The organism is Pseudorhodoplanes sp. (genome assembly GCF_050250235.1).
Classification (GTDB): Bacteria; Pseudomonadota; Alphaproteobacteria; order Rhizobiales; family Xanthobacteraceae; genus Pseudorhodoplanes.
Genome location: NZ_JBFWPA010000025.1, coordinates 1 through 57,671, shown reverse-complemented (window position 1 = coordinate 57,671; position 57,671 = coordinate 1). Strand labels below are relative to the sequence as shown.

The following is a 57,671-nucleotide window of genomic DNA, read 5'->3' as shown; positions in this document are numbered from 1 at the left end:
CGGAGATGCTGCCGTTACCCGCCGAAGCCTGGAAGTCCGTCTCGATGCCGACCACCCAGGGCCCGTTCTGCCAATTATAGCCGGCCTGCACGCCGCCGAAGAAACCGTCGCCGCTACCGGAAAAGGTTCCGGCGGCCCCGTTGATGATGATGTCGCCGTCGCCGCTCGACCAGCCCCAGCCGATGTTTCCGCCGGCATAGAAACCGGTCCAGTTATACATCGCGACCACCGGTGGCGGCGCCTTGTAGACCGGCCGCGCAATGTCGGCGGCGGAGGCCGGCTGCGCGCTGATTCCGAACAGGGCGGTCGTGGACAGCAAAGCGATTGCGATCTTGCGCATGAAACGTCCCCCACTTCGCGGCGCGGCGGAACGATTGTCCCGTCGCTGACTGACGACCCGATGGTGGCGGGGAACGCGCAAGTCCACGGGTCCGTGGAACCGGCGTCAAGCGCTGAAGTCGGAACTCCCCCTGGCCAGCAATCGGCCTTCTGACAGCGCAACCGGGAGAGCTCGAGCTTCGTTCCTGAGGAACTCAAAAAAAATCGCGCTGGCGACTCTCAGTCTTCGAAGTCGTCTTCCAGCGGGGCCGGATGCCAGAGCGGGCCCTTTGCCAGCGATATCTTGCGCCGGCCATTCTCATGATGCGTTGCGGCCGGAGCCTCGGGCTGGCGCGACAATTCATACAGCGCCGCACCGGGGCGCCCGCCAGCCTCGATCAGATCCAGCTCGCTGCAGGTCGATGCGATAGCGAGGCTGAGCGGATGCAGATGCGCGCGCCGGTAGCAGAACAGAGCGAGCATCGCGCGCGTCTGCGCCGGTATGGTCTCGACCAGTTCGGCCAGCCCCTGCGGGTGCGATCGGAACAATTGCCCGAACAGACTTTCCGGTATCGGGCATATGTCGTCTGAAGAATTCAGGCTGTAGGACGCCATCGTCATCCCCCCGCAAAATGTCTGATTCGGAAATTGCGGCTTAAATTCTTAAAGCCCGGTTAACCCGGACCTCGATGCAAACCATGGAAAATTGAGTTAGCGCAAAGCGCCCCGGCCGCCGTGCGGACATCCTTCTTCCACCGCAAGGAAGGGAGACCCACGATGCCACTTGCAAGCCTGCTGGTCGTCAGCCTGATCGTTCTGGCCTTTGTGATCTTCGCGGCGACCCTGTTCTATGGCGAGCGCATGTCACGCAACGTGCGGCCCTGACTCAACCCGCTCATAACGCGTGGCGCGCCAGGCCCTTGCCGACTCATTCCTTGGCACGCTTAGCCAGTGGCAGGCTCAGCCCTTGGCACGTCCCGCGGAGAGCGGCAGCCTGGCGATCTCGCGGATGGCGTCGTGGTTCGGCTCGAAGCCAAGGCCGGGCCGGTCCGGCAGGGTGAGGAAGCCGTCGGCCGGCATGACGAGACCGGTATAGAGCTGCTTGTAGAGTTCGACCGCCAGATAATGGTGTTCGACCAGCGAGCCGTTGGCGACGCCGGCCTGCAAATGCATGTTGTGGTAGGACCACGCGCCGCCATTGGCGACCGAGACATTGTAGGCGGCGGCCAGTCCCGCAATCCTTACGCACTGGGTGAACCCGCCGGTGATGCAGACATTGGGCTGCGCGTAGTCGATCGCCTGCGCCGCGAGAAGATCGCGGAAGCGGTATAGCAGACCCTCGTTCTGCCCGCAGGCCAGCGCGACGCTCGCGTTGCGGCGGAGCTGCGCCATGCCGTTGACATCGTTCTGGGTCAGCGGCTCCTCGAAAAAAGAGATGTTCAATGGCCGGATCATCTCCACAAGCCTGGTCGCGTGGTAGAGATCAAGATTGCAGTTGGCGTCGATGAAAATCTCGATGTCGGGGCCGACGGCTTCGCGCACCGCCCGCACGCGTTTCGCGTCCTCGCGGATCGCGTCCATGATCGGCCGCTCGTCCTTGTGCTTCAGCGCCTCGCTCGCCACCGTCATCTTGAGCCTGCGGAAGCCGTCGGCGACCCATTGTTTCGCCGCCGCGGCCAGTTGCTCGCGGTCGAAAAAGCCGAAGCCGAACGTGGCATAGACCGGCACCCGCTGCCGCGCCCCGCCAAGAAGCTTCCACACCGGAAGGTTCAGGGCCTTGCCCTTGATGTCCCAGAGCGCGAGATCGACTGCCGCAAGCGCATGCGCGGCATAGCCCGTCTGGCCCCGCGGCATCGTGGTCCAGTACATTTTCTCCCAGATGCGCTCGGTCAGAAGCGGGTCGTCCCCGATCAGGTTCGGCGCCATCACGCCATTGACCACCTGCGCGACGACATCTTCCTCGGTGATGGAGGTGAGACCGTGCCCGACAATGCCGCTGTCGGTTTCGACCTCGACAAAACAGGCGGCAAGCGAGGTCTTGCGGTCGAGCCCCAGCACCGTGATGCGGAGCGGCACATTGAGCGGCGTTGCGGTGACGCGTACGATTTTCATCAAGGCCTGCCCAGTGGCTGCGAACCGATTTCGTCCCACTCCCGCGAAGTGGGCAGCGCGACACGTGATTTCGCCTTGCCTATAGGCGATCCGTCCGCTGCCCGCAATTTGCCGTGGCTCCGGTTGTGTGCGATTGCACGCCCTTCCGCTGACCGGTCAGACACGACATGATCGCGGCACGCTCAGGGAGGACCGATTTTCAGATGGCCAAGTCGAAAAAGAACAAGGGAAAAAACAAGGCATCGGCAAAGTTGCCGGCCGGCAAAAAGACCCGGACCAGGAAGGAATCCGCGCATCCGGACTTCGCGCGCGGCATGGAGGTGCGGCGCGCGATGTGGGGCGCCGACGGTGCGGACAAGCAGATCGACGCCGCCGGAGATTTCATCTGGCCGCTGCAGGAGGTCGTGACAAAATACTGCTTCGGCCAGACCTGGACCCGGCCAAAGCTGTCGCGGAAGATCCGCTCGATGATCACTTTGGCGATGCTGGTCGCGATGGCACGCCCGAACGAGTTGAAGGTGCATGTCCAGGGCGCGATCGCCAACGGCGTCACCAAGGACGAAATCCAGGAAATCCTGCTGCATGCCATGGTCTATGCCGGCGTGCCGCGCGGGGTCGAAGGCTTCCGGGCCACGGAAGAGAAACTGAAAGAATTGGGTCTCGAGTAACCGGTGTGACAATGACGAGCATCAAGACAGTCGGATTCATCGGCATCGGCAACATGGGCGAGCCGATGGCGGCAAACATCAAGCGCGGTGGCTTCGAAGTGATCGCGTTCGATCTCGACCCGGTGCGCGCGAAAGCCTTCGCGGAGGCACACGGCGCGCGGGCGATCACCGAACTCGCAGAACTCGGCAAGGCATGCGACGCCATCGTCACCATGCTGCCGACCGGCAAGGAGGTGCGCGAAGCGCTGTTCACCATGCAGGGCGGCGCGCTCGCGGCAAACATGAAACCGGGCGCGATCGTCATCGACATGAGTTCGGCCGACCCGGTCGGTACCCGCACGCTCGGCAAGGATCTCGCTGCGCGCAATCTCAAGCTGGTGGATGCACCGGTCTCCGGGGGCGTGACGCGCGCCAGGGACGGCTCGCTCGCGATCATGATCGGCGGCGATGCTGCCTCGGTCGCCGCCGTCCGGCCGGTGCTCGCCTGCATGGGCGGCAAGCTGTTCGAGGTGGGCACGCTCGGCTGCGGGCACGCGATGAAGTGCCTGAACAATTTCCTGGCCGCGACCAGTTTTGCAGCGGCCGCCGAGGCGGTCACGGTCGGCCGCAAGTTCGGGCTCGACCCAGAGGTCATTGCCGATGTGGTCAATGTCTCGACCGGGCGCAGTTTCGCATCGGAGATGCTGATCAAGCAGCATCTGCTGAGCGGAACTTTCGGAACCGGCTTCGCGCTTGGACTGCTGGCCAAGGATGTAAAGATCGCCGCCGACCTCGCCGAACAGATCGGCATCGATGCGCCGGTCGGACGGCTCACCCGCGATCTGTGGGCGGACGCCCGCGACGCGCTGGGCGGCGACCAGGACCATACCCGTGCGGCTTTACACTGGGAAAAGCGGGCCCTGCCCTCCGCCGCCGAGTAGAACGGCCGGCTTAATTGGTAGGCAGAACGCGGCAACGACGGCGCTGGCGCAAGAGCCGCGCCATCGGTAGTTTGTGGCCTTCGGATCGCCGCCAACAGGCGACTTTGGGAGGACCATCGATGAGACATATCGCCATTCCCGTGGCAGCGGGTCTGCTTGCTGCCGCTCTTGCCGGGCCGGCACTCGCGCAGGACAAACCGGTCGAACTGCGCTTCAGCCACTGGGTGCCCCCGGGGCATCCCATGCATCCGGCCGTCGAGGCATGGGCGGAGTCGATCAAGAAGGCGTCGAACGGCACCATCACCATCAAGATTTTTCCCGCGCAGCAACTCGGCAAGGCTTTCGATCACTACAACATGGCGCGCGACGGCATTGCGGACTTCGCGCATGTGAACCCGGGTTACGAACCGGGCCGCTTCCCGATCATGGGCCTGTCGGAAATCCCCTTCATTTTCGCAAATTCAAAGGAAGGCTCGGCCGCGCTCGACGCCTGGTATCGCAAATACGCCGACAAGGAGATGAAGGACGTCAAGTACTGCATGACGTTCGCGCATGATCCCGCGACCTTTCACACCACCAACAAGAAGATTGTCGTGCCAGGCGATGTGAAGGGCATGAAAATCCGCCCCGCCAATGCCACGATCAGCCGCTTCATCTCTCTGCTCGGCGGCACCAATGTCCCGGCCTCCGCCCCGGAGGCGCGTGACGTTCTGGAAAAGGGCGTGGCCGAAGGCATCACATTCCCGTGGGGCTCGATCGTGCTGTTCGGCATCGACAAGGTGACGAAGCATCACCTCGACGCGCAGCTCTACGTCACCGAGCAGACCTTCGTGATGAACAAGGACAAGTACAATTCCCTGTCGCCGGCGCAGCGCAAGGTGATCGACGATCACTGCACGCCGGAATGGTCCGAGAAGATCGCCACGCCCTGGGCGACGATGGAATCCAGCGGCCGCGACAAGATCAAGGCGCAACCCGGACAGGACGTCTATCCGATCACGCCGGCGCAGCTCGCCGAATGGCGCAAAGCCGCCGAGCCGCTGATGAAGGAATGGGAATCGCAGGTCAAGAAGGCCGGCGGCGATCCGGCGGCCATCTACAAGGACCTGCAGGACGAACTGAAGAAGCGCAATTCGCTCTACTGAATGGCGGGCGGGCGGGGACACGACCCCCGCCCGCTCTCCTTCCTTGAGGCTGCGGAGATTGAACCGCCTGCACGCGGCACGCGACATACGGCTGGCATACTTGGCTGTATTGCTGACGAATGCGGAGAAACCCGATGAAGCGCAGGTGGCTCAGCCGGCTCGCGGCACTGATTGCGGGGGCGCTTTGCTGCTCCGTCCTTCCGGCCATGGCCGAAAAGCGTGTTGCACTGATCATCGGCAATTCGAGCTATCAGAACATCGGCCGCCTGGCCAATCCGGCAAATGACGCCCGGTTGATCGCAGGCACCCTGCGCTCACTCGGCTTTGCGCTTGTCGGCGACGGACCGCTGCTCGACCTCGACCGCACCGCAATGGAGCGCGCGGTCCGCAATTTCGGTCAGCAGCTGCGCGGCGCCGATGTCGGTCTTTTCTACTATGCCGGTCATGCCCTCGAAGTGCGCAAGTCCAACTATCTCGTGCCGGTCAGCGCCAACCCGAGCAGCGAGGCCGATGTCGATTTCGAAATGCTGGATATGAGCCTCGTGCTCCTGCAGATGGAGAGCGCCGGAACGAAGCTGAACCTCGTCATGCTCGACGCCTGTCGCAACAACCCGTTCGCCGGCAGAGGCTTGCGCTCATCGTCCAGCGGGCTTGCGCAGATGCAGGCGCCGCAGGGCACCATGATTTCCTTCGCCACCCAGCCAGGCAACGTCGCGCAGGACGGCAACGACGGCAACAGCCCTTACACGAAGGCGCTGGCGGAAGCGATCCGCAAGCCGGGACTGGATATCTTTCGGACCTTCAACCAGGTAGGGCTCGCCGTCTCGAACGCGACCGGCGGTGCCCAGCAGCCATGGCTCGCGTCGTCACCGATCAAGGGCGACTTCTATTTCGCGGGCCCCGTCCCGGCACCTGCGGGTCAGATCGCCGCGGTCACCCCTCCCTCGGCGCCGGCTCTGCCGCCGCAATCGCTGCCCAGGCCCGCGGCCGGCGTCTTTCCGCCCGCCGAGCGAAATGTCGAACTGAAGTTTTCCCACTGGGTTCCGACTGCGCATCCGCTGCATGGCACGATCCAATCGTGGGCGGATTCGATCAAGCGCGCGTCAAACGGCACCATCGATGTCAAGGTTTTCCCCGCGCAGCAGCTCGGCAAGGCGCTCGACCACTACAACATGGCGCGCGACGGAATCGCCGACATCACGTTTGTCAATCCGGCCTACGAGCCGACGCGGTTTCCGATCGTGAGCCGGTTGGAATTGCCTTTCACCGCTACGAATGCGACCGCGGGCAGCGTCGCGCTCGACGCCTGGTATCGCAAATATGCGGGCCGCGAAATGCGAGACGTCAAGTACTGTCTCTCCTTCGCACATGACCCCGGAACGCTCCATACCACGAAAAAGAAAGTCGTTTTGCCGAGCGATGTGCGCGGCATGAAGATCAGGCCGTCGAATGCCGTTCTGGCACGGCTTGTAACCATGCTTGGCGGCACCAACGTGCAGGCTTCCGCTCCGGAAATTCGCGGGTCGCTTGAGAAGGGCGCGTCTGAGGGAGTCACTTCGCCCTGGGGATCGGTGACATTGTTCGGCATCGACCGGGTGACCCGATTCCACCTTGACGCTCCGCTTTACGTTTCGGTGTTCAACTGGGTGATCCATCCCGCCACATACAACGCCTTGTCTCCGGCCCAACGCGCAGTGCTCGACAATCACTGCACGTCGGAATGGGCGGAGCGGGTCGCCAGGCCCTGGTCGGACTACGAATCCAGCGGCCGCAGCAAAGTCAGGGCGCAACCGGGACACGATATTTACACCCTGTCTCCCGCGCAGATCGCGGAATGGCGCCGCGCTCTCCTTCCGCTGAAGGCGGAATGGGAGGCTACGGTGAGGCGCGCCGGGCACGATCCGGTTGCCATCGCAAGCGACCTTGAAGGCGAATTAAGGAAGCGCAATTCGCTCTATTGAGCCGGCAGCCGGGCATTCGCTTGACCCGGGCATGAGCAAGGGATCCGAAGTCCATCGCTGAAAAACCGAAGCCCGGGCAAGATCACCCGCGCTTTCCGGTCGGTAGCCCGCAACTCTGAAAGCGGTGGCCTCGCCCGCGCTGATCCGTTACCGTGTGAGCCGTGAAGCATACCCACGGCTCGCAAAGCGGGCCGTGCCGGGTTTGATTTCACCCATAATCAATGAACAGGTCGGCCCGGCGCGAAACCGGCCGACAGGGGAGGACAGCAACCATGTCGTTCGGTAATATTATTATGCCGTTCAACTCTGCCGCACTTCTTGCGGCAGCGCTTGGACTGGCCTTGCTGCAACCAGCGCAGGCGCAGCCGCAAAAAGTAGACGTCGACCTCGAGCACGCTGCGGTCACCTGGACGGTGTCGCATGGCGGGTTCACGTCGGTGATGGGTCAGTTCCGCCAGATCAACAAGGCGGAGATGATGTTCGACCGCAAGGACCCCACCAACAGCAAGGTCAGCGTCGAAATCGAGGCGGCGAGCATCGATACCAACCATGCCTATCGCGACAACTGGATACGATCCGAAGCCGAGCTGAATGTCTGGAAACACCGGACCATCACCTTCGAAAGCACCAAGATCGAGAAAACCGGCGAGAATACCGGCAAGATGACCGGCAACCTGACCATGCATGGGGTCACTCATCCGGTCACGATGGACGTGACCTACAACAAGAGCGGTCTGCACCTCTCCAAGAAATACACGATCGACGGCTTCACCGCGAAGGGCAAGCTGAAGCGGACCGATTTCGGCATGAAGGCATTCATTCCCTGGATCGGTGAAGAGGTCGAGTTCGTCATCCAGTTCGAGACCAAGCGCCCGAACGATCCGACCTGATCACGGCGCGAGGGCGCATCGTCGGGCACACTCGCTCAGATCATGCTGATCCGGAATACGGCCGAGCGGTTCGGTCTTGTGAGCAAGACGCTGCACTGGCTGACGCTGGTGCTGCTGGTCGGCGCGTTCTCACTCGCGATCAGCATGGTCAACATGCCCTTCAGTCCGCGCAAGCTCGAATTCTATTCGTGGCACAAATGGGTTGGCGTGACGATTTTCCTGGTGGTCCTGTTGCGGCTGGCCTGGCGTCTGGTCAACCCGGTGCCGGCCCAGCCCGGCAGCGTCCCGCAATGGCAGAGACGCCTCGCCGGGCTGTCGCATGCCACGCTCTATATGATCCTGATCGTCATGCCGATAACCGGATGGATCATGAGTTCGGCGCTCAACCTGCCGGTGGTCTATCTCGGCCTGGTCCATATCCCGAGCCCGTTCGGGGTGGACCGCACCCTTGGCGAGACGATGAAGATCGTGCATCTGTCCCTGGCGATCGCGCTGCTGGTGCTGGTGTCTATCCATGCGCTCGCCGCGCTCTATCATCACCTCGTTCTGCGTGACGATGTGTTGCGGCGCATGTTGCCATGGCCCGCGCCGCTGCGGACACCGGCTCCGAAACCGTGAGGTGGCAATGATGGAAGCGACGAGGCGATTCATCCTGTGCGCGGCAGCGCTCCTCGGCGCGGCCGTCATGGCGTTCACGGAGCCTGCCGCAGCGGAGGCGCCGGAATGGGCGGTCGACTTCGCCAAGAGCAGCATCGGCTTCACCGGCCGCCAGATGGGCGTTCCAAGCAAGGGGCGCTTCAAGAGCTTTACCGCAACGATCAAATTCGATCCCGGAAATCTGGCGGTCAGTTCCGTGGAGGTGATCGTCGATGCCGCAAGCGCGGATGCCGGCAATCCCGACATCGACAAGGAGCTCAAACAGCCGAAATGGTTCGATGTCGCGCGCTTCCCGACAGTGCGTTTTGTGACGACGGCATTTCGCGCCAAGAACGCAGAGAAAGGCGACTACGAGGCGGCGGCCCGTCTGACCATCCGCGATGTCACCGAAGAGGTCGTGCTGCCGTTCAAGCTCGCCATCACGCCCGACCCCGCCGATCCCGGCCAGCTCGTGGCGCGGGTCACGGGGGAGCTGACCATCAGCCGCACCAAATTCGGCGTCGGTCGCGATGAGTGGCGCGACACCAAGATCGTCGGCGACGAGGTCGGCCTGACGATCGACGTGCTGGCACGGCGAAAGAAATAGCAGCCGAAACGGCCATAGCCGAAAAGGGCTTACGTTGCAGGTGCCGGCGGCGGCAACGCCTCCTTCCGGCGCGTCACCGCGACCGTCATCTCGCCGACCTTCTCGATCTTTGCGTGCATCACGTCGCCGGCCTGCACCGGGCCTACGCCTTCCGGCGTTCCGGTCATGATGATGTCGCCGGGATACAGCGTGTAGAAATTCGAGCAATAGGAAATCAGCTTCGCCACACCGAAGATCAGCCGCGAGGTATTCGATTTCTGCCGCACCTGGCCGTTCACGAGAATCTCGAGGTCGAGATTTTCCGGATTCGGAATCTCGTCCGCCGTCACGAAATAGGGTCCGACCACCGAGAAGCGGTCGAGCGACTTGCGGAGCGAACGCTCCTCCGGTCCGCGGATGGTCATGTCGAGCCCGATCGAATAGCCCGCGATGTATTTCAGCGCACCCTCCTCGGGTACGTCGAAGCAGGTCTCGCCAATGATGGCGGCAAGCTCGACCTCGTGATCGGTGCGTCGGCCGGTCTCGACCACGGGCACCGGCTCGGACGGACCCGACAGCGAGGAATTCGATTTCAGGAACACGCCGTAATGGTCGATGGTCTTGATGGTCTTGCCGAAGCTGATCTGCTGGTCGCGGTTGGCCTCGTCGATATGCGCGTGATAATTCACCGGCGCGCCGATGACCTTCGAGGGGTTCGGCACAGGGTTCAGCAGCTTCACCGACGCAAGCGGAACCCCGGGGGCGCGATCGGCGGCAGCTTCCATCTCGCCGCGAAGCTTCGGCAGCGCCGCGACCAGCGGGTCATGCGCGGGCAGCGGCCAGCGGACCGCCGGAAGCCTTTCGAGAACGGCGGTGACATCGTGGACCCTGTCGTCCCGAACGACGCCGAGACGATCATTGTCGAACCTGCAATAGCGCATCCCTGCTCTCCGCGAAAACGTGGCGGCAGAGCTAGTGCATTCCCGTCACCGGATCAAATTCAATCCGGTGATCGGACCGTTCGGAAAGTCACTTCGCCTTGGCGCCGGTCTTCTTGACCACATCGGCCCACTTGTCGATGTCCTTGCGCAGATAGGCGTCAAATTCCTTCACCGACATGGTCATCGGCACCGCGCCCTGCTTGGCCCAGATCGCCCGCACATCCGGCCGGTTCACCACCTTGGTGATCTCGGCATTCAGCTTCTCGATGATGGCCGGCGGGGTCTTGGCCGGCGCGACGATGCCGAGCCAGATGGTGGTCTCATAGCCGGGCACGCCGGCTTCCGAGACGGTCGGAACGTCCGGAGACAGATCGTTGCGCTTGGCGCCCGAGGTGCCGAGCGGCTTGACCTTGCCCTCCTTCGCAGTCGCGCTCATGGTGGTCACGGCATCGAACATCATCTGGACGTGGCCGCCGATCACGCTGTTGCGCATCTCGCCGGACGCCTTGTGCGGCACATGCACGATATCGGTTCCGGTCATCGCTTTGAACAATTCGCCGGCCATGTGATAGGGCGTGCCAGGGCCGGACGACGCATAATTGAGCTGGCCCGGCTTCGACTTCGCAAGTGCGATGAATTCCTTGAGGTCCTTCGCCGGCACCGACGGATGGATCACCATCAGCAAGTCGGAGTAATTGATCGGTGCGACCGCAGTGAAGTCCGTCATCAGCTTGAACGGCTTGTCTGGCCGCAGCGTCTCGTTGACGGTATGGGTGTTGGACATCACCAGCAGCGTGTAGCCGTCCGGATCGGACTTTGCGACCGCATCGCTGCCGATGATCGAGCCCGCACCGGGGCGGTTCTCGACCACGAATGGCTGCTTCAGCGCTTCGCCGAGATGCTGCGCGAGCACGCGCGCATAGACGTCGGCCGGTCCGCCGGCGCCGAACGGGACAACGAACTTCACCGATCGCGTCGGATAATCCTGTGCCTGCGCGGAAATTGGTGCGGCAGCCACGAACAATGCAGCCGCTATTGCGAACCTGCGCCGGTGCGACATCGTCAGCCTCCCTGTTTTCGTTGGCCAATTGATAGAACACCGGGCGTATGGCTGCAATTCAAACAGACACGATGGGACAGCTGAAACGGAACTGTCTGGTCCGTACCGTCACGTCGCCGTTTTCACAGGATCGAAAATTGGTGACACCCTTCCGCGTCCCGCACGAAGAAAGGTCAGGCAAACGGCGTACTGACCTGATCGGCCGTCAATGCAGCGGAAGCCGCTCTGAGCTTCCTGGACGGCGCCTTGCATGCGCGCACAGAAATTATGTGGCCCGTGAAATACCCGGCGATCGCGCTCGCACAGAAATTACCCGATCACGACAACGTCTGGATGCGGATTGCTGTCGAACAGCCTCTCGCCTTCGGTCCTGCGGCATTCGAGAGCGACGCGCTGATTGATATAGCCCTTGTCGGTGATCTCGTTGCGATCGATCGAGGGCATATCGGGCAACAGAAGGACGCGTGCGACGCGCATCGTGGCGCCGGTATGGACCTTGTTCCATTGCGCGAAGGCTCCGCGCAGATGGATATGGACTTTCGGGTGCGTCGCATAGAATGCAAGATGGCCGTCCTCGCCGGTCACCTGCCTGCAGCCGGCCGCATTGAGCCAGGCCACCAGTCCCACCTGGTCGCGTCCCTCCCCGCATACGATGGCATCCTGCAGGACCGGCGTAGCCGCGGCGATGGCGCCGACGCGCAACGCGCCGACCGCGACCCACGTCCCGTTGGTCAGCTTGAAATCTTCGGCGGTGCGGCCGTCGAAAATCAGCCCCTGGTCAGGATCGTTGGGGTCGGCGAAACGCACCGCGTCGCCCGGCAGGTAATAACCCTCCTCGTCGAACATCGCTTCGGTGAGGTCGGGCCTGCGCCAATAGCCCGGCGTGATATTCGGTCCGCGCACCCGGATTTCGAGCTTGCCGCCGCTCGGCACGAGCTTGACGTCGCAGCCCGGCACCGGCACGCCGACATTGCCGGCCCTCTCCAGGAAGGTGTGCGCCGAGGTCGCGAGCGGCGATGTCTCGGTCGTGCCCCAGGCCGAGGTCATCGGCACGCGCTGTCCGGTGATGCGAATCGCGAGCGCTTCGAGCCGGTCCCACATGTCCTGCGGCAGCGACGCGCCGGCGTAGAACAACAGCCGCACGCGCGAGAAGAAGTGCCGCGCCAGCGCGTCATCCTTTTCGAGGAACGGCAGCAATGCACCATAGCCCGCCGGCACATTGAAATAGACGCTGGGCGCGATCTCGCGCAGATTCTGCACGGTCTGGCCCACCAGTGCCGGCACCGGCTTGCCGGCGTCGATATAGAGTGTGCCGGCCTGCTGCAGGATCAGATTGAAATTGTAGTTGCTGCCGAAGGTGTGGTTCCAGGGCAGCCAGTCGATCAGCACCATCGGCTCGTCTTCGATGAATGGCCAGCATTGCACCGATTGCTGCTGGTTTGCAGTGAGCATGCGATGTGTGTTGATCACCCCTTTGGGCAGGCTGGTCGATCCCGACGTGAACAGGAATTTCGCGATGGTGTCCGGCGCAATGGAGCCGACCGACTGATCCACCGCAGGGCCCGGCCGGGTCTTCTCCAGATCGGAGAACAGCGTGACATTCGCAAGACCGGCGCCGTTGTTGCCTGCGACGATCGGCGCGGTGACATGCGCGAGCGCCCTGGCGAAAGGCGCGGTATCGGAAACATAGACCAGACCCGGCGTGAGCAGCTCGTTGATATATTTGAGCTTGGCGTGGTCCTGGCTCTGCAGCGAATAGGCGACCGAGATCGGCGCGACGGGAATGCCGGCAGTGTAGCAGGCGAGCGTCAGGATACCGTGCTCCACCGCATTGCCGGACAGCACCATGACCGGACGCTCGGCCGAAAGGCCGCGATCCATCAGCGCCTGCGCGACCGCATCCGCCTTTTTCCGAGCCTGTGCGTAGGTCACGCCGGCCCACGCGCCGGAGGCGTCACGTTCGGCCATCAACAGCCGGTCCGGCTGCCTTTCGACGGCCCCGCGGAACAGGCGAGCGAGATTGGGCTCGTAGGTGCCGAGCGGATGCGCGCATCGGAGCACGATCGCCCCGTCGGAGCGGTCTTCCCGCACGACCCTGGGCTCGGCGTAGCGGAGGGGACGGAAAGGCGGTTTGTCCGACGTCCCGGCCGGCTTTGACATCGTCGAATTCACGGCGTCCTCCCAGACGACATGCACTATAATGCATGTCGTCTGTCGATCCTGTCAACGCGAGCGGGGCTAGGCTGATACCGGCTGCCGCCGCAGGCTCCGGCTGCGTACATAGTTCAGGCTGAGCACGGTGACGGACGCCCCGAGGCCGATCCAGTCCAGATATTCCGCGCCGGGGAACGCGTTGGGCGGCATCAGGATCGCAAGCGCCGCCGCGCCGAACCCGATGCGCATCGCCAGCGAGAGCGGAATGAAGCCATATCCGACGATCGCGGCCGTTCCCATGAAGATGCCGAGCAGATTGCGGGCGAGATGCCAGACGATCTGGTGCCACGGCGCATTCATCAGCAGCGCCGGCTCGAGCACGAACAGGAATGGAATAAAGAACGTGCTCCAGCCGACCATCACCGAGACCCAGCCGGTGGTCCATCCCGATACCCGCGCGATATTTGCCGCTGCATAGGCGGCGATCGCCACCGGTGGAGTGATCATCGACAACATGCCGAAATACATCACGTACATGTGCGCGGCCATGGGCGCTACACCGAGCTTGATCAGCGACGGCGCCAGCAGCGTTGCCGTCAATACATAGACGCTGACGGTCGGCATGCCCATGCCGAGCACGAAGCTGACAAGCGCGGTAAGCAGCAAAAGGATGAAGAGATTCTCGCCACTGATGGCGATCAGTTGCAGCGTCAATCCGAAGGCGATGCCGGATACGTTCAGCGCGCCGACCACCATGCCGGCCGCGGCGCCGATCAGCACGATGTCGAGTGCGGCACGCCCGCTTTCGAGGACGGCGCGCCCCATCTCCATGATCGAGATCTTCTTGCCGCGATAGCCGAACAGAAGCGACAGGACGATCAGCATGCCCGTGGCATAAACTGCGGCACGCTCGATCGGAATCTGGAAGATTTCCGGCCAGGCCAGCGTCGCAACCAGAAATGCGATCGGAATCGGGAAATGCCAGCCCGATCGCATGATCTCGAGAAAACCCGGAACATCTTCATCGACCTGCGCGGCTCCGATCCGATGCTTGGCCGCTTCCAGGTCGACATGCATGAACAGCGCCGCGTAATAGAGCAGTGCCGGGATCACCGCCGCCACCACCACCGCGCCATATGAAACCTGCAGGAATTCCGCCATGATGAAGGCCGCGGCGCCCATCACCGGCGGCATCAATTGTCCGCCCGTGGAGCCGACCGCCTCGATCGCCGCTGCGCGCGCACGCCCAAATCCGGACCGGACCATGAGCGGAATGGTCACGATGCCCACGGCAACCACGTTGCTCACCGCCGCGCCCGAAATCATGCCGAACAGCGCCGAGCCGAACACCGCGATCTTGGCGGCACCGCCGCGAAATTTTCCCATCCCGGACATCGCCAGATCGGCGAAGAAATTGGCGCCTCCGGTGCGGCCAAGCACCTGCCCCATCAGCGTGAACGGCACGACAATCAGCACGGCAACCGCAAGAATGTTGCCGATCATGCCGTTGGTATCGAGCCCCAGATAGACGACAAGACGTTCCGGACTGACATAGCGGGTCTGAAAATCGCCCGGCAGGTTGGGACCGATGAAGACATAGCCGACAAGCGCGAGGATGATGATGACCAATATGCCGCCGGAGGTGCGGCGGGTCGCCTCGAGGACGAGCGCGATCAGGATCAGGCTGCCGATGATGCCCTCCATCGGCAGCATCGCAAGCTCGTAGGTCAGTTCCTCGTACCGGACCGCAATATACCCGCAGATCGCAACCGACAGCGCGACGAAAATCCAGTCATACCAGCGAGGCCGGCGATGCTGCGAGGCGATGAAAGCCAGCGCCAGCGTGAAGCCCAGACAGACGGCAAGCAGTTGCTCGGTATAATACGCCGCTCCGAAAACGCGCCGCGGAATGTCGAGCACCCAGCCGACGACGCAGAAGATCAGCAGGCCCTGGAAAATATCGGTGGCAAGCGCGGTAGCGCGAGACGCGGCAGGAAGCCCCGCCGCGTCAGGCGGCCCGGCCTCCGCCGTCACTGCACCGCCTGTTGCTGGATATTGTTGTCCTTGAAGTATTTGACCGCGGCCGGGTGGTACGGCACTTCATATTGCTTGTAGGCGAAAGCCGGGGTGAACTCACGCAGCACCGGCTGCACCGCGATCAAGTCGTCCCGGTTCTTGAACAGCGTGTCGAGGAACTTCTCGACAAACGCGTCGCTGGTCTTGGCGCTTGTGAAGAACAGGTTGTCGAAGCTGTAGACCTTCGTCGGCTTGTCCACGCCGACAAAAACCGGACCGGGTTTCACTTCGGTGAGATAGCCCCAGGGTTCGATCTTGCGGGCCGCATCCATGCCCTTCTCATCGATCTCGGTCACCCGGATGCCGCCGGACGTTGCGTCGACCTCACGCACCTTCGGGGCGCCGAACGCGAAATAGAAGGCGTCTGCCGCACCGGATGCAAAATCGTCGGCGCTGCGGATGACGTTGGGGACCATCACCGGCTTGATGTCCTTCTCGGTGAGAGCCGCAGTTGCGAGCATCGCACGCACGGTGGGCTCCAGCGCGCGCATGGCAGAGAAACCATAGGGCACCCGCTTGCCCTTCAGGTCGGCGATGGTCTTGATCGGCGAGTCCTTGCGCACAAAGAACCCGACCCGCAACGGATGCACGGCGGCAATGATGCGCAAATCCTTGTTGCCCTTGGCAAGGCCGTCATGCACCTCCATGGCGTTGGCAATACCGACTTCGGCTTCCCCGCGAGCGACCATCGGAACGATCACCTGATCGCCCGCGGTCGGCTGAACCAGCATGTTCATGCCGGCCTTTTCCTTCATCACCTTGGCGACCGCGGACGCGGTTGTGTGGTTGAGCGTACCCGGAGGCAGCGTGGCAAAGCCGTAGGTTTGCGCGCTTGCCGCGTGACCCCATAATCCGATCGCCGCAACCGCGGCCAATGCCAATTTGGTGCAAGAATACATGATCATCCTCCCTGACGCTTTTTTTGGGATGATGGTCCGCCCCGGCTGCAAACGCAATGCAAAAACCGCGGCACGTCGGCCCTCCCCGCCCGGGCGCAATGACTCGTTTCGCGCACCACGCTACAATTCAGCGCATGCGATTGCAGAACGACACCAGCACGACCTTCGATTATGTCATCGTCGGTGCGGGCTCCGCAGGCTGCGTACTGGCCAACCGGCTGAGCGAAGATCCGTCAGCCACGGTCTGCCTCATCGAGTCCGGGACCTCGGACCGCCGCTTCCCCGTCAATGCGAAAAGCCGCATTCCCGCAGGCGGCATCATGTTCCGTCACGACCGCCGCTATAACTGGCTTTATCCGTCGGAATCGACTGCCGGACCCGCAAGCCGGCCGATCCTCTGTCCGCGCGGGCGGCTGTTCGGGGGAACATCGTCGATCAACGGCATGATCTACATGCGGGGCCAGCCTCAGGACTACGACCGGTGGGCGGCGCTGGGAAACGACGGCTGGAGCTTCGCGGACGTGCTACCTTTTTTCCGCAAGTCCGAGCATTTCGAGCCGGGGGCCGGACCGCTGCATGGGCAAGGCGGGGAACTGAACGTCGCTGCGCAGCGCTCGCCGCATCCTCTGTCGTTCGCCTTTGTCGAGGCCGCCGGGCAATGTCAGTTCGCAATCAATCCGGACTTCAACGGCGACAGCCAGACGGGCTTCGGTCTCTTCCACGTCACCCAGAAGAATGGCGAGCGCTGGAGCACGGCGCGGGCCTTCCTGCATCCGGCCTTGTCGCGCCGCAATCTCCACGTCGAGTCGGATGCGACGGCGCTGCATCTCACGTTCGACGGAAAGCGCGCGAGCGGCCTGCGGCTGCGGCGCGGCGAGATGGAATTCAGCGTTCGCGCCCGTCGGGACGTGATTCTCAGCGCGGGCGCGATCGCCTCTCCCCAGCTTCTGATGCTGTCCGGGATCGGCCCAGCCGGCGAATTGCGTGATCTCGGCATCACGCCCCTGGTCGACAATCCCGGCGTCGGCGGGAATTTCCACGACCATTGCGACGTGGCGATCGCGGTGGCGGATCGCTCTGCCACGAGCTACGCAATGTCGGCGCGCGGGCTTCCGGGCTTGTTGGCTGCGCCGTTTCGCTATCTGCAGAAGCGCGGCCCGCTGACGTCGATCATGGTGGAAGCTGGCGGCTTCATCCGCTCGCGGCCCGATGTCGAGCGGCCCGACCTGCATTTCATATTCACGCCCATGCTGCACGACCGGGCGGAATATCTGCCGCGGGGTCATGGATTCATGGTTCATGTCAGCGCGCTGCGGCCAAAGAGCCGCGGTCGCATCCGGCTTCGCTCAGCCGATCTTTCCGATCCGCCACTGCTGCGGCCAAATCTGCTGTCCCATGAAGACGATCTGCAGCTTCTGATCGAGGGCCTTCGGGTCGCCCGCCGCATCATTGCGGCGCCTGCGCTCGCGCCGTTCCGTTCGGGTGAACTGTCTCCGGGCTCTGCAGTGGAGACGCAGGTGCAGCTCGCGGACTATGTGCGCGGCACGGTCGCAACCGTGTTCCATCCGGTCGGCACCTGCAAGATGGGCGTCGACAGCCTGGCGGTAGTCGATCCGTCGCTGCGCGTGCACGGCATCGGCGGCCTGCGGGTGATCGACGCTTCGGTGATGCCGGAGATCGTCAGCGGCAACACCAACGCGCCCACCGTAATGATCGCAGAAAAGGGCGCCGCCCTGATCGCCGCGTCGCGGTAACCGTCAGGCAGCGGACTTCGCATGCATGTGGTTGATGCGCAGCGACGGCGTGGACGCATCAAGATGCAGGACGAACTCGGGGGTCGCAAGTTCGCAGCGGTTGCGCCCCCGCTCCTTGGCCGCGTACAGGGCCTGATCCGCCTGTCCCAGCAACGCGGACATGTCGAGCGGTGCGTTCTCGCTCACCGCGACCCCGATGCTGCAGGTCGCGGCAACCGGATAGCCCTCGACCTCGAATGCCGCATCTTCAAACGCCTGCCGGATCGTCTCCGCAAGCTCCATCGCGCGGTCACGATCGACGTCGTAGAGCGCGACGGCGAACTCCTCGCCCCCCAGCCGGCCAAGCAGATCATGGGGCCCGATGTTGGAATGCGTGGTCTCGGCGAAGAGCTGCAGGACACGATCGCCGAGCGCATGGCCGAAGGAATCGTTGATCGACTTGAAGTGGTCGAGATCGACGAGCAGCACCGCCGCCGGGCGCGGAGCGGCGTCGATTCGCTGCGCCATCACCTCGGCTCCCTCCAGAAACGCGCGGCGGTTCGGAATTCCGGTCAGCGGATCGACGAGAGACGCGACCCTGTGCAAGAATTCGATGCGCTCCTTCGCCATGGCAAGCAGGATGAAAGCAATGGCGATGGTGAATAGCAGGGCCTCGAAGCTCAGCACCGTGAGCCACACGCTCTCGTAGACCTGCGAATCCGGAATCCACGGCAGCGCCGCCGCGAGCGGCGTGCGCAACAGGAAGAGCGAGCCGTGAGCGAACAGCATGAAGATCGCGGGCCAGCGCGACACCAGCGGCTCGCTGCGGCCACGCCAGAATTCATAGGCTGTCCCCCACGTATAGCCGGTGATGATAAAGGACGAGATCAGGATGCGCGCTTCCATCGAATGCGCAATCATCGGAATCTGGCAGACCGCGAGCCACAGCACCGCTCCGCCGAACAATCCGATGTAGCTTGGCGAGCGGCCGTCAAACACGCGCGCGCCGGTCCAGGTCACGGCAAAGGCCGTGAAAAGGACGGCGTTCGACAAATCGATCGATATCCAGTCGGGCGCGGACCCGTAGGTCCCGAACAGGACCACCGAACCCGCGCGCAAGAGATGTGCGGAGCCCCACCAGGCAACGGCCGTGATCGCCGAGTTCTGCACCCAGGCAAACAGCAGCAGCAGCCCGAGCATCGCCTCGACATAGATCGTCACGAGGAACAGGGTGTTGACGTCGAGATTCATTGCTTTGCCACCGGGCGAACGGATGCCTGTCGGCGCTGCACCGTTCCAGGAAAGTTCCAATATCCGATACGGGCCAAGAATGGATGAAGACCGGTCCGCGGCCCGCATGGGATGCGCCGGATGGTTTCAGCATCCTTTCAAGAATCCGCGGCCTTGGAGCGATTGTGCTCGGCCTGTGAAACCGGCTCGCAGCGCTTCCGTAGCTTGCCTGGAACGGCAGGATCGGGGCTCGGGAAATGCGGATTGCGGTGGTCGGAACGGGAATTGCCGGCAATGCCGCGGCCTATGCGCTGTCATCGTCCCGGAACAGCCTGACGGTCTATGAGCGCGAATGCCGCCCCGGTGGCCACAGCCACACCGTCGAAATCGACTATGACGGCAGCCGGATCGCAGTTGATATCGGATTTATTGTCTATAACGAACCGAATTACCCCGACCTGACCGCGCTGTTCGATCGGCTCGGGATCGAGACGATCCCCACCCGGATGAGCTTTTCGGTGTCGTCCAATGGCGGAGCGCTGGAATGGATGGGAGGCGGCCAGCGGCTGACCGAGACACTGAACGGCGTGTTCGCGCAGCGCTCGAACCTGGTATCGCTTCCGTTCTGGAGGATGTTGCACGACGTCCTCCGCTTCAATCGAGAAGCGCTTGCGGATCGTGCCGCCGGCCGTCTGCGCGGTCCGACGCTCGGCGAATATCTCGCCACGCGGCGTTATTCGGAACGCCTCAGACGGGACTATCTCGTCCCGATGGGCGCCGCGATCTGGTCGACCCCGGTGGACCAGATGCTGGATTTCCCGGTGGAGAATTTTGTCGCCTTCTTCGACAATCACCGGCTGCTGCATCATGAGCGGCCGGTCTGGCGTACCGTCCGTGGCGGCAGCCGCCGCTATGTGGAAGCCCTCATCGCCCCCTTTCGCGACCGTGTCCGCCTCGGTCTGTCGGTGCGAGCGATCGAGCGCGTCCGCGAAGGCGTGTTCGTGACCGACAGCCTGGGCCGCCGTGAACGCTTCGATCAGGTGGTGGTTGCTGCTCATTCCGACCAGGCATTGGCAATGCTGTGCGATCCCAGCGAGCAGGAACGCTCGGTCCTGGGGGCGATCCGCTATCGGCCGAACGCGGTTTATCTGCACCGGGATGCGCGATTGATGCCAAAGCGCAGACGCGCCTGGGCGGCATGGAACTTCATCCGTGGCAACGGTCGCGGCGAAGCCGGCGGTGACGTTGCGGTGACCTACTGGATGAACGCGCTCCAGGGAATCGACCCGGAAAGGCCGCTGTTCGTCAGCCTCAATCCGCCCTTCGAACCCGATCCCGCGCGCACCTTTGCCCATTTCACCTGCGACCATCCGCAATTCGATTCGTCCGCCTTTGCCGCTCAGGCCCGCCTCTACGACATCCAGGGCACCAACCGCACCTGGTTTTGCGGTGCGTGGACCGGATACGGATTCCACGAAGATGGCTTGCGCTCGGGCCTGGCCGTTGCGGAGAAACTCGGCGGAAGCGTCCCGTGGCGGGCTGCCGTTCCATCTTATGCGGAGGCGGCGGAGTGACCGCTCGACCGCAGGGCCAAAACCCACCGGCCCTGCTGTACCGGGGCGAGGTGATGCATGCGCGGCTGAAGCCGGTGCCGCATCGTTTCGTCTATCGCGTGCTGAACCTCCTGATCGACCTCGACCGGCTGGATGAGGCCGGCCGCCTGTCCCCGCTGTTCGGCGTCAACCGGCGCGGCGTCTTCAGTTTTCGCGAACGCGATCACGGTCCACGCGATGGCACCCCGCTCGCCGGCTATGTCCGGTCCATCGCGGCGGGCGCCGGCGTCGACCTGTCCCGCGGCCGAATCATGCTGCTGTGCTACCCGCGGCTTCTGGGCTACGCTTTCAACCCGCTGTCGGTTTATTACTGTTATCGCTCCGACGGCACGCTGGCACTGCTGGTCTACGAGGTCCGCAATACCTTCGGCGGCCACCACAGCTATGTCTGCCCGGTCAGCGCCGCGCAAACGAGCGCGGCCGGAATCCGGCAAAGCCACCCGAAGCGCCTCTACGTATCGCCCTTTATCGGCATGGACATGCGCTATCATTTTCGCCTCACCCTGCCGGGTGACGAGCTGAAACTGCGCATTCTTGAAACCGACGACCAGGGCCCGCTGCTGGCCGCCAGCTTCCACGGCCGCAGACAAACCTTGACGAGCCCCCACCTTGTTGCGGCATTCTGCACCTTGCCGCTTGTGACGCTGAAGGTGATGGTCGGGATTCACTACGAGGCCGCGCGGCTGTGGCTGAAGGGGGTGCGTTTTCACCCCGGCCCGCAGCGCGCGTCCGCCCCCCGATCCGCCGATCAGGGCCATCCGGCGCAGGAGAGACCCGGATAGCGCCGAGGGCCAAATCGATGCCTGTCGCGATCGTCGTCAGCTTGGAAACACGCAAGGCCGCACTTGCCGGCCTCCCGGGGACAGTGCGGTTGCTGTTTTCGCTTGCCGAGCAGATCCGGTGCGGTTCGCTTGAAGTGACGCTGCCGGATGGACGGCGTCTGCTGTTTCGCGGCCCCGAGCAGGGCCCGGCCGCGAGCATGACCGTGAGGAATTTCCGCTTTGCGTGGCGCACGCTGCGCTTCGGCGATATTGGCGTTGCGGAATCCTATCTGCGCGGCGAATGGGAGACCCCGGACCTCACCGCATTCCTTTATCTCTTCTGTATCAACCGGGAGATGATGGAGCGGGTTCTCGGCGGAAACCGGTTCGTGCGCTGGTTGCAGGTGCTGCGGCATTGGCTTAACCGCAATACCAGGCGGCAGGCGCGCAAGAACATTCACGCGCATTACGATCTGGGCAACGCCTTCTATTCGGCCTGGCTCGATCCGACGATGACCTATTCGTCGGCATTGTTCGATGCCGGCAACAACGATCTCACGTCGGCGCAGCTTCGCAAGTACCAGTCTCTCGCCCAATCGATTGATCTGAGGCGCGAGCAGAGCGTGCTCGAAATCGGTTGCGGCTGGGGGGGCTTTGCCGAGTTCGCCGCCAAGACCTACGGCGCCAGGGTGGTCGGCCTCACCATCAGCCGCGAGCAGCACGACTTCGCCCGCCGCCGCATGTTCGAGGCAGGGCTGTCCGACACGGTCGACATCCGGCTTCAGGATTACCGCGACGAACGCGGCCGCTATGACCGGATCGCCTCGATCGAGATGCTGGAGGCGGTCGGCGAGCAATTCTGGCCATCGTATTTCCGGCAATTGCGCGACCGGCTGAATCCCGGCGGCGCCGCCGGAATTCAGACCATCACGATCCAGGAGCGATTTTTCGAGAACTACAAGCGCGAGATCGATTTCATCCGTCGCTATGTCTTTCCCGGCGGAATGCTGCCGACGCCCTCCACACTGAAGTCGCTTGGCGAGAGCTTTGGCGTGCCGTTCCGCACCGAGCGCATCTTCGGCGAAGACTATGCGCGAACGCTGTCCGAATGGCGTGAACGATTCCGCGCCGCCTGGCCGCAAATCACCCCGCTCGGCTTCGATGACCGGTTTCGGCGTCTCTGGGAATATTACCTTGCCTATTGCGAGGCCGGCTTTCTGTCCCGGAACATCGATGTCCGGCAGATGGTTTTTGCCCGCGGCGCGTAGCACCGGGGAATCAATTTCCATGCATGCGGCGCAAGCGGCCCTCCGCGCATCGCGGCTTGTCGCACGGACCCCATGCCGTTAGGGTCGCGCTGAAACTCTGCCGGGTCCTTCATCATGAACCTCAAAGACGGCGTGGTCGACGCCATCGGCAACACGCCCCTGATCAAGCTGAAGCATGCTTCGGCCGTGACCGGCTGCACCATTCTGGGCAAGGCGGAGTTCATGAATCCCGGTCAGTCGGTGAAGGATCGCGCTGGCCGCCAGATGATTCTCGAAGCGGAAAAGCGCGGCGAATTGCAGCCCGGCGGTCTGGTGGTGGAAAGCACGGCCGGCAATACCGGGATCGGACTCGCGCTGGTCGCCAACGCGCGCGGCTATCGTACGCTGATCGTGATTCCGGAAACCCAGAGCCAGGAAAAGAAGGACATGCTGCGGCTTTGCGGCGCCGAGCTTGTCGAGGTCCCGGCCCTGCCCTTTGCCAATCCGAACAATTATCAGCATGTCGGGCGCAGGCTCGCGGACGAATTGCGCAAATCCGAGAAGAACGGTGTGCTGTTCGCCGACCAGTGGAACAATCTCGACAACCGCAAGGCCCATTATGTCTCGACCGGCCCGGAAATCTGGCGCGATACCGCAGGCGGGATCGATGGCTTCATCTGCTCGGTCGGTACCGGCGGAACGCTGGCGGGCGTATCGAGCTATTTGCGCGAGCAGAAGCCGGACATCGCGATCGGCGTTGCCGATCCGCGCGGCGCTGCAATGTATCATCTGTTCAAGGACGGCAAGCCGACGGTGACCGAAGGCGGCTCGATTACCGAAGGCATCGGGCTTGCACGCGTGACCCCGATCATCGAGGACATCAAGGTCGATCATGCCTATCTGATCCCCGACGAGGAAGCGGTCCCGCTGATCTTCGAAACGCTCGAGCACGAAGGGCTGTGCCTCGGCGGTTCGTCCGGAATCAATATCGCCGGCGCGATCCGGCTCGCAAAGCAGCTCGGCAAGGGCGCGACCATCGTCACCGTGCTCTGCGACTACGGCAACCGGTACCAGTCGAAGCTGTTCAATCCGGACTTCCTGCGCTCGAAGAATCTGCCGGTCCCGGACTGGCTGACGCGCAAGAGCAATATCAGGCCACCCTTTGTGTGAGCATTGCGATGACGACCGAAGCAAAGCCCGCGAGCCCCTCGCTTGTCACCACGCAATGGCTGCAGGATCATCTCGATGCACCTGACATCGTCGTGGTCGACGGCTCGTATTATCTGCCGGCGATGAAGCGAAACGCCCGCGAGGAATATCTCGCGGGGCATATTCCGGGCGCGGTTTTCTTCGACATCGATGCAATCGCCGACCGCGACAGCGATCTGCCGCATATGCTGCCTTCGCCGGAGGCCTTCTCCTCGGCAATGCGCGCGATGGGCGTCGGCGACGGACTTTCAATCGTGGTCTATGACGGCGTGGGTCTGTTCTCGGCGCCGCGGGTATGGTGGACCTTCCGCACCTTCGGCGTACGCGACGTCTATATTCTCGATGGCGGCCTGCCGAAATGGAAAACCGAAGGTCGGCCGCTCGATTTCGGCGAGGTACGACGCACGCCACGACACTTCACGTCGCGGTTCAACCACGGCGCAGTCGCAGATGCGGAGGACGTGAAGAAGGCGCTTGCGCATCCGGATACGCAGGTGGTCGATGCGCGCAGTGCCGGACGCTTCGCGGGGACCGCTCCGGAGCCCCGACCCGGCCTGAAATCTGGCCACATGCCGGGTGCGCTCAACCTGCCCTACGACACCCTGCTGGAAGACGGGCGCCTCGTCGCGCCGGAAAAAATCCGCGCCGCGTTCGAGGCGGCCGGCATCGATATCGACAAGCCGGTGGTGACAAGTTGCGGTTCCGGCGTCACTGCTGCGGTCCTGTGGTTTGCGCTCGACGCCATCGGCAAGGAGCCGAAGGCGCTTTATGACGGGTCGTGGACCGAATGGGCCTCGCGCGGCGACCTGCCGATCGAAACCGAGGGCTGACCGTACGTGGTCAGCGTCGTCCTAGCGTGATAGACGCCCGCATGCCTACGCATCCGTCCTCCCCGTCCGATGCCGGAATGACCGCTCCGACCTCGCCTGAGGTCATCGGATTCTATCACGAGAAGACCGGCAGCATCGCCTATCTGGTCACCGATCCGGCCACGAAAAGAGCCGCCGTGATCGATCCGGTACTCGATTTCGATCCCCGTGCCGGAAAGGTTACGACACAATCTGCCGATGCGATCCTGAAGGCGATAGAGGAGCGCGGACTCACGATCGACTGGATTCTCGACACCCATCCGCATGCCGACCATTTCTCGGCAGCGGCCTATCTGAAAGACAAGCTCGGCGCGCCGATGGCAATCGGCGAGAAGGTCGCCGACATACAGAAGCTCTGGGAAAACATCTACAACCTGCCGCCCTACACAACGCAATACTGGGATCGCTTGTTCGCGGACGGCGAAAGCTTCAGTATCGGATCGCTCGATGCGCGTGTGATGCTGTGCGCGGGGCATACGCTCGCGTCCATCACCTATATCGTCGGCAATGCCGCATTCATCCACGACACGCTGTTTCAGCCCGATTCCGGTACCGCGCGCGCCGACTTTCCCGGCGGCAGCGCCGCGACGCTGTACGATTCGATCGAGCGAATCCTGTCGCTGCCGGACGAGACCCGGCTGTTCACCGGCCACGACTACAAGCCGAACGGCCGTGCGGCGCAATGGGAATCCACCGTCGCGCAGCAGAAGCAGGGCAACACGCATGTCGGCGGCAGACGGGATCGCGGGGCGTATATCAAGTTGCGCGAGTCGCGCGACAAGACACTGCCTCTTCCGGAGCTGATGCTCGCGGCCTTGCAGGTCAACCTGCGTGGCGGTCGGCTGCCGGAACCTGAAGGCAATGGGCGCAGCTATCTGAAAATTCCGCTCAACGCCTTCTGACGGGCACGGGCCGGCAGGAAACCGGCGCCAGGCCGCAGCTTGTCAGCCCTGCTTGTGCTTCTTCAGCCGGAACGCGAGCGCAATCCAGGTGACGCCAAGAAGCATTGCAAACCAGCCGATGATCCAGGCGACGGCCAGCGCACCGACCGCCGGTCGCGCGATCAGGATCACACCGAAGATCACGGTGAGCAGGCCCCCGAGGCCGAGCAGCCATTCGCCCTCGATCTCCTTGCGCAGCTTGATCGCGCCGAAGATTTCCATGATGCCGGCGACAATCGCCCAGCAGGCAATGAACAGCAGCAGGATGAACGCGGTCTTGACCGGCCAGGCGAAAGCCAGGATGCCGGCGGCGATGCCGGCAACGCCAACAATTCCGAGCCACCAGCGTGGGGCGAGTGTTCCGCCCTTGCCGAAAATCGCGGTCCATAGCGCGAGCACGCCGTCGACCAGCGCGAACGCGCCCCAGAACAGCGTCAGCGTCAGCAGCGTGATGCCCGGCCAGAGGAAGGTCAGGAAACCGAAGATCAGGGCCGCGATCCCCCGCAGCAGCAGAACCCACCAGTGATCCGCCAGCGCGTGCAGCATTGCGGCACCCGCAAGCGGATTGGGTGCAAGCGGACCAGATGCAGCCGGACTGCTCATGACATGTCTCCCCGATTGGCGGCGTCGCGGCCGCAGAGCCGGACCGCAACCGCGCGGGACGACTCGATCGCAGACTCGCTTCGCAAGAAAGGCTAGCGTCTTTCGCCGGCGCTGGACAATCAATTCGTGGGACGAATCAGTTCAGGATCTGGCTGAGAAACAGCCTGGTCCGCTCGTGCTTCGGATTGGAAAAGAACGCTTCGGGCGCATCGATTTCGACGATCTGGCCCTCGTCCATAAACACGATCCGATCTGCGACTTGGCGGGCGAAGCCCATTTCATGTGTCACGACCAGCATGGTCATGCCGCTTTCTGCCAGTTCGACCATGGTCTCCAGCACCTCCTTGACCATTTCCGGGTCGAGCGCAGAGGTCGGCTCGTCGAACAGCATGATTTTCGGGCTCATGCAGAGCGCGCGGGCGATCGCGACGCGCTGCTGCTGCCCGCCGGAGAGCTGTCCCGGATATTTGTTCGCCTGTTCGGGAATGCGCACGCGCCCGAGATAATGCTGCGCAATCTCCTCGGCCTCCTTCTTGGGCATCTTGCGAACCCAGATCGGAGCCAGCGTCAGATTCTCCATCACCGTGAGATGGGGGAACAGGTTGAAATGCTGGAACACCATCCCGACCTCGCGGCGCACCTCGTCGATGGCCTTGAGGTCATTGGTCAGCAGCAGGCCGTCCACCACCACGCGCCCCTGCTGGTAATCCTCCAGCCGGTTGATGCAGCGGATCATGGTCGACTTGCCGGAGCCGGACGGTCCGCAGATCACGATGCGCTCGCCGCGCGCGACCGTGAGATTGATGTCGCGCAGCACATGGAAGTCGCCGAACCATTTGTGCATGCCGGCGATTTCGACCGCCGCAACGTCCCGGACCGCGTCCGGCCGATCGGGTGAGCCGCTCATCGCCGGTACCCGGTCGCAAGCCGGCGCTCGACGCCTCTGGCATATCGCGACATCATCCAGCAGCATACGAAATAGAAGATCGCGGCGAAGGCATAGCCCGTGGTCGACGTCACCGGCGTCGCCCATTTGGGATCGATGCGCGCGGCTTCGATGGTCCGCAGAAAATCGAAAATTCCCACGATGAAGACCAGCGTGGTATCCTTGAACAGCGCGATGTTGCTGTTGACGATGTTCGGGATGGTGATGCGCAGCGCCTGCGGCAGAACGATCAGGCCCATCATCTTCCAGTAGCTGAGCCCGAGCGCCTGCGCGCCCTCATATTGCCCGCGCGGGATCGCCTGCAGGCCGGCCCGCACCACTTCCGCCATATAGGCCGCGGCAAACAGCGCGACCCCGATCAGCGCGCGCAGCAATTTGTCGGGCGACCAGGCCTCCGGCACGAACAGCGGCAGCATCACGCTTGCCATGAACAGGACGGTGATCAGCGGCACCCCGCGCACGAACTCGATGAAGATGATCGAGAACAGCCGCACCACCGGCATGGTCGATCGCCGCCCGAGCGCCAGGATAACCCCGAGCGGCAGGGAGAAGACGATACCGACCGCGGAAACCACCACCGTCACCAGAATGCCGCCCCAGAGCGAGGTCGGCACATAGGACAAGCCGAGCGGTGCAAAACCGAGCAGCAGCATCACCGATACGACCGGCAGCACGACGAAAAAATAGATCGCGGCGGCGCGCTTGCTCGGCGCCCACGACGCGAGCAGCCAGACGATTCCGACCGCGAGCAGCGCGAAGAACACATCGACCCGCCAGCGCTCGCCGATCGGGTAGAACCCGTAGATGAAAAAGTTGATACGCTCGATCACGAATGCCCAGCAGGCGCCGGCGCGCGGACGCTCGGGCGTCACGATGCAGGCGGAGCGGTCGCTGCCGGTCCAGGTCGCGTCAAGGATGAGAAAATTCAGCAGCGGCGGGATCAGCCACCACAGAAACAGGACCGAGAGCAATGTCAAAACGATATTGAGCGGTCCGGAGAACAGATGCTCGCGCAGCCAACCGACGATGCCACGCTCGCGCGCGGGCGGCGGCATGGCCGGCAGTGCTTCCGTACGGACGAAAGACTGCGCGCTCATCGTCAGCGCTCCACCAGCGCGATGCGCCGGTTGTAAAGATTCATCAGGCCCGACGTGACAAGGCTGATGGTGAGATAGACCGCCATGGTGATGGCAACGACTTCGACCGCCTGCCCGGTCTGGTTCAGCACCGTGCCGGTGAAAATCTGCACGAGGTCCGGATAGCCGATCGCCACCGCAAGGGAGGAATTCTTGGTGAGGTTCAGATACTGGTTGGTGAGCGGCGGCACGATCACACGCATCGCCTGCGGGATCACGATCAGCCGCAGCGTCGGTCCCGGACGCAGCCCGAGCGAATAGGCGGCCTCAGTCTGGCCGCGAGAGACCGCCTGGATGCCGGCCCGCACGGCTTCGGCGATGAAAGCCGCGGTGTAGATCGACAGTCCGAACAGGAGTGCGGCGAATTCCGGAAGGATTTCGATCCCACCACGGATATTGAAGCGCCCCATTTCCGGGAAGTCGAACGTGACGGGAAACCCGGCAAGCGCAAGCGCTGCCAGCGGAAGCCCCAGAACCAGCAGCGCGGCTACCGTGAAGACCGGTGCCTGCTGGCCGGTGCGCATCTGACGCCGCCGCGCCCATATGCGGAATGCGATCGCGCCGGTTATTCCGAGAAGAAGCGCCAGTGGCACCGCCTCGAAGCCGGCCCCGAAACTCGGCTTCGGCAAGAACAATCCGCGGTTGTTGAGCAGCATGCCGCCGGGAATCGAGATGCTATCGCGCAGCACCGGCAGCGCCTTCAGTACGGCATTGTACCAAAACAGCAATTGCAGCAGCAGCGGGATATTGCGGATGACCTCGACATAGCCCGCGGCAAGTTTCGCAACGAGCAGGTTTTTCGACAATTGCAGGACGCCGACCGCAAACCCGATAATGGTCGCGAAGATGATACCGAGGAACGAAACCAGCAGCGTGTTGAGCAGACCGACCCAGAAGGCGCGGCCGTAGGTCGATTGGGTCGTATAGGGAATCAGATGCTGGCTGATGTCGAAGCCTGCGGTCGAATTCCAGAATCCGAATCCGGACGCGATCCGCGCCCGCGCCAGGTTCTCGGCGGCGTTCGTGATCGCGCTATAGGCCAGCCAGACGATGACCGCGCATAGCGCAGCCTGAAACGCGATGCTGCGCCAGCGCGGATCGTAAAGCGGAGAGACCTTGGGCGGCGCGGCCTGCGCCATAACGCGCTGCCGCTCTGGTCAGCGCACAGGGGGAGCGTATTGCAGGCCGCCTTTGGTCCACAGCGCATTCAGCCCGCGCGAAATCTTCATCCGCGAAGCCTGCCCGAGATTGCGGTCGAAAATCTCGCCGTAATTGCCGACATGCTTGATCATCTTCGCGCCGAAGTCGTTCGACAGCCCGAAGGCTTCGCCGTATTTTCCCTCAACGCCGAGCAGACGGCGGATCTCGGGATTGTCGGACTTCATCTGCGCATCGACATTGGCCTTGGTGACCCCGAGCTCCTCGGCATTGATCAGCCAGAAATTCACCCAGCGGACGATGTCGAACCACTGATCGTCGCCATGGCGCACGGAGGGCCCGAGCGGCTCCTTCGAGATGATGTCCGGGAGCACGATGTGGTCATCCGGCGTCGCGGTGCGCAGCCGCTCGGCATAAAGCGCGGATGCGTCGGTGGTATAGGCGTCGCAGCGGCCGGCGTCGTAGGCCTTCACGGCCTCGTCGGAGGTCGCGAAGGTCACGGTCTTCAGCTTCATGTTGTTGGTGCGGAAATAGTCGGCGAGGTTCAGTTCCGTCGTGGTGCCCTGCTGCACACACACTGCGGCGTCGTTCAGTTCCAGCGCGGAACTGACGTTCAGCGCCTTGCGGACCAGGAAGCCCTGGCCGTCATAATAGTTCACGCCGGTGAAATTCAGCCCGTTGGTGGTGTCGCGCGACGAGGTCCAGGTGGTGTTGCGGATCAGCACGTCGACTTCGCCGGATTGCAGCGCGGTGAAGCGGTCCTTGGCGGTGAGCGGAACGAACTTGACCTTGGTCGGATCGTTGAAGATCGCAGCCGCGATCGCCCGGCAATAATCCACATCGAAGCCGGTCCAGTTGCCTTGCGCGTCTGGAAGGCCGAAACCGGCGAGGTTGCCGTTGGCGCCGCAATTGAGCACGCCGCGCTGCTGCACCGTCTTGAGCGTTTGCGCCTCCGCGGTGGAGGCCCCGAGACCGACCAGGGTTGCTAGGGCGATAGTAACAATGCTGCGCTTCATGATATGTCCCCAAATACTCCACCGCGCGACAATGACCAGGATCGCCGACGCGGTCCAAGGCGTACGGCACCTGTGCCTTGCAGCGCAAGCCTGCCCGCTCGCGCCAAAAGCCGCAGACGTCCGAAGCCCCGGTCGTCGATCCGCAATTGACGCCATCTGAGAACGATTGCACAGACAGGTCAAGGGCTTGACTGGCACCCGCCGGTTTGCCTGCAATTCAGCCACCAGCGCGGCGGTCCGGCCTTTCGCGCGGCACCGGGGATTTTCCGATGAGCAAACCCAACAAGCCTCGCGACCTCCATCCCGATACCCGCATGGTAACCGGTGGCCGCACGCCCAGCGACTATCATGGCTTCGTCAACCCGCCGGTCTATCACGCCTCCACCCTGCTTTACCCGAACGCGGCCGACATGGTCGCGCATCGGGGACGCTACCGTTACGGGCGGCGCGGCACGCCGACCTCGGAGGCGCTGGAAAATGCGCTGCGCGAACTGGAAGGGCCGGACTGCGCCGGCGTTTCCCTGCTGCCGTCGGGGGCGGCCGCAGTTTCGACCGCGCTGCTTTCGGTTCTGTCGGCGGGCGATCACCTCCTGGTCACCGACAGCGTGTACCGGCCGACGCGCATCTTCGCCGACACCATCCTGAAGCGGTACGGAGTCGAGACCGACTATTACGATCCGCTGATCGGCGGCGGCATCGCCGCGCTGTTCAGGCCGAATACCCGCGCGGTCTTCGTGGAGGCCCCCGGCTCCCAGACCTTCGAGATGCAGGACATTCCGGCGATCGCAACCGTCGCCCATGAGAAGGGTGCGCTGGTGCTCATGGACAATACGTGGGCCACGCCGCTGTTCTTCCCGGCCTTCGCCCGCGGCGTCGATCTGTCGATCCAGGCCGGCACCAAGTATATCGGCGGCCATTCGGACATCATGTTCGGCACCATTTCCGCCAATGCCGCGACCTGGCCGAAGCTCAGCGAGACGGTTGGAAATTTCGGGCTGTGCGCCGGTCCTGACGATACGTATCTCGCCCAGCGAGGCCTGCGCACGCTGTCGGTGCGGCTCGAGCGCCACCAGCGCTCCGCACTCGAAGTCGCGCGCTGGTTCGAGCAGCGGCCGGAGGTGCTGCGGGTTCTGCATCCCGCCCTGCCCTCGCATCCAGGTCATGCGATCTGGAAGCGCGATTTCACCGGCGCGTCCGGGCTGTTCAGCATCGTGCTGAAGCCGGTTTCCGAGAAGGCGCTGTACGCCTTCTGCGACGCGCTGTCGCTGTTCGGCATGGGCTTCTCATGGGGCGGCTATGAGAGCCTCGTGATCATCTTCGATTGCAAGGATTATCGCACCGCAACCCCGTGGGAGCCAGGCGGCCCCGGACTGCGCTTCCATATCGGGCTGGAGGATACACGGGACCTGATCGCCGATCTGGAGCGCGGCTTCGCGGCGCTTCAGGACGCCGCAGCGACGTGACGCTGCATGGACCGCTGCTCGCGGATCACGAAATGCAGGTTGCGCAGATAGACGAATACGCCGAAGGACTGGCCGGCGATGAATACCGGATCCTTCCGGTACAATGCATAGACGAGCAGCATCACGCCGCCGACCACCGACAGCAGCCAGAATGCCACCGGAATCACGCTGCGCCCGGCACGCTCCGACGCGATCCATTGGACGACGAAGCGGGCGGTGAAAAACGCCTGCGCCACGAATCCGACCAGCACCCACCAGTCGAGATTATTGACGAACACGTCCTGCAAATAGCTCCCGATCATCCGCGACAAATCGATCAGCATCGGCCTTCAACTCCTTCACCTGCGGGACGCATTTGCGCCGGCGGACCAGCCACCAGACTCCCATGAGGTCCATGAGCCCGACCCAGAGCCGGTCCCACATCCCGTATTTCGAGACCCCGTGGCGGCGGTCGCGATCGATCACGTCAACCTGCGCGATCGCATAGCCCTCGCGGCGGACCAGCGCGGGCAGGAACCGGTGCAGCCCGTCGAAGACCGGCAATTGCAGGAACAAGTCACGCGGGACCGCCTTCAGGCCGCAGCCGGTATCGCTGGTGCCATCGCGCAGGATCGCGGCACGCACGGCATTGGCGATGCGCGATTGCAGCCTCTTGAAGCCGGATGCCTTGCGGCCGAGCCGCCGTCCCGCGACCAGCCCGATTTGCGGCCGGCCGGCCGCGAGTGTCTGCGCCAGTTCAAGGATGAAATTCGGATCGTTCTGGCCGTCGCCATCGATGGTGACGATGGTTTCGCCGCGCGCGGCGCGCGCACCGGTCACGACCGCGATGGATTGCCCGCTCTTGCGGTCATGGGCGACCGGTCGCAGCTCAGGGTAAAGCGCCTTCAGGCGCGCAAGCTCCAAGGCGGTGCCGTCGGTCGAGCCATCATCGACGAACACGATCTCGAACACCGCCTTTCCGCGCAGCGCCGCGACCACTTCGGCGGCGAGCTCGGACAGGTTCTCGGCCTCGTTGTGGACCGGAACGACAACCGAGATCGCGCGCGCGGTCTCGCGCGGGGCAACGCGCAGGCTGGTCATGGCCGCCACCGCAGCCGCAATGATGCGCGCGCGAGCCGTCGCAGTCCCGGTCCCGGCATGGCGTGGACCTGGCCCGCGGCGTCGACCGCGAAGACCCAGCGGCGTGCGGCGAAGTAATTGCGGATGGCGAGCGCCCCGAGCCCGCCGATAGCGGCGCCCACCATGACATCGGTCGGATGATGGACCGCGATGGTCAGACGGGTGACGCAGATCACCAGCGCGAAGCTCCAGAACAGCGGCCACAGCCGCGGCCACAGCGCACTGAATGCGACCGCGATCGCAACCGCGGTCGTGGCGTGGCCCGACGGCATGCTGCCATAGGCGTATTCCGGAAACGGCATGGTGCCGAACAGCAGCTCGCGAAAATAGGCAAAGGGCGCGTAAAAAAACGCATCCGGCTGCCCGGTGAGATAGGGTCGCGCACGCCCGATCAGCGGCTTCAGGATACTGGTCATCAGGCCCGGCAGGGCGACGGCCGAAAGCAGGAAGGCAAGCCGCAGCGCGGTCGCGGCAAATACCAGACGGTCAGCCCGGGACGCCGCGCGCAGTCCGGCGATGATCGCGGCCACCAGCAGTCCCGCGATCGGCCATAACAGCCATCCCGACTTTCCGTAAGCGGTGAGGATGCCCGACCATTCGACGATCCAGCGCGGCAGCTGCCGCGCCTGCGTGATGCTCCAGACATCCAGCAGAAGCTTCGCGCCAAGGAACAGCGCAACAAACGTCATTATGCCGGTGACGATGACGGCCGGGTTCGGCCAGAACGGCCCCATGCCCGAGGACCGGCGCGGCTTTCGAAACGCCGACGCGACAACGGACGTTACGATGGCCCGGCCTTGTGACACGCGATGCTCCAGTCGATGCGCTGAAACACCACGATTGAATGACACCGGCGTGACGCTATCGACAGCGCCGTCGCGCTGTCGTCACATGTCCGTCACTGATTGCCGCGTGCGCGATAGATCCGCAGCGACACCCGTCCGCCGCTTCCAAGACTGTAGCCCTGGAAGCGCGCGGCCTGCACATAGCGCAGCCCGATCGCCTCGGCACGCCGCACGAAGGTGCGCTCCACCGAATGATCCACCACCGCGAAGCGGCACTCGTCGCCGCCCTTGAGAAAATCGGCGGCGGCTGCCGCGCTGGTCAGCGCGGTGTCGGTCCCCGACAGGAACACCATGCTCGGCTCGTGATAGCCGGCGGCGGCCACCCACGGATTCTTGCATTCGGACGCATGCACGGTGCGCTGGATCGCGACGCTCGGAAATATCGCGGCGAGCGAGGGAATGACCGACCAATAGACCGCGATCGACAGCAGCAGCGTGGTCACCGCGGCGCGCAGCAGCGAGCGTTCGTTCCCGTCGACATCGTAGAGCCACCACGCGCGAAAGCCGAACACCATCGCTGCCGCGAGGAACGGCCATGCCCGCCAGCCGAGTTCGCCTTCGTATCGCAGGAGAAGAAACAGCGACCCGGCAAAGATCAGAACCGGGACCGCGAACCACCAGAAGGTGCCCCATTCCATCCAGCGCCTGCGGGTCATCTGTCCGGTCTCGATGGCGCGCGCGAGCAGGATCGCGATGGCGGGATAAAGCGGCAGGACGTAATGCGGCAGCTTGGTGATCACGATTTCGAACACGATCCAGGCCGGAACCAGCCACGCCAGCAGGAACTTCACCGGTGTTTCCGAACGATCCCGCCACACTCCCGGCACGGCCATGCCGGCCAGCAGCGACGCCGGCCAGAATGTGAAGAAGAACAGGAAGATGAAATAGCCCGGCGGCGCGCCATGTCCCTCCTGCCCGCTATAGACCTTGCTCAGCATGTCGCCGCCGATCGAATCGGACAGGAAGGCCGAACCGGTGCGCATCTGGATCGCGGCAAACCACGGCAAGACCAGCAGCAGAAACACCGGCAATCCGATCAGCGGCCGAAGCCGTTTCAGCCACGACGCCGACCGGTCGACCACGACCAGCGTCGCGATCGGCAATCCGACGAACATCAGGATCAGCGGTCCCTTCAGCAGGACCCCGATTGCGAGCGCGATCCAGAACACGAATGGCAGCGCGGGATTGTCGCGCTCGCCTTCGCTTCGCGGCAGATAGGCGCGCGCCATGGCGCCCATGCACAGGATCACCATCAGCAGCAGCATCGAATCGGTCTTGGCGAGGCGCGCCTCGACGCCAAGCAGGATCGAGGACGCCATCATGATCGCCGCGAGCAGCGCCGCACGGCGGCTGACGAACATGGCCGCGATCCAGAAGGTGGCGATGACCGCTCCCACCGCCCCGATCAGGGAGGGTATCCGGTAGACGTAGATCCGGGTGTCCATCTCACGGCGGGTGACGGTCTCCGCCACCTTCAGCGCCGCCGCCTGAAGCCAGTAGATGCCGACCGGCTTCTTGTAGCGCAACTCGTTCTGAAACCGGATGTCAATATAGTCGCCGGTATCCACCATCTGCTTGGTGGCCTGCGCGAAGCGCGCCTCGTCGCGGTCGATGGGCGGTATTTTCGCCTGGCCGGGAAGGAATGCGAGCAGGGCGAAGACGACAAGAATGACGATCGCACGCGTATCGGTTGCCGACGCATAGTCGAGCAATCCCCCGAGTCCCCGTTGCCAGGTCTCGCGCGGATCGCGTGTCCTGAAGCTGAAATTGCCCGAACCGGTCGCCATGCGGGCCGGACCATAGGGAAAAAGCGCGCTACCGGGAAGAACGGGTTACTGCAACCGGACCATCACGCTGTCGGCTGTGCCTTTTCCATCGACAACGGTCAGCCGTACGAAACCCGGCCCCTGCGGGGCGAAGAAAATCGTGCGCCCGGAGCCGCGCTCCTGCGGCACGCCGTTGACCAGCACCGTGAGAGGCGCAACCCCGCCCGAGATTTTCAGCGCCACCGGCTCCGGCCGCCCGCCGGCCAGCGCGAGTTCAAGCCGCGCGCCATTGGGCGGAAACATGATGCGCACCCGCTCGGCATTCTGCCCCGCAAGGCCGTCGGGATTGAAGCGGCGCAGCGGCGGCGGCAGCTTGCCGTTTGCGGCGAGGATTGCGCCCTTTGGCGCGGGCGGCAGCGGAGCCGGCAGTTCACCGGTGCGGGCGAAGGCATCGAACAGGATCGGCGCTGCTGCCGTGCGGCCGAGGATGCCCGGAACCGGGGCGCCGTCGGGCCGGCCGACCCACACGCCGATCGTGCGCCGCCCGTCAAAGCCAACCGCCCAGGCATCACGATAGCCGTAGGACGTGCCGGTCTTGAAGGCGATGCGGTTGCGTGCGGCATTTTCCGGCGGCGGCGTGCCAAGCAGCACCTGCCCGACATACGCCGCCGCAACCGGATCGAGCAGACGGCGCGGCGGCCGCGCCAGCGGCAATTCGCTGCGGCGCTCGACCAGCGCCATGGTCGTGCCCTGGCGTGCGAGACCGCAATACAGCATGGTGAGATCGGCAAGCGTGACGCCAACGCCGCCCAGTCCCATGGCAAGGCCGGGCACCTCGCCCTTCGGAAACACCATGCCGCCGCCGGCCTGTGCCAGCCGTGCGGTCAGCCGCGCTGCCCCGACGCGATCCAGCAACGCAACGGCCGGCACGTTGAGCGACAATTGCAGGGCCTTGCGAACGGACACCGTGCCCTGGAAGGTGAGATCGAAATTCTCCGGCGCGTAATTGCCATAGCGCGCCGGACGATCGTCGATCAGCGTCTCCGGATGCGCCAGACCGTCCTCGAAGGCCAGACCGTAAATGAACGGCTTGAGCGCGGACCCCGGTGAGCGCAACGCGCGGGTCAGGTCCACCTGCCCGGCGCGGTTCGCGTCGAAATAATCGGCCGATGCCACGCGCGCGAGAACCTCGCCGCTCGCATGGTCGACAGCAAGGATCGCAACCGAGATACCGGCGCCGAGGGCAGCCGACCGCTCGCGCGCCAGCGCCTCGAAGGCCCGCTGCAGGCGGGCGTCGATCGTGAGTTCATGAATGCCGGCATCGGGCGCGGCCGCAACCGTCTGATCGGCCGCATGCGGTGCGAATGCCGGCATCGCCCTGCGTAACGCCGGCACAATTTCGGCTTTCGCGGCCGCGATTTCATCGGCGGGTATGCCGATCGCAGGCGCGACACGGTCGAGCACGCGGTCGCGTGCGCTGCGCGCGCGTTGTGGAGAGCGGTCGGGCCGTCGCGCTTCCGGCGATTGTGGCAGCGCGACAAGAAGTGCCGACTCCGCGCGAGACAGCCGCTTCGGTTCCTTGCCGAAATAGGCGAGCGACGCCGCGCGTGCGCCTTCGAGATTGCCACCATAGGGCGCCAGCGACAGATAGAGCGACAGGATGTCATCCTTGCTCAGGCTGCGTTCGAGTTCGACCGCCCGCACTATCTGTCGGAGCTTCGCGCCAAGCGTCCGCTCCATCCGCGGCTCCAGCAGGCGTGCGACCTGCATCGTGATGGTGGATGCGCCGGAGACGATCTCGCGATGCGCGAGCCATTGCCAGGCCGCCCGCGTCAGCGCCAGCGGATCGACGCCGCGATGCGAACGAAACCGCCGGTCCTCATAGGCAATCAGCATGTCGAGATAGCGCGGATCGACATCCGCCACCGCCGCCTTGAGCCGCCAGCGACCGTCGCCGGTCGCGTAGGGCCGCAGCAGACGCCCCTCGCGGTCGACCACCTCCACCGAATGAGGCAGCGCATCAAGGCGCGGCAACGGCGGCAGGGACGGCACCCACAGCCCGAAGGCAACCGCACCGCCTGTACACAGCGCAACGGCAATCGACGCGGTGACGGCAATGCGCCTCATTTTCCGGTCGTGACCTCGATCTTGCCGGTTGCGGTGCGACCGAAGCGGTCGGGGCGGTACATATCCTCGACCATAGCCTGCGGATGGGTGTAGGTGCCGGGCGCCACCGCGCGCACCACATACGCGACGGTGAAAATCGCCGCATCCTTGCCGTCGCGGTTGAACGCCGCGGTGAAGCGGTCGTCGCGGAATTCGGCATGCTCGGGGGCCTTGGCAAGCTCGATCCATCCGAGCGTGCCGGTCTCGCCGGACGATACGAGCCGCGGATTGTCGATCTCAAGGCCGGCCGGCAGGTAATCGGCGACGATGATCCGCCCGAATTGCGGCTGCGCCTCAGTGATTTTCAGCACCACCGCGTAACGCTGGTTCCGCTTGGCGTTGGCGATATCGACCGGTTCGCCGTCGAGCGTGAAGTAATTGCGCTCGATCTTGAACCCGCTTTCCGCCGCAGGCTCGGGTACGATCGGTGCTCCGGTCACCGAAACCACCGCCTGCAATGTCTCCTCGCCGGTATTCTCCACCCGCAACGGCGCAGCCGCGAGGCCGGCCGCGTTCACGCTGCGATAGAGCGCGCCTTTTCTTGCCGTCCCGTTGACGGTCATTGCAACGCCTGCGGCATCCTTCGAAATCGCGCGCGCGGCAAGCACGAGCCAGGCATTCTCCTGCGTCGAGGTCTGGACCGAAAGCTGCCGCGCGGCCTCGATACGGGAGACGCCGGCAGCGATTGTCGGACGCGGCGCGTTGCTTTCGGAGGCAAGGGTGACCAGAGCGGCCGAGTCACGCAGCGCCGACCCGTAATCCTGGCGGCCGAATTCCAGCTTCGGCTGCGGCGACAACTGGTCGAGTGCCGCCTGGAAGACGCGATCGGCGCGGGCCTTGTCACCGAGCAGGCCGAGCGCCGCAGCGATCTGCGCCTTGGCGATCGGGGTTGCGACCGCGGCCAGCTTGGTGTCGGCGATGTAGCGCAGATCGCCAACCGGAGCCGCGCCATTGCGCGCCAGCACATACAGTGCATAGGAAAGTTCGCGGCCGCCATCCTTCGAGGGCTCCGGCGCGGTCGCGATGTTGTTGCGCAGCCGGTCGAGTGCGAGCCGGAAGGCAACCTCCGGCACCGCAAAGCCGCGCTCCCGCGCGCGGGTCAGGAAGTCGCTGACATAGGCGTCGAGCCACGGATCGTCGCCGCCGGACGACCACAGGCCGAATGAACCGTTGGCACCCTGCCGCGCCAGCAGCCGCTCGATCGAGTCGCGAATGCGCTGATCGGCGTCGGTGTCGAGTGCGAGCTGCGATGACGCCGCGAGATCGTTGACATACAGGAGCGGCAGCGCGCGGCTCGCGATCTGTTCGGAGCAGCCGAACGGATAGCGGTCCAGCGCCTTCAGGATCGCCGCCGCATCGAGCGCGGTGGACGGTCCGACCGACAGCGCGACGCTGCCGGTGCCGGCCACCAGATCGGCGAACAGATCGCTGGACAGCGTGATGCTCTCGCCCCTGGCGATCTGGCGCACCGTCCGTCGGGTCAGAATCTGGTTTGCCGGGCGCACCTGGAGCGCGTATTCGCGATCGAGCTTGAAGTCGGCGGGCCCGGTCACACTCACGGTGATGGCGGCCATGCCGGCGCTCGAAACTTCGAGCGGGAACGAGAGCGCGCGCCGTTCCCTGGCGCGCAACGTCACGGTGTCGGCAACCTTGCCGGTGGTGCCGGTCGGTCCCTTCGCGGTCAGCGTCACCGCGTAATCACCAGCCTGCCCTTCCACATTGTCGATATCGACATGAAGCGTCGACCTGTCGCCGGTATTGAGAAAGCGGGGCAGCGTCGCCGTGACCACCACCGGATCGCGGATGATGACGTCGCCCGCGGCCTTGCCGACGCGATCCCGGCTCCAGGCGATCCCCATGACGCGCGCGGTGCCGGCAAAGGCCGGAATGTCGAATGCCACTTCCGCGGTGCCATCGGCCTTCACCTGCACGATGCCGGAATACAGCGCGAGCGGCTTCTGCGAGGGCGGCGAGCCCTCGAGCGCGCCGCCGCCGTCATCGCCACCGGTGCGGATCGCGCCGCGCGAGCCCTGCATGCCGTCGATGAGCTGACCATAAAGGTCGCGCAGTTCCGCACTCAGCCGCCGCTGACCGAGGAAATATTCGTCCGGTGCCGGCGGCTTGTAATTGGTGAGATTGAGAATTCCGACATCGACCGCGGCGACGACGATTCGCGCTTCCTCGCCCGGATGGAGGCCGGTGAGCTTCACCGGGACCCGCAGGGTGGTGTTGGGCCGGATGACCTGCGGCAGGGTCATGTCCATGCCGAGCAGGCGTGCGGCCTTGTCGACCGCAAACCACTGCACGCCGATGGCGCGGCCTGGCATGCGCTTGGCCGCGGCGTCGAGCGGCCGGCGCAAGGTCGCAACCACATAGGCGCCGTTGCCCCAGTCCTTCCCAACCGGCAACTGAATCTGGTTGATGCCGGTCTTCACGTCGGCGGTGACCGTCGACAGCATGCGATCGCCGACAACATTCAGCGTGACGCGACCGTCGCTGCGCGCGGTAACGGCGACATTCATGACATCGCCGGCGCGATATTCCGGCTTGTCGAGGGCGATTTCCAGGAGATCGGGCGTATCGGACCCGGCTTCCGCATAGAAGCCCGCATCGAACGGCACCGCGGTCACCGCCCCATTCGCGTCGGACACTTCGAGGCGATAGCGGCCCCAGGTGACCGGCAAGGCGATGCGCGCGGGCTGGCCGTCAGCGGCGACATCGATGGTCCCATTGGCGATACGGCGCGTCGACTTGACCGGTTCGTAGTTCCAGTAGCCGTGCTGCCGGTACCATTGATAGCGGCTCTCGATGCGCAGCAATTCATAACGCAGCCCCGGCCTCGCGATCCGCTTGCCGTCGGGATCGACCATGATGATGTCGAAGCCGGCATTGTCGCTTTCGCCGAGCGAGCGGCCGTTGAACAGCGGGCGCACGCCGATCATGTCGGTCGCGGGCGTCACCGGCAGCGTGAGCTTGCGCTCGACCGCGCGGCCACCGGACTCGGCGAGCCGAACCGTGATGCGCGCTTCCAGCAGACGTTCGGTGGTCGGCAACGCGTCGAGGGCAATCTCGAAGGTCGCCTTGCCGTCGTCGTCGGTTGAAGGCAGATCCGTCAGCGGCTGCTGCTCGGCTTCGACCGGTTCGCTGGTGCCGAACCGGTAGCCGGGGAAACCGGGACGTTCCTTCGCCGCACTCAGCAGGATTTCGCCCTCGATCCCGAGATTGGCGGCCGGTGCGCCATAGAGGAAACGGCCATTCAGCGTGACCTCGGCCGCAGCATCGGCTGAAATCTTGCCGGCCGGTGCGGCGAGCTCGAATTCGAGCCGGTCCGGCAAATAATCCTCCACCATGAAGGTGGTTTCGCCGATGGCCGGCCGCTTCGGATCGGTGAACGCCTTCACCCGCCAGGTGCCGGTGGATGCCGTCTGAGCGATCGGCAGCGAGAGCGAGCGGCCGCCGAGCCCGCCGTCGGTCAAGACGCTGCGGCGATATTCCACCCCGTCCGGTCGCTCGATCACCATTGTCAGCGGCACGGCAGCGGCCGCGACCGCTGCGGCGTCGCGCAACAGCGCGGTGATATGCACGGTCTCGCCGGTGCGGTAGACGCCGCGTTCGGTGAACACGAACGCGTCCAGGCCGTCCGGTGCCTTTCGGCCGGCGACGCCGCGGTCGGAAAGGTCGAAGGCCGGCGATTTCAGGCTGAGGAAGGCATAGTCGGAAGGGCCGGTCGCGACGAGCAGCGCCGGCGCAAGGCCGCCCTCACCGCGCGTCAGATTGGATTCGAATTGCACCCGACCGCCGGCATCGGTGCGACGGATCGCGAGCACCTCGTTGCTGCGCGACAGCAGCCGCACCTCCATGTCCGGGATCGGCGCGGTCGAGGCGAGCGAGTTGACCGCCGCGTGAATGCCGTCATTGCCGGAGATGGCCGTCATGCCGAGATCGGAGACGATGAACCATTGCGTCGCGAGCGAAGAAAAGTCCTCGCCGGGATCGGCGTCCTTGGGCTCCGCCACCATGACGTAGACGCCTGGCTTCAGTTCGCCGAGCGCCTGGTCGATCGGGAAAGCGGTGGTGACTTCGTTGTTGAGCGAATATTCGAGCGCAAGTTCGCCGGTCCAGACCTGCTGGCCGCGTTCGTCGCGAAGCTGGTCGGCCTCGTAGCGGCTGAGCGCGCGCTGGAAGTCGCTGCCGAGCACGGTGTCGATCAGATTGCGGTCGCCGACCCGATAGATGTCGACCCTGGCGACCTTGCTGTTGACCGCGACCAGCGGGATGCCCTGCTGGCCGCTGCGCGGCAGCACATAGGACTTGCCGGTGAAGCGGACCTGCGGCCGGCGATCGCGCACATAGATGGTGAAATCGGCGGCGCGCGCCAGCGGCTCGGCGGTGGACGGCAGCCCGGCGCGCAGGGTGATGGTGTAGCGTTCGCCGTGCTTCAGGCCCTCGACGCAGAGCTGTTTCTCGTCGGCGGTCACGGCCGGACGATCGATGCCTGGCACGGAAATGAACGGCGAGAAATCGGTGCGCTTGCTGGGAAGCGTCTCGGAAAACTGAAAGCACGCGCGTGGCGATGCGGCATCGGCGTCGACGCTGTAATCCAGCAGACGGAAGCCATGCTCGTCGCGCAGCCGCTCATATTGGGCGCGAATCTCGGCGGCTTCGCGCAGGTCGAGCGAATGCCGCAGCGCGTCGAGCGCCGGCCGCCACACCCGGCGTTCGGCGAACGAGCGGCCGATGATCTGCAGCGCCTCGGCCTGCTCGGCCGGATTGTCGGACCGCTCATAGGCGATGTAGCCTGCGGTTGCCGCCCGCTCCAGCAGCAGCACGCGTTCGCGTTCGTTGGCCGGACGGATCTGCGACACGCTGCGTGCCAGACGCAGCCAGCTTGTGGCATCGTCGGGCTCCACCGAGACGAGCTGCCCAAGCAATTGCAGGCCGGTGCGGAAGTCGTTCTTCTTGAAAGCCTCGTCCATCTCGCGGCGAAGCTGCGCCGCGGGCTTCGTCACCTGACCAGAATCGGTCTTGATCTGCGCCTCGAGCCGGACCGCCGCGTCGTCGAGATCGTCGCGCGAAAATGGCTGCTCGGCTGCTTGCGTCTGCGCCTGGATGGGCGCGGTGCTGGAAATGGCGAGGACGCAGACGAAAGCCAACAGCGCGGCAAACAGGCCGGCGCGGACGAGCGCGAACATGGGCGAAATCCTCCTCCCCGGCGGCGGCAATGCCGACGGGACGACTTTAGGTCAACGGCAAAACGTGTCGAGGTCGTGACGCGGGGCGACCGGCGAAAAAATTGTCCGATCACAAGATCGAAATCGCCGCGACGGATCTCCGGACAAGCCCGCCGCTGCGCGACGGGGTCCTGCGTTGGCGAATGCGGGTCGCGGCCCTCACTTCCATTGCGGCCGCGGCGTCGAGACCGGCTTCTGCTCCTGCGGCGCCGCCGGGGACAGGTTCAGGGTCACCCAGACATTCCAGCCTTCCGGGCGCTGGCGTGCGTCGAACTCGTGATAGCCCTTGACCGCCAGCAATCCTGCGACACCGGGTGCGGCCTGAAACAGGTAGCCGATCTGGGGGCCGATGCCGTAAACGCGCGACTTCACCGGACCCAGGATTGGCAGTGAGCCCTCGTCGGCCGAGAATTGATCGTAGGCGTAGCCGACGGCGCCGATGAAGAACTGCTTGTTGAGAAACTGCGCCGCCCCCATGTCGAGATGCCAGTCGGTTCCGTTCTTGTAGTTCGTATCGTGATTCCAGTTGTTGAAGGTCACGCCGAAGGTCGCCGACAATTCATGCCCCTTGGCCGGATCGAGATAAGTGTAGCCAACGCCGGTGTCCCAAGCGTTGAAACCGAGTCCGGTATTGGCGAGCCGCGTCGATTCGTAGCTGCCGACCCGGATATTGGTCGTGCCGTAGACCATGAGATTATGGGCGCCGGCGTTCCAGCGCAGGTTGACCTGCGGAAACAGATCGGAAAACGCCGTGACGGAATCCGAAATCGAGCCCTGCCGCGTAATCGTCAACGGACCGACGGACGCGGTCAGTGTGCCGTCGAGGGTCGCGGAATTGCGGCCATACGCGGCGAGCATGACCACTGCGAGCTGGGCACCGAAAATCTTCTGCTCGAACACATATTGCGGCGACATGAACAACAGATCGGCACGGCCCGTCAGATCGAGATCCGCACTGAGGTTGATATTGACGTTGCGCGGCCGGAACCGGCCGATCTCGACCTGCTTGGCGGCCGCCAGGCTGCCGCTCGCGTCCACGGAGGTGTGATAATAGATCGTCGCCAGGCTGAAGCCCGGCACCAGCGGCGATGCAGCGAAACTGCCGAACAGCCCCGGCACCCAGAAGCTCACCCCGCCCTGGTCGGCGAGTGCCGGCTTGGCTGCGAACATGGCCGCCCCCGCCATGACTGCCGCCGCAGCCCAGCGATGTCTGCCACCACTAGCTTTTCCCCTGGTCATGGACGCCCCCCAATTCTCACGACCGACCCTGTTGAATTATTGCAACTGCCTCGGAACTACGGAATGGCTTTGCGCTGCGGGAGCAGTCGGAAAGCCGTCCCTGCGTCAATAAGGCCACACATAATTCACGATCGCGATCTGCCGCAGCAGCACCTTTCGAACCACATGAGCCGGCTTGACGCGATCCGTGAAGATCGCGGCGTCCCCCGTCGCCCCGGCGGGCAGGCGGCGCGCGATCTGCTCGTCATCCAACTTTACGCGAACCACAAACGGCACCGACTGGATCGCGACCGGCGTCACCGCAGAGCCGGACACCGGCGTCTGCCCGCTCGCGACCGCCTGGAGGATCGACTGAACCTTTCCGGTGACGATTTGGCCGGGGAAAAACTTGAAGGTCAGTTCCACCGGCTGTCCCGGTGCCAGATAGCGCGCGCCAATCTGCGGGATTTCGACACCGATGATCGTCTCGGAGGTGTCGATGAAGGCCATCACCGGCGAAAGCGGGAGATTCGCAACACGCGCTCCCTTTCGCAATGCGAGATTGGTGACATAGCCGTCAGCCGGCGCGCGAACGACTGTCTGTTCAAGGTTGTACCTTGCGCCATCGACTTGCGCCTTCAACTGGTCGACCTCGGCCTGCCGCTGCTCCACATCGAAGGCGCGCCCGGTCTGCCGTTCCTGCAACTGGGTCATTTGCGACAATCGCAATTCCTGAAACTTGAGCTGCGCTTGCAGTGCATCGACGTTCGCCTGGAGCGGGACCGGATCGATCCTGAACAGCACGTCGCCTGCCTGCAGGGGCTGATTTGCGCTAACCGCGACCTCGGTCACCTCGCCCGCCACGTTCGGAACAATCGGCACTGAATTGCGAACCACCAGCGCCGGTCCCTGCGGGGCGCCCCAGTTCATCGGAATGAACAGGCCGACCAGCAGCAGGACGAGAACGATGAGTGGCGAAATCTTCCAGAACAGGTTGAACGGGATAATTCGCAGTTTCACCAGAATGAACAGGACCAGCAAATAGACATTGAGCAGCACAACGATCATCGCGCCGCCTCCCCGCTATCACGACGCGCGGGCACGTCCACATAGGCCCAGATGAGCGCAACCGGCCACAGGACGAAGCCGAAGAACAGCGTAACCCAGCCGGCGACCTGAACCGCGGTCATCCAGGGATGGTCGCGCCTTTTTGCGATCATGCCTGGTAGCATCGCCATGAAAATAATGACGAACACCGTACTGGCGAGAAGCACGATCAGCACGATCCAGGCGAAAATATCGAGGCCTGACATGACGGTCCCCCGTCACTGCTTTTCGAACGGAAAGATCACCTTCCAGTCGTTCTTCATCGAGATGATCGGCCAGCCCCATTTGGGTGCTTCATTAAGCCCCTTGTCGAGCTTTCCGATCTGCGACTTGCGGTCATAGGCATATTCCCGCACCGCATCGTCGTGATGCACAAACAGGCCAAGCCGGGCGCCCGAACCCGAACTGGTATATTGCAGCATCTGCAGATCGCCGTCGGAATTGCCGAAGGCGATGATCGGCTGGCGTCCGATATTCCGGTTGATGCCGACCGGCTTGCCGGGACCGTCGTCGATGAAATCCACCTTCGCGGTCTTGAACAATTCGCCCTTGCCCTCCTTGTTCAGCCGGAACTGCGTCACGCCGGAGGAGCCGACGATCTGCTGGGGCGGAATGCCGTAGGCCGCGGGCGCCCAGGGCCGCATGAAGTCCATGCCGCCGCCCGACACGATGAAGGTCTTGAAGCCGTTGGCGCGCAGATAATTCAGTACCTCCAGCATCGGCTGATAGATCAGTTCGTTATAGGGGCGCTTGAAGCGCGGATGCCGCGCGGTCCTGATCCACTCGCGGACCTCGCCTTCGAATTGCGGCACGGTCATCCCGGAATGGGTGGCGGCAACGATGGCCAACAGCCCCTTCTCGCCGGCTTTCGCCGCGGTCGCGACGTCCCCCTGCAGAAGCGCCTTGAATGGCTGCTTGGTTTTCCATTCCGGATGCTGCGGAGCCATCGCCTTGATCCGGTCGAACGCAAACGCCATCTGGAAATAGAACGGCATTTCGCACCACAGCGTGCCATCGTTGTCGAAGGTCGCGATCCGCTCCGGCTCCGGCACGAAATCGGCCGAGCCCTGCGTCGTCGTACGCGTGACGAGATCGATAATCGCCTTTTTCGCCGCGCCATCGTTCCATGACGGCAGCGGATCGGTCTGGGCATGGATGGGCGAGGCAATCGCAAGCACGAAAGAGACGGCGATGGCGATGGCTCCGGCCAGGCGGCGACCGGCGATGTTGCGAATCGTCATTGCAAACCTCCTCTTCCAGCGGACGCAGGATGGATCGGCGTGGTTCGGGATCGCGAAATGGCCGTGCCCGAATTCTCCTGCCGAACACCCATGCATGCTTTAAGAATAGCGGCCGGCGGACTATGCGGAAGCGGCAAATATCGCCGGGCACGCCGGTCACGTTTGAAGCGGCGGGCGAACGCCGCTATATGAGCGGGCGAAGCCCAGCCGGCCTCCGGCTGCTGCGCCTTTGAGCGCACAAGGGGCCCCGTAGCTCAACTGGATAGAGCATCGGATTTCTAATCCGGCGGTTGGATGTTCGAGTCATCCCGGGGTCGCCATGTCGTCTCTTGATTTCATTGGCTTTTTATAACCGCGGCCGGTTCTGCCCAGCATTTTCCGTGTTGCGTATCGCTGCCAAGCGTTTCCAACGATTTCAATCGGTTACGAAGCTCTACAATTCACTCCGCGCAACACGGGCGCAACACGTGAGTTCATGAGGTGTTCGTCGGGCCGCGACCGCAAAGGTAACTGGCCCGGCGCGGATGTACGTTCGAGCGGCCGTGCTATTCCGCTGCGATGACGCTCAAGCTGATCCCCGCCAAGCACAATCGATCAGTCGGCTCATGGTCCGATAATGACTATGACGAGGTGCTGGTCGAGACGGTCGGCCGCATCTTTTCGGCAGACGGTAGGGACAAACCCTGAATTGAAAAGGGCCAGTAGATTGCCCGCTTCACTCGAGTGCGGCTATAGTTGGGTGCCCTTTGTGGAGGCTCCGCATGGCACGATATCGGGAAGGACCACCTTCAAGTCTGCGACGTGGCTTCGGTCCAATTGCTGCGCGCGATGCCGGTTTACGAGATTTCAGAATGAACCGGGCCCCGTCGTCTATGAAAAAGGATCTCAACGAGTGGGCAAATTTCAGGGTGATTAACGAGATATCGGCAGCCAATCCCGATCTGCGGTGCACGTTTTTGCAGATGGCGCATGATGCGCGCGAGAGGGGTTTGTCGTGGGGCCAAGTGGCGGCGCTAATTGATCGTGAGGCCCGCACGCACAGGTTCCGAAGGCGGCTGCAGTCCGAACGAATTCGCAACCCCCAAGCAAAGTAGACCACTGATTTTTCGTGGAGAAGCTGCGCCCCGCGCCGAAGCGGTGTCGGGGAATCGTGAAGCTACCGCTGACCGCGCTATTTTCAACTTGGAACATGTTTTGCCCAAGATGCCGGATGTAACTGGCCTGAGTTCTCTGATGATGAGGTTGCTCTCTAGGGTCCAAGCGGTACTGGCCGAAATAGGCCACTCGCAAAAGCAAAGTAGGCCACTAGCTCTTGTGAGACGGGCAAACACCTCGCGTAGGGTCGTGCCAAGGATCGATCCATAGAACGCGACATTGCCGACGATCACGAATTCCGTAGACCCTCAACTTGCCACGAAGGTGGAACGAAAAAACTGTATCTACATCGTGCTGCAGGTCTGTAAGTCGACTCCTTGCTGCGTCGGAAAGCTTTTCCAGTTCTATGTGGTGATTGTTGTTCCCAGAACTGACGGAACCGGTCGCACGCAAAATCTCATCCCATTTCATGGACTGGAAGCTTTCTAGCTTTTCAGCAACTTCTTTCCAGTCGCACTCAGAAAATGAAGTCACGCCCCAAGGGCCATCACAATCAAAGCTAGAAAAAATGAAGCGCACCGGCTCGTTCTTCCAAGCGTCAGGGTCGACGCTTTGGCGAACTTGATTTATGCCGGGATTAAATCGTGATTTGGGTCCTTTGGCCCTACCCAAAACATTGCCTCAAAGTGACGTGTAATATTCGACCATGCTTTCCAATGTAATTTCTTCGTTTCCGCGTTCGTTTGGCGACAGGCCGTCACGGGCCTTTTGCCAAGGAGACTCAGAGTGGGTCATGTCGCTTAACTGTTGACCGTTATACTTTCCGTAATAGTTCACAACGACATCAATGCTTTCTTTCTCGTCTGCGGTTAGCGAATCTACATTGCCCAGTGCGACATTATCTATCGTGAAACGGCCTTTGTGCTGTTCGTACAGCGCAGGGCAAACGGGGCCGTTTGCCCAAGCCTCTATTCGGCTATCGAACAGAGACTGATCCGACCATACCGAATGCCAAGCTTGGGAATAATAGACCAGCTTTTGCAGCTTCCATGTCGAAATGCCGCCAGTCTTGCTCAGGATGTACTGAGCCGTGTCAAAAACATTTGCCATGGCCTCCTCCTTTGCTGACTCGACAGTCTTTTGGATTATCTCTGATAACACCCTACATAGGGTCCAACTGTGGCACGCTTGCCACAATGTTGTAAATGTGCCGTGAATCGTCAGTTTTTTCCGCCATCAGTTGCCCGGAATTAATTCCGGCGATCCGGTGCGGTCACTACCGGGTCAATCGGATGGGTTGCCAGTGCCGCGTCCAACAAATCCCCGATGGTCCAACCCGATCTGCGATACCGAGCGCCATCCCCGGGGTGCCGCGGAGGCTTCCCGGTTGAGCTCTTGCCTCTATCAATCAGGGCGGCGAGCCCGGCGAGCGCGAAGGGCGTCACCGCGGTGCCGCGCAAGTCGTTGAGTGATGGCGGCCTTGGTCGACCGCCTTCACGGCTTGGATCAGCATTGATCTTACCGCGCTTGCCGAAAGCGGCTTCCCGGTCGCACTGACATATCCACGCTCTGCGAGCTGAGCCGCCACCTGGCGCAATGAAAGCTGGCCGCCCTTCGGCCGCTTGCGGTGCAGCCGCTTCGCTTCCGCCACCATTTCAGGATTGCGCTCCGCATGGCTCTTGCGGCCTTCGCACTTGCCAGTCGCCGCACGCTTGCGCTCGCGAGCCGCCTTGAGCTTGGCGACCAGGCGAGCCTTTTCGTACTCAGCGAACGAACCCGCGATCTGGCGCATCATCTTGCGGGACGGGTCGCTGCTATCGGTCAGATCGTCCCCGCTCGCCGTCAGCACCCGCACGCCGCGTTTGATTAGGGCGATGATGCCGAGCTCTTGCGTCACCAGTTCGCGGGCGAACCGCGATGCATCCTCGACGATGACGGTGCGGACGCCGTTGCCTTCAATTCGATCCAGCAGGGCCGCGAAGCCACGGCGCGTTTCTATCGGATCAGCGCCCGACACAGCCGCATCGTTGAACTCATCGACCAGGACGAAGCCGCAGCGCTTGGCGAACGCCGTAATAGCCGCCCGCTGTCGCTGCTCGCTGTCCTTGTCGGACCCGACATTGGCGGCCGATGAGGTGCGGATGTAGGCAACTGCCTTAATCAATTCCGCTTTGCGAGCCATCACTTACCTCCAACTTCGTTCTGAATTCTTGAGAAATAGGTACAGCACGGGCGGATTCCAGTCAATCGAGCCCGTTGATTTCCAAGGATTGTTTTTCACTGTTCTCAATGCCGAAGCCCTTGGAAAGGCAGCTATTTAAATAGCTAAGCCATTGAAAGATCATAGGAAAAGGTAACTAACCTCTTTTTCGCTCCGGCGCACCAATCCTTGTTATTCATTGTTAAAACAACGGCTTAGCCTGTTTCACCTTCTGATGGTCCTTGTGTACTGACGGGGGTCTGGGGCGGCAGTTCTGGCCTTTTGGGCTCAGAAACGCTGTATGGGCCTCCCGGCAGCCCTGAGAGGCCATTCGGCGAGGTACACTTGGCATTAGCGTCGCCGCGTTAGCCGTTCGCGAGCTGCCTTGTTGATTCCATCTTCTGAAGCAGGTCGAACAATGCCAGTACGTCCTCACGAAGTCCTTACCGGGCCAGGGCCGACGCACGATCTGATAACAGGTGGGCCTCATCCGGGCGGTGGTGATCGTGTCGTTTACTGCCCGTGCCCTGGCAGTAGCGGCAATCCAAGCTCCTTCAAAAACTTGTTGTGCTTCTCTGTTGCTGTCCAAATCTCCTTTTCGATCTCGACCAACTCTGCGTGCGTGGCCGTCAGATCGATCTCGGCTTCCTGCTCGGCTGTGCTGATGTAGCGTGAGATATTGAGGTTGAAACCTTCCTCGGCAATCCGCTCCATGCCGATGCGCTTAGAATAGCGATCCTCTTCCCTGCGGAATTTGTAGGTGTCGATGATCTTGTCGATGTGTTCGTCAGTGAGCTGGTTCTGACGCTTGCCCTTCACAAAGTGCTCGGCGGCGTTGATGAAGAGCACATCGTCGGGCTTCTTGCACTTCTTTAGCACGAGGATACAAACGGGAATGCCGGTCGAGTAAAACAGGTTCGCAGGCAAGCCGATGACGGTATCTATGTGGCCGTCCTTGAGCAGCTTGGTGCGGATGCGCTCTTCCGCCCCGCCCCGAAACAACACGCCATGCGGAAGAATAATGGCCATCACGCCTTCATCTTTCAGGAAGTGGAAGCCGTGCAGCAGGAAGGCAAAGTCGGCGGCGGATTTGGGCGCCAGGCCATAATTCTTGAACCGCACGTCGTCGCCCATCGCGTCGGACGGCTCCCATCGGTAGCTGAACGGAGGGTTGGCGACGATGGCGTCGAAGGCGGGCTTCTTGGCTGGATTCAACTCGCGCAGCATGTCCCAGTCGTTGGTGAGCGTGTCGCCGTGGTAGATTTCGAACTCGGTGTCCTTCACCCCGTGCAGCAGCATGTTCATGCGCGCGAGGTTGTAGGTGGTGATGTTCTTTTCCTGCCCGTAAATCTTGCCGATGCCGTTCCGCCCCATGCGCTTGCGCACATTGAGCAGTAGCGAGCCGGAGCCGCAGGCGAAGTCGAGCACGCTGGCGAGGCGGTCTTTCTTCCCGGTCGAGGGCTCCTGGCTGTCGAGCGTCACGATGCCCGAGAGGATGTCTGAAACCTGTTGTGGGGTGTAGAATTCGCCCGCCTTCTTGCCGGAGCCAGCGGCAAACTGACCGATCAGATACTCGTAAGCATCGCCCAGCGCATCGATGTCCGAGGAAAATTCCGCTAGGCCTTCGGCGATCTTGGTGATGATGGTGCAGAGCTTCGAATTCCGCTCCGCGTAGGTCCTACCGAGCTTGTCCGAGCCGAGATTGATCTCCGAGAACAGGCCGCTGAACGTGCTCTGGAAGGATTCATTCTCGATGTACTTGAAGCCGGCCTGCAGGGTGTTGAGCAATTCGCCATTCTGGGTGCGGGCCATGTAGGCGATGCTGTTCCAGAGGTGGGGCGGCTGGATGACGTAATGCGCCTTCAGCCGCATTTGCTTCTCGAACGCCATCACATCGTCGGGATTCTGCTCGTACCAGACAGACAGGGAGGATCGCCCGCCGTTGCCGATTGCATTGGGATCGGGATAGTCGCGACCCAGTTCCTTCTTCGCTGCCATCTCGTAATTGTCCGAGAGGTAGCGCAGAAAAAGGAAGGACAGCATGTAGTCGCGGAAATCATCCGCGTTCATCGCCCCGCGCAGCTGGTCGGCGATGTTCCAGAGCGTCTTGCCCAGTTGCTTTTGGCTTTGGTCGTTCATCGAGTTACTCTGCGTGCAGCGCGAAGCTGTAGGTCTTCTGAAGTTTGGTCAGGACAGTTTCGAACATTTGGCGCCGGTCAGGCACCAAGCGATCGGACTCGTAATAATAGACCTTCTTGTGCGAGAGAGTGTTGATGATATCCGCAACATCGTTGGCGTTCTCAATCCCAATCTTATCGAGGACATACCCGAACTGTCCTTTGCCAAGAAAGGAGGCAACATTCTCCAACACTTGGCGCAGCAATGCGAAGTGATGTGCGCGCAAGTCGTCGGCTCTTCTCGCTTGTTCCAATATCTGGAGCAGCCTCAGGTGATAGAGATGCACATCGTCCTTATCCCTCTCCAACGACAATGCGCCGGACTTGCTGCTGAGAATGCATATCTTGATGTGCTTCGCGTACTTGTCCCGCTGATCGCCCTTTCTCAGCCAACCGCTTAATATCGAGAACAGGCCGACGTGATGAGTTGTGATGATGATCTTGCGCTTCTGGTAGTACCTATCGATGAGTTCAAAGAGCGTTTCGGCCATTATGAAAATATGATGATCGTCCAGGCTCGAAACGGGGTCATCTATAAAGAAGTGGTTCGACTGCGCGTCCGCCCACCCTTCGACTTCGAACAACGCCAAGAAGAAGCACCAAACAAATATGCGCTCTTCGCCTCTGGAAATCTTGATTGGCGGCTGCGCCACGTCCGGGTTCGGATTTGGGACAAAGAACGAGATCGACTCAATCCCCTTTGAAGGGTCGTCTTGATGCAGCCGGAGCTCAAAACCGAATTTCGGATTATATGCTTTCAATTTGTCTCGGATATTGTCTTCAGTGAGGGAGGCGTGAAATCGGCTCAGACTGCTCGGCCGGATGGTGAGCCGCTTGTCGGCACCATCGTTCCCTTCGTCGTTCTCCCAAACAAAGAGATCCTCGCTAAATGCATTGTAGTAAACGCCCGTGTGGGTCCCGTCCTCTAGCTTGGTCGCATCTTTGTAAGCGACGCATAGCCGTGTTTTCCCGGTGGCATTGAAGGCATAGGCTAGAATAACACGTTCGTTGTACGACTTCAGCGCCTCGGCTATTTCGGCATGTGTCACAGCGCTTCTTCCATCGAAGGGAAAAGCTGCTGCATCAGCCCTTCCATATGGGACCTGAGAGAGTCAAGATATTGGAGCTTAGATGCGATAAGGTCATCGAGGCAGGCGAGGCACGAGGCGATGCGTTGTTGTTCGAGAGGAGTCGGCAACGCGAGCGGAAAAGGAATGATATGCTTGTTGTTTATTTGAGGAATAGTCGAAGTATCCGCAATGTGCGCGAGGCCGACGTTTTCCAAGAAATAATAGAGAAACTCTGCCGTAAGCCCGCCCTGTGCCGTCAGCGCCATCATATTGGTGTCGATGACAATCTCCACCCCCGCGATTCTGATCTTGTTCAGTTGAATAGCGGCCCCACGTTTGGGGAAGATAATTGAGTTTGTCGGCACCATGCCGCCCGGATCGTCGGCGAACTCGCGTGCGGTGATCTGATACTTAGTGCAGTTGTTCAGGTCCTCAACTTTGACAAAGGGAACCCCCCCTGCCGATCGGAGAATAATGCCCGATGGACTACGCCCACTCCCAATCGCAACGTAGTTGCCGAGGGTTGTGGTCTGCCACTCTCGCATGCCTTGAAATTCGGGGAAGCGGAGCCGGGGTTCAGTTTCGCCTTCGCGAGGGAAGAGCTGCTGCATCAGACCCTTCTTGTGCGTCTTCAGCGCCTCCACTTTCCGGGCCTGAACTGCAATCAGCTCGTCTACGGAGCTAAGGCACTCAGCGATCTTTTCCTGTTCGTCAGTCTCGATCGGGAGCGGTAACCGCCCGGAAAGAAAGGTCGCGTTTGCGATCTGAAGGGTGTTCTTCGCGCCTTTCTGACAAAGCGGCGCAAGAAAGGCTTGCGAGCGATTGGGCGATTCGAAATAGGCTTCGACCATCAAGCCGACATAAGGGTTGGTAGGCGTGAACACGCCATAAAGCGGTGATAGCGCAACTTCTCCGTCAAACTTACACTGCTTTACAATGCCATAGGGGAAGGCCTTCAGCGGGCTCTTCGTGTAAACAACATCGAAGCGCCGTCCGACGTTATAATTCGTTGTATCGCTCGCGGCGTAGCTTCTCCCTAAGTGTTCGATTTGGTTGACGACGCCACTTTCCATCGAAACGGAGAAGACATCCCGACTCCCAGTGTTCTTTAGTTTATGCTCAAACAGCACCTTAGCGAGTGGTTCGTTTGCCCAAGGTGCGTTGAAGCCCGGAAAGCGCAGCCTAGGCGTCAGCGCGCGTTTGCCGCCATTTCCTACGCTCGTCACGTCCGCTTTACTGCTCATACGCGCTCAGCCCTGAGATATCGCGGCCATGGGCGCGCTTTGTGAGCAGCGGCAGAAGGTCACCCATGAGGGCGAGTTCCTTTTCGCGACGAGTTTTCCAGTTGAGGCCGAGCGGCGCCATCAAATCAGTGAGCTGTTCGCCGTCGAAGATCATGCGTTGCAGAATCCCATCCACGAAAGCTTGTAGGGTCGCCGTCGCCAGCCCGTGCTTGCCGGCGATGCCCGCCAGCTCCGCCGCTTCCTTCTGCACCTTGAAGCGGACGTAGCCATCGCGGATGGCCTTTTCGCTTAACCCTTCGCCTGCTTTCAGCGTCCCGATGTAAGCGGCGATGCTCTCGCCTTCGTCCATGAACTTGGCGTCGGACTGGATAAGGCCGACGAGTTGCTCACGGCTCATCTTCTGCTTGCCCGGCGCTTGTTGGGAAAAGCGGGCAATGAGCTGCATGATGTAGTCGTAATCGATAACGGCGGATGCAAAGAGGACGAACTCAAAGTCGAGCTGATCAACGTCTTTGCTCGGTTTGTCCGCGCCTTTTCCTTGCTGGGCCTTGAGGCGCTGCGCAGTCTCCAGATAGGCGCCGCGAAAACCGAGCAGGTTTTCCTTGGGCAGAATCTGCTCAATGGCGGCGGTGTCCCCGTCAGTCAGATCGGTGTATTGGTCGAGTTGGGTTTTGAGACGCTGCACTTCCTTGAAGCGCTCGATGAAGACGGCGCGCGCGGCGTCGCCCTTAAGATTGGCGACAGCTTCCGGCGTGGTGTCGAGGTCTTGAGACTTCATGAAGGCGTCGAGCTTCTGAACGGCGCCTTCCAATTTTTGGATGACGACGGGCGCCTTTTCGACGAGCCAGATTTCGCGGGCCTTCTCTCCGGCCGTCTCGCCCGAAAAGAGCGCAATGGCGGCGTCCACCGCATCCTGCTGCTGGCGGAAGTCGAGAATATTGCCGTAGGGCTTGGTGGCGTTGAGCACGCGGTTGGTGCGTGAGAAAGCCTGAATCAAGCCGTGATGCTTGAGGTTCTTATCGACATAGAGCGTGTTCAGATACTTAGAATCGAAGCCGGTAAGCAGCATATCCACCACGATTGTGATGTCGATTTTCTGCGCGTGTGGGAAGTCGGCATTGGGCCATTGCTGATCTTTGATGCGCTTCTGCACGTCCTGATAATAGAGATCGAATTCGCCGATCGTGTGGTTCGACCCATAGCGGGCGTTGTAGTTAGCTAGGATGGCTTTGAGCGCTTCCTTCTTCTTCTCTGGCTCGACGGCGTTGTCCTCCTTTTCCTGCGGCAGGTCTTCCTGAATCTGCCTGACATCTGGATCGCCTTCAGCAGGCGGAGAAAAGACGCAAGCGATATTCAGCGGCTGAAAGTCCGGGTCGGCTTTTTGCTTCTCCGCCTGAAGCTCGGCGAACAAGCGGTGGTATTCAATTGCGTCATTGATGGACGCCGTAGCGAGCAACGCATTGAACCTGCGGCCGCCTGTGGCGGCGTCATGTTTTGCCAGGATGGCCTCGATAACGGCTCGTTTCGCGAGCGGCTCGCCCGGCTTCGGCGGGTTCTTGGCTTCGGGTTTGAAGTAGTCGACGTGGAAGCGGAGGACGTTTGCGTCCTCGATAGCGTTCGTGATTGTGTAGGCGTGTAATCGCCTCTGAAATAGATCGGCCGTGGTCTTCAGCGAGGCCTGTTGATCGTCGACCTGCACACGGCTCGCGTTTTCCTCAAAGATCGGCGTGCCAGTGAAACCGAAGAGCTGCGAGTTCGGGAAGAATTCCTTGATCGCTTTGTGGTTCTCACCGAACTGGGAGCGGTGGCATTCGTCGAAGATGAAGATGATGCGTTTGTCGCGTAGCGGTTCGAGCTGCTCGCGAAAATTGCGTCGGCTGGCGCTGTCCAGCGCCAACCCGAGCTTCTGGATCGTGCAGACGATGACTTTGTCAGCGTAGTCGTCCGAAACTAAGCGGCGCACAAGGGACGCGGTATCGGTGTTTGCTTCAACGCAACCCTCTTGAAATCTGTTGAACTCCTCGCGCGTCTGTCGGTCGAGGTCCTTGCGGTCTACGACAAAGAGGCACTTTTCGATGTCGGGGTTGTCCTTGAGCAGTGTCGACGCCTTGAAGGAGGTGAGCGTCTTGCCGCTGCCGGTGGTGTGCCAGATGTAGCCATTCCCGCAGTTTTGGTTGATGCAGTCGACAATGGCCTTTGCCGCATAGACTTGGTAGGGCCGCATCATTAGAAGCTTTTGTTCAGTAGCGATCAGTACCATGTAGCGGCTGATGGTCTGGCCGAGCGTGCATTTGACGAGGAAGGTGTCGGCGAAGCTATCAAGGTGCGCGATCTTCTTGTTGTTCACGTCGGCGAACTCATAGACCGGCAGAAAGCGCTCTTCGGCGTCGAAGGCAAAGTGCCGAGCGTTATTGTTCGCGAAGTAGAAGGTGCGATCGCGGTTGCTGATAATGAAGAGCTGCAGGAAGCAGAGAAGCGTCTTGGTGTAGCCGTTGCCAGGGTCGTTCTTGTAGTCGACAATCTGCTCCATCGCGCGCCGGGGACTAATCCCGAGCGTCTTTAGCTCGATCTGCACGACGGGGACGCCATTGATCAGGAGCAGGACGTCGTAGCGGTGATGGCTGTAGTCTGTGTTGATGCGTAGCTGGTTGACCACCTCGAACGAGTTCTTACACCAGTCCCTGATATTGACGAGCGTGTAGTTCAGCGGCGTGCCGTCATCTCGGGTGAAGCTGTTACGCTCGCGTAGTCTGCTGGCGGCGGTGAATACGTCCGGCGTGACGATATCGTCGAGCAGGCGGGCGAACTCGGAGTCAGTAAGGCGGACTCTGTTCAACTCTTCAAATTTTGCGCGGAAATTCCGCTCCAGCATGGCGCGGTCGCGAATGTCTGGACGATGTT

General features: G+C 62.5%; 45 protein-coding genes and 1 tRNA gene (1 of these 46 running past the window's edge). 16 read left to right on the top strand and 30 right to left on the bottom strand.

Annotation, left to right across the window (positions count from 1 at the left end):
• The 3 genes from AB7F49_RS13610 to AB7F49_RS13600 all read right to left on the bottom strand — a co-directional run.
• Positions 1–340: the 5' portion of an outer membrane protein gene (locus tag AB7F49_RS13610; protein WP_428523153.1), read on the bottom strand. 362 nt of this gene lie to the left of the window's left edge; 340 of the gene's 702 nt are visible here — the first part of the coding sequence; it begins with the start codon at positions 338–340; its stop codon lies beyond the left edge, outside the window.
• Between the two features lie 218 nt (positions 341–558).
• The gene (locus AB7F49_RS13605; protein ID WP_428523151.1) at positions 559–933 is read right to left on the bottom strand and encodes a hypothetical protein; all 375 of its coding nucleotides are present in this window, start codon (positions 931–933) and stop codon (positions 559–561) included.
• 345 nt (positions 934–1,278) lie between these two features.
• Positions 1,279–2,430 (bottom strand): mandelate racemase/muconate lactonizing enzyme family protein, encoded by a 1,152-nt coding sequence (locus AB7F49_RS13600; protein WP_428523149.1) that lies wholly within the window; start codon positions 2,428–2,430, stop codon positions 1,279–1,281.
• A 203-nt stretch (positions 2,431–2,633) separates the two neighbouring features.
• Here AB7F49_RS13600 and AB7F49_RS13595 point away from each other — a divergent pair, with 203 nt between their 5' ends.
• From AB7F49_RS13595 to AB7F49_RS13565, 7 genes are all read left to right on the top strand, one after another.
• Positions 2,634–3,098: a carboxymuconolactone decarboxylase family protein gene (locus AB7F49_RS13595; RefSeq protein ID WP_428523147.1), complete on the top strand. Its 465-nt coding sequence runs from the start codon at positions 2,634–2,636 to the stop codon at positions 3,096–3,098.
• 11 nt (positions 3,099–3,109) lie between these two features.
• The gene (locus tag AB7F49_RS13590) at positions 3,110–4,018 is read left to right on the top strand and encodes an NAD(P)-dependent oxidoreductase (RefSeq protein WP_428523145.1); all 909 of its coding nucleotides are present in this window, start codon (positions 3,110–3,112) and stop codon (positions 4,016–4,018) included.
• Positions 4,019–4,137: 119 nt separating this feature from the next.
• On the top strand, positions 4,138–5,163 hold the full coding sequence (locus AB7F49_RS13585) for a TRAP transporter substrate-binding protein (protein ID WP_428523143.1): 1,026 nt from the start codon (positions 4,138–4,140) through the stop codon (positions 5,161–5,163).
• A gap of 134 nt (positions 5,164–5,297) precedes the next feature.
• Positions 5,298–7,124 (top strand): TRAP transporter substrate-binding protein DctP, encoded by a 1,827-nt coding sequence (gene dctP, locus AB7F49_RS13580; protein WP_428523141.1) that lies wholly within the window; start codon positions 5,298–5,300, stop codon positions 7,122–7,124.
• Positions 7,125–7,396: 272 nt separating this feature from the next.
• Positions 7,397–8,014, top strand: a complete 618-nt coding sequence (locus AB7F49_RS13575; protein WP_428523139.1) for a YceI family protein — start codon at positions 7,397–7,399, stop codon at positions 8,012–8,014.
• Positions 8,015–8,056: 42 nt separating this feature from the next.
• Positions 8,057–8,632, top strand: a complete 576-nt coding sequence (locus tag AB7F49_RS13570) for a cytochrome b (protein WP_428523137.1) — start codon at positions 8,057–8,059, stop codon at positions 8,630–8,632.
• A 7-nt stretch (positions 8,633–8,639) separates the two neighbouring features.
• Positions 8,640–9,257 (top strand): YceI family protein, encoded by a 618-nt coding sequence (locus tag AB7F49_RS13565; RefSeq protein WP_428523135.1) that lies wholly within the window; start codon positions 8,640–8,642, stop codon positions 9,255–9,257.
• Positions 9,258–9,286: 29 nt separating this feature from the next.
• On the opposite strand, the gene AB7F49_RS13560 is transcribed toward AB7F49_RS13565, so the two are convergent.
• The 5 genes from AB7F49_RS13560 to AB7F49_RS13540 form a co-directional block, all read right to left on the bottom strand.
• On the bottom strand, positions 9,287–10,177 hold the full coding sequence (locus AB7F49_RS13560) for a fumarylacetoacetate hydrolase family protein (RefSeq protein WP_428523133.1): 891 nt from the start codon (positions 10,175–10,177) through the stop codon (positions 9,287–9,289).
• A gap of 88 nt (positions 10,178–10,265) precedes the next feature.
• On the bottom strand, positions 10,266–11,237 hold the full coding sequence (locus tag AB7F49_RS13555; protein ID WP_428523131.1) for a Bug family tripartite tricarboxylate transporter substrate binding protein: 972 nt from the start codon (positions 11,235–11,237) through the stop codon (positions 10,266–10,268).
• A gap of 309 nt (positions 11,238–11,546) precedes the next feature.
• Complete coding sequence (locus tag AB7F49_RS13550) at positions 11,547–13,409, bottom strand: feruloyl-CoA synthase (protein WP_428523129.1); 1,863 nt, start codon at positions 13,407–13,409, stop codon at positions 11,547–11,549.
• Positions 13,410–13,475: 66 nt separating this feature from the next.
• Positions 13,476–15,425, bottom strand: a complete 1,950-nt coding sequence (locus AB7F49_RS13545) for a TRAP transporter permease (RefSeq protein WP_428523127.1) — start codon at positions 15,423–15,425, stop codon at positions 13,476–13,478.
• The gene (locus AB7F49_RS13540; RefSeq protein ID WP_428523125.1) at positions 15,422–16,366 is read right to left on the bottom strand and encodes a TAXI family TRAP transporter solute-binding subunit; all 945 of its coding nucleotides are present in this window, start codon (positions 16,364–16,366) and stop codon (positions 15,422–15,424) included. The genes AB7F49_RS13545 and AB7F49_RS13540 overlap by 4 nt, the downstream gene beginning before the upstream one ends.
• A 134-nt stretch (positions 16,367–16,500) precedes the next feature.
• On the opposite strand from AB7F49_RS13540, the gene AB7F49_RS13535 reads away from it, so the two are divergent.
• Positions 16,501–18,120 carry a GMC family oxidoreductase gene (locus AB7F49_RS13535; RefSeq protein ID WP_428523123.1) on the top strand — a complete coding sequence of 540 codons (1,620 nt, stop codon included), beginning with the start codon at positions 16,501–16,503 and terminating at the stop codon, positions 18,118–18,120.
• 3 nt (positions 18,121–18,123) lie between these two features.
• Here AB7F49_RS13535 and AB7F49_RS13530 read toward each other — a convergent pair whose 3' ends face one another.
• Positions 18,124–19,350 (bottom strand): GGDEF domain-containing protein, encoded by a 1,227-nt coding sequence (locus tag AB7F49_RS13530; protein WP_428523121.1) that lies wholly within the window; start codon positions 19,348–19,350, stop codon positions 18,124–18,126.
• A gap of 236 nt (positions 19,351–19,586) precedes the next feature.
• On the opposite strand from AB7F49_RS13530, the gene AB7F49_RS13525 reads away from it, so the two are divergent.
• From AB7F49_RS13525 to AB7F49_RS13500, 6 genes are all read left to right on the top strand, one after another.
• The gene (locus tag AB7F49_RS13525) at positions 19,587–20,903 is read left to right on the top strand and encodes an NAD(P)/FAD-dependent oxidoreductase (protein WP_428523119.1); all 1,317 of its coding nucleotides are present in this window, start codon (positions 19,587–19,589) and stop codon (positions 20,901–20,903) included.
• On the top strand, positions 20,900–21,724 hold the full coding sequence (locus AB7F49_RS13520) for a DUF1365 domain-containing protein (protein ID WP_428523117.1): 825 nt from the start codon (positions 20,900–20,902) through the stop codon (positions 21,722–21,724). Before AB7F49_RS13525 ends, AB7F49_RS13520 begins: the two co-directional genes overlap by 4 nt.
• Positions 21,725–21,741: 17 nt before the next feature.
• Positions 21,742–22,971: a class I SAM-dependent methyltransferase gene (locus AB7F49_RS13515; RefSeq protein WP_428523115.1), complete on the top strand. Its 1,230-nt coding sequence runs from the start codon at positions 21,742–21,744 to the stop codon at positions 22,969–22,971.
• Between the two features lie 114 nt (positions 22,972–23,085).
• Positions 23,086–24,120 carry a cysteine synthase A gene (locus AB7F49_RS13510; protein ID WP_428523114.1) on the top strand — a complete coding sequence of 345 codons (1,035 nt, stop codon included), beginning with the start codon at positions 23,086–23,088 and terminating at the stop codon, positions 24,118–24,120.
• 8 nt (positions 24,121–24,128) lie between these two features.
• On the top strand, positions 24,129–24,989 hold the full coding sequence (sseA, locus tag AB7F49_RS13505; protein ID WP_428523112.1) for a 3-mercaptopyruvate sulfurtransferase: 861 nt from the start codon (positions 24,129–24,131) through the stop codon (positions 24,987–24,989).
• 77 nt (positions 24,990–25,066) lie between these two features.
• A complete protein-coding gene (locus AB7F49_RS13500; protein WP_428523110.1) occupies positions 25,067–25,930 on the top strand; it encodes an MBL fold metallo-hydrolase in 864 nt (287 codons plus the stop codon).
• Positions 25,931–25,972: 42 nt separating this feature from the next.
• Here the strand turns inward: AB7F49_RS13500 and AB7F49_RS13495 are convergent, their stop codons facing one another.
• The 5 genes from AB7F49_RS13495 to AB7F49_RS13475 form a co-directional block, all read right to left on the bottom strand.
• Complete coding sequence (locus tag AB7F49_RS13495; protein WP_428523108.1) at positions 25,973–26,572, bottom strand: HdeD family acid-resistance protein; 600 nt, start codon at positions 26,570–26,572, stop codon at positions 25,973–25,975.
• Between the two features lie 136 nt (positions 26,573–26,708).
• A complete protein-coding gene (locus tag AB7F49_RS13490) occupies positions 26,709–27,479 on the bottom strand; it encodes an amino acid ABC transporter ATP-binding protein (RefSeq protein ID WP_428523106.1) in 771 nt (256 codons plus the stop codon).
• Positions 27,476–28,615 carry an amino acid ABC transporter permease gene (locus AB7F49_RS13485; protein WP_428523104.1) on the bottom strand — a complete coding sequence of 380 codons (1,140 nt, stop codon included), beginning with the start codon at positions 28,613–28,615 and terminating at the stop codon, positions 27,476–27,478. Before AB7F49_RS13485 ends, AB7F49_RS13490 begins: the two co-directional genes overlap by 4 nt.
• A 2-nt stretch (positions 28,616–28,617) precedes the next feature.
• A complete protein-coding gene (locus AB7F49_RS13480) occupies positions 28,618–29,793 on the bottom strand; it encodes an amino acid ABC transporter permease (protein WP_428523102.1) in 1,176 nt (391 codons plus the stop codon).
• 18 nt (positions 29,794–29,811) lie between these two features.
• Positions 29,812–30,828, bottom strand: a complete 1,017-nt coding sequence (locus tag AB7F49_RS13475; protein ID WP_428523100.1) for an amino acid ABC transporter substrate-binding protein — start codon at positions 30,826–30,828, stop codon at positions 29,812–29,814.
• Between the two features lie 269 nt (positions 30,829–31,097).
• Here AB7F49_RS13475 and metC point away from each other — a divergent pair, with 269 nt between their 5' ends.
• Positions 31,098–32,291: a cystathionine beta-lyase gene (gene metC / locus AB7F49_RS13470; protein WP_428523098.1), complete on the top strand. Its 1,194-nt coding sequence runs from the start codon at positions 31,098–31,100 to the stop codon at positions 32,289–32,291.
• Here the strand turns inward: metC and AB7F49_RS13465 are convergent.
• The 10 genes from AB7F49_RS13465 to AB7F49_RS13420 form a co-directional block, all read right to left on the bottom strand.
• Positions 32,270–32,611, bottom strand: coding sequence for a lipid-A-disaccharide synthase N-terminal domain-containing protein (locus tag AB7F49_RS13465; protein ID WP_428523179.1), 342 nt, complete (start codon positions 32,609–32,611; stop codon positions 32,270–32,272). The genes metC and AB7F49_RS13465 overlap by 22 nt on opposite strands.
• Complete coding sequence (locus AB7F49_RS13460) at positions 32,556–33,371, bottom strand: glycosyltransferase family 2 protein (protein WP_428523096.1); 816 nt, start codon at positions 33,369–33,371, stop codon at positions 32,556–32,558. The genes AB7F49_RS13465 and AB7F49_RS13460 overlap by 56 nt, the downstream gene beginning before the upstream one ends.
• Positions 33,368–34,216, bottom strand: a complete 849-nt coding sequence (locus AB7F49_RS13455; protein WP_428523094.1) for a phosphatase PAP2 family protein — start codon at positions 34,214–34,216, stop codon at positions 33,368–33,370. The genes AB7F49_RS13460 and AB7F49_RS13455 overlap by 4 nt, the downstream gene beginning before the upstream one ends.
• A 92-nt stretch (positions 34,217–34,308) precedes the next feature.
• Positions 34,309–36,042, bottom strand: coding sequence for an ArnT family glycosyltransferase (locus tag AB7F49_RS13450; RefSeq protein WP_428523092.1), 1,734 nt, complete (start codon positions 36,040–36,042; stop codon positions 34,309–34,311).
• 45 nt (positions 36,043–36,087) lie between these two features.
• Complete coding sequence (gene pbpC / locus AB7F49_RS13445) at positions 36,088–38,148, bottom strand: penicillin-binding protein 1C (RefSeq protein WP_428523090.1); 2,061 nt, start codon at positions 38,146–38,148, stop codon at positions 36,088–36,090.
• A complete protein-coding gene (locus AB7F49_RS13440) occupies positions 38,145–43,379 on the bottom strand; it encodes an alpha-2-macroglobulin family protein (protein ID WP_428523088.1) in 5,235 nt (1,744 codons plus the stop codon). The genes pbpC and AB7F49_RS13440 overlap by 4 nt, the downstream gene beginning before the upstream one ends.
• A 198-nt stretch (positions 43,380–43,577) precedes the next feature.
• Positions 43,578–44,657 (bottom strand): SphA family protein, encoded by a 1,080-nt coding sequence (locus tag AB7F49_RS13435; protein ID WP_428523086.1) that lies wholly within the window; start codon positions 44,655–44,657, stop codon positions 43,578–43,580.
• Between the two features lie 105 nt (positions 44,658–44,762).
• The gene (locus tag AB7F49_RS13430; RefSeq protein ID WP_428523084.1) at positions 44,763–45,704 is read right to left on the bottom strand and encodes an HlyD family secretion protein; all 942 of its coding nucleotides are present in this window, start codon (positions 45,702–45,704) and stop codon (positions 44,763–44,765) included.
• The gene (locus AB7F49_RS13425; RefSeq protein ID WP_428523082.1) at positions 45,701–45,949 is read right to left on the bottom strand and encodes a DUF3302 domain-containing protein; all 249 of its coding nucleotides are present in this window, start codon (positions 45,947–45,949) and stop codon (positions 45,701–45,703) included. The genes AB7F49_RS13430 and AB7F49_RS13425 overlap by 4 nt, the downstream gene beginning before the upstream one ends.
• Before the next feature lie 12 nt (positions 45,950–45,961).
• The gene (locus AB7F49_RS13420) at positions 45,962–46,984 is read right to left on the bottom strand and encodes an HAD family hydrolase (RefSeq protein ID WP_428523081.1); all 1,023 of its coding nucleotides are present in this window, start codon (positions 46,982–46,984) and stop codon (positions 45,962–45,964) included.
• 243 nt (positions 46,985–47,227) lie between these two features.
• On the opposite strand from AB7F49_RS13420, the gene AB7F49_RS13415 reads away from it, so the two are divergent.
• A tRNA-Arg gene (locus AB7F49_RS13415) sits at positions 47,228–47,304 on the top strand.
• 1,456 nt (positions 47,305–48,760) lie between these two features.
• Here AB7F49_RS13415 and AB7F49_RS13410 read toward each other — a convergent pair.
• The 6 genes from AB7F49_RS13410 to AB7F49_RS13385 form a co-directional block, all read right to left on the bottom strand.
• On the bottom strand, positions 48,761–49,189 hold the full coding sequence (locus AB7F49_RS13410) for a Panacea domain-containing protein (protein WP_428523079.1): 429 nt from the start codon (positions 49,187–49,189) through the stop codon (positions 48,761–48,763).
• 331 nt (positions 49,190–49,520) lie between these two features.
• On the bottom strand, positions 49,521–50,261 hold the full coding sequence (locus tag AB7F49_RS13405) for a recombinase family protein (RefSeq protein ID WP_428523077.1): 741 nt from the start codon (positions 50,259–50,261) through the stop codon (positions 49,521–49,523).
• 531 nt (positions 50,262–50,792) lie between these two features.
• Entirely contained in the window at positions 50,793–52,418 is a 1,626-nt protein-coding gene (locus AB7F49_RS13400; protein WP_428523075.1) for a type I restriction-modification system subunit M, read from the bottom strand.
• A 4-nt stretch (positions 52,419–52,422) separates the two neighbouring features.
• Positions 52,423–53,505 (bottom strand): AAA family ATPase, encoded by a 1,083-nt coding sequence (locus AB7F49_RS13395; RefSeq protein WP_428523073.1) that lies wholly within the window; start codon positions 53,503–53,505, stop codon positions 52,423–52,425.
• Positions 53,502–54,770: a restriction endonuclease subunit S gene (locus AB7F49_RS13390; protein WP_428523071.1), complete on the bottom strand. Its 1,269-nt coding sequence runs from the start codon at positions 54,768–54,770 to the stop codon at positions 53,502–53,504. Before AB7F49_RS13390 ends, AB7F49_RS13395 begins: the two co-directional genes overlap by 4 nt.
• On the bottom strand, positions 54,760–57,671 hold a 2,912-nt coding region (locus AB7F49_RS13385), incomplete at its 5' end, for a type I restriction endonuclease subunit R (RefSeq protein ID WP_428523069.1). The genes AB7F49_RS13385 and AB7F49_RS13390, both read right to left, overlap by 11 nt.

Coding starts and splice junctions, on each gene's coding strand:
- AB7F49_RS13605 (WP_428523151.1), bottom strand. CDS start 933: ATGGCGTCCTACAGCCTGAATTCTTCAGACGACATATGCCCGATACCG.
- AB7F49_RS13600 (WP_428523149.1), bottom strand. CDS start 2,430: ATGAAAATCGTACGCGTCACCGCAACGCCGCTCAATGTGCCGCTCCGC.
- AB7F49_RS13595 (WP_428523147.1), top strand. CDS start 2,634: ATGGCCAAGTCGAAAAAGAACAAGGGAAAAAACAAGGCATCGGCAAAG.
- AB7F49_RS13590 (WP_428523145.1), top strand. CDS start 3,110: ATGACGAGCATCAAGACAGTCGGATTCATCGGCATCGGCAACATGGGC.
- AB7F49_RS13585 (WP_428523143.1), top strand. CDS start 4,138: ATGAGACATATCGCCATTCCCGTGGCAGCGGGTCTGCTTGCTGCCGCT.
- dctP (WP_428523141.1), top strand. CDS start 5,298: ATGAAGCGCAGGTGGCTCAGCCGGCTCGCGGCACTGATTGCGGGGGCG.
- AB7F49_RS13575 (WP_428523139.1), top strand. CDS start 7,397: ATGTCGTTCGGTAATATTATTATGCCGTTCAACTCTGCCGCACTTCTT.
- AB7F49_RS13570 (WP_428523137.1), top strand. CDS start 8,057: ATGCTGATCCGGAATACGGCCGAGCGGTTCGGTCTTGTGAGCAAGACG.
- AB7F49_RS13565 (WP_428523135.1), top strand. CDS start 8,640: ATGATGGAAGCGACGAGGCGATTCATCCTGTGCGCGGCAGCGCTCCTC.
- AB7F49_RS13560 (WP_428523133.1), bottom strand. CDS start 10,177: ATGCGCTATTGCAGGTTCGACAATGATCGTCTCGGCGTCGTTCGGGAC.
- AB7F49_RS13555 (WP_428523131.1), bottom strand. CDS start 11,237: ATGTCGCACCGGCGCAGGTTCGCAATAGCGGCTGCATTGTTCGTGGCT.
- AB7F49_RS13540 (WP_428523125.1), bottom strand. CDS start 16,366: ATGTATTCTTGCACCAAATTGGCATTGGCCGCGGTTGCGGCGATCGGA.
- AB7F49_RS13535 (WP_428523123.1), top strand. CDS start 16,501: ATGCGATTGCAGAACGACACCAGCACGACCTTCGATTATGTCATCGTC.
- AB7F49_RS13530 (WP_428523121.1), bottom strand. CDS start 19,350: ATGAATCTCGACGTCAACACCCTGTTCCTCGTGACGATCTATGTCGAG.
- AB7F49_RS13525 (WP_428523119.1), top strand. CDS start 19,587: ATGCGGATTGCGGTGGTCGGAACGGGAATTGCCGGCAATGCCGCGGCC.
- AB7F49_RS13515 (WP_428523115.1), top strand. CDS start 21,742: ATGCCTGTCGCGATCGTCGTCAGCTTGGAAACACGCAAGGCCGCACTT.
- AB7F49_RS13510 (WP_428523114.1), top strand. CDS start 23,086: ATGAACCTCAAAGACGGCGTGGTCGACGCCATCGGCAACACGCCCCTG.
- sseA (WP_428523112.1), top strand. CDS start 24,129: ATGACGACCGAAGCAAAGCCCGCGAGCCCCTCGCTTGTCACCACGCAA.
- AB7F49_RS13500 (WP_428523110.1), top strand. CDS start 25,067: ATGACCGCTCCGACCTCGCCTGAGGTCATCGGATTCTATCACGAGAAG.
- AB7F49_RS13495 (WP_428523108.1), bottom strand. CDS start 26,572: ATGAGCAGTCCGGCTGCATCTGGTCCGCTTGCACCCAATCCGCTTGCG.
- AB7F49_RS13490 (WP_428523106.1), bottom strand. CDS start 27,479: ATGAGCGGCTCACCCGATCGGCCGGACGCGGTCCGGGACGTTGCGGCG.
- AB7F49_RS13485 (WP_428523104.1), bottom strand. CDS start 28,615: ATGAGCGCGCAGTCTTTCGTCCGTACGGAAGCACTGCCGGCCATGCCG.
- AB7F49_RS13480 (WP_428523102.1), bottom strand. CDS start 29,793: ATGGCGCAGGCCGCGCCGCCCAAGGTCTCTCCGCTTTACGATCCGCGC.
- AB7F49_RS13475 (WP_428523100.1), bottom strand. CDS start 30,828: ATGAAGCGCAGCATTGTTACTATCGCCCTAGCAACCCTGGTCGGTCTC.
- metC (WP_428523098.1), top strand. CDS start 31,098: ATGAGCAAACCCAACAAGCCTCGCGACCTCCATCCCGATACCCGCATG.
- AB7F49_RS13460 (WP_428523096.1), bottom strand. CDS start 33,371: ATGACCAGCCTGCGCGTTGCCCCGCGCGAGACCGCGCGCGCGATCTCG.
- AB7F49_RS13450 (WP_428523092.1), bottom strand. CDS start 36,042: ATGGCGACCGGTTCGGGCAATTTCAGCTTCAGGACACGCGATCCGCGC.
- pbpC (WP_428523090.1), bottom strand. CDS start 38,148: ATGAGGCGCATTGCCGTCACCGCGTCGATTGCCGTTGCGCTGTGTACA.
- AB7F49_RS13440 (WP_428523088.1), bottom strand. CDS start 43,379: ATGTTCGCGCTCGTCCGCGCCGGCCTGTTTGCCGCGCTGTTGGCTTTC.
- AB7F49_RS13435 (WP_428523086.1), bottom strand. CDS start 44,657: ATGACCAGGGGAAAAGCTAGTGGTGGCAGACATCGCTGGGCTGCGGCG.
- AB7F49_RS13430 (WP_428523084.1), bottom strand. CDS start 45,704: ATGATCGTTGTGCTGCTCAATGTCTATTTGCTGGTCCTGTTCATTCTG.
- AB7F49_RS13425 (WP_428523082.1), bottom strand. CDS start 45,949: ATGTCAGGCCTCGATATTTTCGCCTGGATCGTGCTGATCGTGCTTCTC.
- AB7F49_RS13420 (WP_428523081.1), bottom strand. CDS start 46,984: ATGACGATTCGCAACATCGCCGGTCGCCGCCTGGCCGGAGCCATCGCC.
- AB7F49_RS13410 (WP_428523079.1), bottom strand. CDS start 49,189: ATGGCAAATGTTTTTGACACGGCTCAGTACATCCTGAGCAAGACTGGC.
- AB7F49_RS13405 (WP_428523077.1), bottom strand. CDS start 50,261: ATGGCTCGCAAAGCGGAATTGATTAAGGCAGTTGCCTACATCCGCACC.
- AB7F49_RS13400 (WP_428523075.1), bottom strand. CDS start 52,418: ATGAACGACCAAAGCCAAAAGCAACTGGGCAAGACGCTCTGGAACATC.
- AB7F49_RS13390 (WP_428523071.1), bottom strand. CDS start 54,770: ATGAGCAGTAAAGCGGACGTGACGAGCGTAGGAAATGGCGGCAAACGC.